Origin of the sequence: Micrococcus sp. KRD012 (assembly GCF_017168555.1) — a bacterium.
Lineage (GTDB): Bacteria > Actinomycetota > Actinomycetes > Actinomycetales > Micrococcaceae > Micrococcus > Micrococcus luteus.
In genome coordinates this window covers 19,836-77,506 of record NZ_JABFBB010000019.1, presented here as the reverse complement: position 1 = coordinate 77,506, position 57,671 = coordinate 19,836, and the positions used below count along the sequence as shown (strand labels likewise).

The following is a 57,671-nucleotide window of genomic DNA, read 5'->3' as shown; positions in this document are numbered from 1 at the left end:
ACAGGTCGTCCTCGACCGACTTGGCCAGACGCGGACCGGCCTTCTGGGCGGCCTTCCACTCCTCGAACAGCTCCGTCATGCGCTTGGACGCGGTCTTCCAGGGCATCCGCTCGGCCGGGGTCTGGGCGAAGGTCTCGGCCTCGGCGACGATGGCCTCGCGGGTGGCCAGCTGCTCGGCCTGGGCGGCCTGCCGGGCCTCCTGTTCCGCGGCGCGGTAGTCGCCCAGGAGGGTCTCCAGGGCCGCCAGGCGGGTGCGGAGGGCGTCCATGTCGCCGACCATGTGGCGCTCGTTCACCGCGGTCGTCATCTGACCCAGCGCCCGGCCCAGCTCACCCGAGGGGGCGCCGGCGGCGATGCGCTGCTCGAACAGGGCCATCTGGGCGCGCACGTCGTCGTACTTGCGCACGAAGTACGCCAGCGCGTCCTCGGTGCTCGCGTCCGGCACCTGGCCGACCGCGTGCTCCTCCTGCCCGTCCAGCAGCGTGACGTGGCCGTCCTCGCTCACCCGGGCGAACCTGGCGGCCTCCTCCACCGGGGTGGGCGGCACGGTCGGGGCCGGCTGGGAGGAATCACCGTGCGCCGGGGCGTCGGGGACGATCTCGGGGACGGGCCGGGCCTCGGCGGGCACGGTCGTATCGGCGGCCTCGGCCGACGCGGGGGTGGACTCGGTGGCGGGGGACTGCTGGTCGTCGGGCTGCATGTGATTGGTCACCGCTGGAACTCTCCCTGACTGCGCCGGCACGCAGTCGTCGAGGGATGCGGCCGGTCGGGATGGACACGAACAGGGCCAGCGTACCGGGCCGGACAGCGCCCGCGCCTAGAATGGGCCGGTGCGCCGGCGGGGGACCGTCGCGCGTCCCCGCCGTCGTCGTCTCGAAGGATCGCCATGTCCCGCAAGGCCTCCCTGTCCGGTTTCCACGAGTGGCTGCCCGCCGAGCGGCTCGTGGAGCAGCACGTGCTCGACACGCTGCGGCGGACCTTCGAGCTGCACGGGTTCGCCGGCATCGAGACCCGTGCCGTGGAGACCCTGGGCCAGCTGCTGCGCAAGGGCGAGGTGGACAAGGAGGTCTACGCGGTCTCGCGCCTGGCCGAGGACGAGGAGGTCGCCGCGGGCCTGCGCGATCCCAAGGACCCGGCCGACCCCAAGCGCCTGGCCCTGCACTTCGACCTCACCGTGCCGTTCGCCCGCTACGTCGTGGAGAACGCCGGCCACCTCGCCTTCCCCTTCCGTCGCTACCAGATGCAGAAGGTCTGGCGCGGGGAGCGCCCTCAGGAGGGCCGCGCCCGCGAGTTCACCCAGGCGGACATCGACGTCGTCGGCGACGGCGCCCTCTCGCCCCGGTACGACGCCGACGTCGCACTGGTGATGGCCGAGGCGCTCGGCGCCCTGCCGATCGGCGACTTCCTCATCCGCGTGAACAACCGCAAGCTCGCCGAGGGCTTCTACCGGGGCATCGGCCTGGAGGACACCGCCGGCGTGCTGCGCAGCATCGACAAGCTGGAGAAGGTCGGCCCGGAGGAGGTCGCGCGGCTGCTCCAGGAGGAGGTCGGCGCGAGCCCCGAGCAGGCTGCGCAGGCGCTGGCCCTGGCGGACATCCGCACGTCGGACACCTCGTTCGTCGAGCGGGTCCGCGCCCTGGGGGTGACCCACGAGCTGCTCGAGGAGGGGCTGACCGAGCTGGCCGACGTCGTCGCCACCCTGCACCGCCGCGCCCCCGGGCGCGCCGTGGCGGACCTGTCCATCGCGCGCGGCCTGGACTACTACACGGGCACCGTCTACGAGACCGTCCTGGTGGGCCACGAGCAGCTCGGCTCGATCTGCTCGGGCGGCCGCTACGACGCGCTCGCGTCCAAGGGGAACCGCGTGTTCCCCGGTGTCGGACTGTCCATCGGCGTGACGCGGCTGGTGATGCGCATGCTGTCCCAGCAGATGGCCGTGGCCTCCCGCTCCGTGCCGACCGCGGTGTACGTGGCGCTGACGGCGGACGAGGACTGGTCCGAGGCCCAGGACGTCGCGGCCCTGCTGCGGGAGCGCGGCATCCCCGCGGAGGTCGCGGTGTCCGCGGAGAAGTTCGGCAAGCAGATCAAGTATGCGGACCGCCGCGGCATCCCGTTCGTCTGGTTCATGGGTCGGGACGACGCCGGCGCGCGGGTCCACGAGGTGAAGGACATCCGCTCCGGCGAGCAGCACGCCGCGGACCCGGCCGACTGGACCCCGCCGGCCGAGGACCTGCTGCCGCAGGTCGCCCGCGCGCAGGACTGAGCGGACGCGGCCGCTATGCCGGCCCCGGTGTGCGGCGGCGGTGGGTGTCTGCGCGTCGGGTCACCGGCCCCGGCGCCCGGCCCGCACGAACGCGCGCCCGCCCACCCCGATCAGGAACACGCCCGCCATCGCGGCCACGGACATCGGCGGCAGGCTGAGGGCGAGCAGCAGGCACAGGGCCAGGCCCAGGACGTTGACGGCGCGGGGCACGCGCAGCGGGCGCAGCGGGCGCGGCCGGGCCGGGCGGCGGCCGTCGTCGTCCCCGCGCAGGGTCAGGGCGGACAGGTTCGCCACCGCGTAGTAGACGAGCACGCCGAACGAGCTGAAGCCCACCACGGTGAGGATGTCCGTGGTGAGCAGGAGCAGGATCACGGCCGCGGCCAACGTCAGCTGAGCCGTCCACGGCGTGCCGGTCCCCGCATGGACCCGTGCCAGGGGGCGGGGCAGGTCGGACTCGCGGGCCATGGCCAGGGCGGTGCGGGAGATGCCCGTCAGCAGGTTGAGCATGGCCCCGGCCGCGGCGAGGGCGGCGCCGGCCACCGCCACCCAGCCCCAGCCGGAGCCCAGGGCGGTCTCGAGCAGGTCGCGCACGGGCGCCGGGGACCGGGCCAGCCCGGAGGTCCCGAGGCCCGAGATCAGCGCCGTGGCGAGCAGCAGGTACAGCGCCACGGTCACGGCGAGGGCGATCAGGATGGCGCGCGGGATCGTGCGTGCGGGGTCGATGACCTCCTCACCCATGGTGGCCACGCGCGCGTAGCCGGCGAACGCGAAGAACAGGACGCCCGCGCCCATGAGCACGCCCTGCACGGGGGAGTCGACGCCGAGCGCCGCGGCCGAGCCCCCGGGGGCCTCGCGCGCCAGGCCTGCGCCGATGGCCAACACGAGCACGGCGAGCACGGGCACGAGGATCGCCAACGTCGCCTGCGCGGTCCGCGTCACGCCCGCCATCGCCACCCCGGTGAGCACGACGACGGCGGCCACGCCCGTCCACCGGGCCGCGGCGTCGTCGTCGGGGAAGAGGTACAGGCCGAGGGTGGCCGCCATCGCGGCCACCGACGCGGTCTTGCCCGTGACGAAGCCCCAGCCGGCGACGAAGCCGGCCCACGGGTGCAGCTGCCGCCGGCCGTAGACGTAGGCGCCGCCGGACTCGGGGTGGACGGTGGCCAGCTGCGCCGTGGACAGGGCGTTGCACAGGGCCGCGACGGCCGCGACCGCCAGGGCCCCGTACAGCAGGCCGGGGTGGCCGCCGGTGAGCGCGGCCGCCAGGCCGATCGCGGTGAACACGCCCGCGCCGATCATCGAGCCGAGGCCGATCGCGACGGCGTGGAGCAGGGTCAGGCGGCGCTGCAGGGCGGCGGTCATGACGGGGTCCTCCTGGGCTGGGGCAGTGTGGACGGGGCACTAGACTGACGGGAACGGCGCGCGCCCGCCCCGCAGGCGTATCACACGGCGTCGACCATCACATGAACCCCGCACATCGTCCGGCGACCGGACGGAGAGGATCCTCGTGCTGCGCACCCACTCCCTCGGCGAGCTCAACGCCTCGCTCATCGGCCAGACCGTCACCGTCACCGGCTGGGTGGCGCGGCGGCGCGACCACGGCGGCGTGGCCTTCGTGGACCTGCGCGACGCCTCGGGCTTCGCCCAGGTCGTGGTGCGGGAGGAGGCGGACTTCGACCCGCTGCGCAACGAGTGGGTCCTGCAGGTCACCGGCACGGTCGAGCGCCGCCCCGAGGGCAACGAGAACCCGAACCTGCCCTCCGGCGAGATCGAGCTGATCGCGGAGACCGTGACGGTGCTCAACACCGCCGCCGCGCTGCCGTTCCAGGTGGACGAGCACGTGGAGGTCGGCGAGGAGGCCCGGCTGCGCCACCGCTACCTGGACCTGCGCCGCCCGCAGCCCTCGCGCATCATGCGCCTGCGCTCCGAGGTCAACCGGACGGCGCGCGAGCTCCTGCACGGCGAGGGCTTCGTGGAGGTCGAGACCCCGACCCTCACGCGCTCGACGCCGGAGGGCGCCCGCGACTTCCTCGTCCCGGCCCGCCTGGCTCCCGGCTCCTGGTACGCCCTGCCGCAGTCGCCGCAGCTGTTCAAGCAGCTGCTGCAGGTGGGCGGGATCGAGAAGTACTACCAGATCGCCCGCTGCTACCGGGACGAGGACTTCCGCGCGGACCGACAGCCCGAGTTCACCCAGCTGGACATCGAGGCCTCCTTCGTGGAGCAGGACGACGTGATCGCCCTCGGCGAGAAGATCGTCAAGGCCCTGTGGGCCCTCGTCGGGGTGGACGTGCCGACGCCGATCCGCCGGATGACCTACGCCGAGGCGATGGAGAAGTACGGCTCGGACAAGCCGGACCTGCGCTTCGGCCTCGAGCTGACGGACCTGACCGAATACTTCAAGCACACCCCGTTCCGCGTGTTCCAGAACGAGTACGTGGGCGCCGTCGTGATGCCGGGCGGCGCCTCCCAGGCCCGCCGCACCCTCGACGCGTGGCAGGAGTGGGCCAAGCAGCGCGGCGCCAAGGGCCTGGCCTACGTGCTCATCCAGGAGGACGGCGAGCTGACCGGCCCGGTGTCCAAGAACATCTCCGAGGAGGAGAAGGCCGGGCTGGCCGCCGCCGTGGGCGCGAACCCGGGCGACTGCGTGTTCTTCGCCGCCGGGAAGCCGAAGGAGTCCCGCGCGCTGCTGGGTGCGGCCCGCGTGGAGATCGGCCGTCGCTGCGGGCTGTTCACCGATGCCGGTGACGGCGTGGCCGCGAAGGACGCCGACTGGGCGTTCGTGTGGGTCGTGGACGCGCCGATGTTCGAGCCGGCGGCCGACGCCGTGGCCTCGGGCGACGTCGCCGTGGGTGCGGGCGCCTGGACCGCCGTGCACCACGCGTTCACCTCGCCCAAGCCGGAGTTCGCGGACACCTTCGACACCGACCCGGGCGCGGCCCTGGCGTATGCGTACGACATCGTGTGCAACGGCAACGAGATCGGCGGCGGTTCCATCCGCATCCACCGTCAGGACGTGCAGGAGCGCGTGTTCGAGGTCATGGGCTTGTCCCCGGAGGAGGCGAACGAGAAGTTCGGCTTCCTGCTCGAGGGCTTCAAGTACGGCGCCCCGCCGCACGGCGGCATCGCGTTCGGCTGGGACCGCGTGGTCGCCCTGCTGGCCGGCACCGACTCGATCCGCGAGGTCATCGCGTTCCCGAAGACCGGCGGCGGCTTCGACCCGCTGACGGCCGCACCGGCGCCCATCACCGCCCAGCAGCGCAAGGAGGCCGGCGTCGACGCGCAGCCGGAGCCGAAGCAGGCCGAGGCCGAGCCGGAGGCCTGATCCGGGTCCGCGGCGGGCCCGCCTCAGCCGCGCCGCGGACCGGCCAGCTCGTCCGAGTCCACGATCAGCGTGAACGGCCCGGAGTTGGTGAGGGAGACGTCCATCTTCGCGCCGAACACCCCGCGCTCCACGCGCACGCCGGCGGCCTCGAGCTCGGCCGTGAACCGCTCGTAGAGCGGCTCGGCCTGGTTGCCCTTCGCCGCGCGCGTCCAGGACGGCCGCCGGCCCTTCCGCACGTCGCCGTACAGCGTGAACTGGCTGACGACGAGCGCCGGGGCACCGGCGTCGGTGAGGGACCGCTCGCCGTCGAGCATGCGGAGCCCGGCCACCTTGCGGGCCACCTGGACGGCCTCGGCCTCGGTGTCGTCGACGGTCACGCCGAGCAGGATCACCAGCCCCTCGCCCTCGAAGGAGCCGACGACTTTGCCGTCGACGGTCACGGACGCGGAACGGGCGCGTTGCAGAACGGCTCTCATGCAGCCATTCTGCAACGCGCCCGGAACCGGTCCGCGTCAGCGGATCACTGACGACGGGTCGGATTCACCTCGTACACGGTGGTCGAGCCGGAGACCTCGTTGGCGACGATCAGCAGGGCGGTGCCGGAGGGGGACTCGTCGGCCGGCACGAAGGTCAGGCCCTCGGCGCCCATGTCACCCAGGCCGGCCGTGGCGTCGTCGCCCGCGGCATCCCAGTCACGGTCGTTGACGTAGTCCACGTAGGTGGCGTTCCGCGGGTCGGTGATGTCGAAGACCACCACGCCGCCGATGCGCTCGAGGCCCACGAACGCGTAGGTGCGGCCCTGGATCGTGCCCACCACTACGGACTCGGGCTCGGGGCCCTTGTCATCCGAACGGGAGTCCCCGGACGGGGTCTCGTCGTTGTTCGCGTTGAACGCGTGCTCCGGCAGCTCGCCGGCGGCCACGAGCCGGGCGATCTGCTCCTCGATCATGCCGGCGGAGTCGAACAGGCGGGTGCCGTCCGCGGTGTAGATGGAGAAGGACCGGCCGCCCAGTGTGGTCAGGGAGGAGTGGCACTCGCGCTCAGAGTCGTAGCCGAGGTCGGTGAGCACCTTCAGGCGGCCCAGGGCATCCTTCTTCTGCAGGGCCTTGGCCCCCGGGAACTCGGCGGCGCACAGGTCCAGGTCGCTGACGCGCTCGGAGTCGTTGAAGTCGCCCCACTCCCGCCCGTCACCCTCGTTGGCGGTGACGACCAGGTTCTGACCGCGCCAGCGGTACGTGTCGATGCCGTCGGGCATGGGCAGGCCGTCGACCGGCCAGTGGCCCAGCTCGATGCCGCCGTCCTTGTCCGAGGCGTCCAGCACGCCCTCGGTGGACCAATCGGTGGGCGTCAGCGCCCAGAGGTCCTCCAGCGTGGCGGACTTCAGGTCCACGACGGCGACGGCGTTGGCCTCCTGCACGGACACGTAGGCGGTGCGTCCGGTCGGGTCGACGGTGACGTACTCCGGCTCGAGGTTGCGAGCCACCCGACCGGCGGGCTCGTGACCGGCGGGCACCGCCATATCGGGGCCGGAGACGCGCACGCCGGCGGGCAGGGCGGTGCCGGCGTCGTAGGCACGGAAGTCCACGGTGCGCACCGCGTCCTGGGTCAGGCGGGAGAACTGCCGGGCGTTCTTCGGTACGGAGACCACGGAGATCGTGCCCTCCGGGTCGACGGAGAAGTCGTCGGCCGGTTCGCCCTCGTTGGCGACCACCACGTACGCCCCGTTCGGGGAGAAGGCCAGCGAGTCCGGCAGGGCACCCACCCGCACGCCGCCGAGGTAGCGCAGGGTGGTGGTGTCGAAGAACACGACCCAGCCGTGGTCGGTCTTCTCGGCGGCCTCGACGGCGACGGCCATCACACCGCCGGAGACAGCGACGGAGTTCACCGTGGCGCCCTTGTCCGTGACGGAGCCGTCCGCGGTGCGCAGGCCCTCGGCGGAGAGGGTCCGCTCGGCCACGGGGGCGGCGTCGGCGCCCAGGCGCATGACGTCGACGGCGCCGCGCTGCGCATTCACCACGAACAGGCGGCCGGAGACCGCGTCGAAGGCCGGGATCTCGGCGGCGGACTCGCCGAACACGCCGGTCTCGTGGGTGCCGGCGCGGGTGAGCTCGATGCTCTTGCCGGACGGGTTGGCGGCGATGGCGGCGCGCTGGGCCGTGGCCGAGTGCGGGGCGGGCGCGCTGAGGGAGGCCGGGGCGAGGAAGGCCGTGGACAGGGTCGCGGCGGTGACGGCCGTGGCGAGGCGTGCGAGGCGAGGCATGGATGCTCCAGTCAGGGCAGGGAGGCGGAGGACGGGGTCACCCCATCGCACGGATGTGAACGGTCCGTGACGTCCCGGCCAGCGCGCGGTGTCCCGCGGGTGTCGACGCCCCGGACGCCCCGCGTGCCGTCCGCCGAGGTCAGTCCTCGCTCGGCAGCCCCGCGAGCACCCGCACCGTCGTGAGGTTCCGGGCCGTGCCGCGCACCCCGAGCGCCCGGTCGAGGCGGGCCGGAGTGAGCGGGGAGTCGGCGACCCCCGCGGCGCAGCGCATCCACAGCAGCCGTCCCTCCAGGGCCGTGCGATCCGGCCCCGCGGGTCGGTCGTCCCCGTGGTCGAGCGCGGCCAGGGCGGCGGCCGCCTCGGGTGCGGGGTCGTCCTCGAGCACGGTGAGCTGCGTGCGTTTCGGCTCGCCGCCGGCCCAGGGGAGCGCGTCGTGCAGCTCCAGGGCGCGCCGGAGCGTGCCCACGTCCACGAGGACCACGGGGACGTCGAGGCCGCCCTCCTCACGCGCCCGTCGCGCGAACCCCTGCCGCACGCCCTCCGCGGCTGCGTCGGAGGACGCCCGGAACAGGACGTTGCCGCTGGCCAGGTGGGTGGTGACCGCCTCCCCGCCGGCGGCCTGGGCCCAGCGGATCAGCGTGTCCTTGCCGACACGGTTGCTCCGCCCCACGTTGATCCCGCGCAGCAGCAGGACGTGGGTGTGGTCGGTGCGCGGGGCGGCGGGGCTCATGCGGCCATGATGCCACCCACGCCCCCGCGGGCCGAGGACTACCCTGGACCCGATGGACGACCTCTTCAGCGCCGCCCACAACGGGGCCGACGACGACGGCCCGGCCGGCACCGTGGCCGCCCCGCACCCCGGCGCACCGCTGGCCGTGCGCATGCGCCCGCGCACGCTGGATGACGTGCTGGGCCAGCGGCACCTCATGCGGCCGGGCTCCCCGCTGCGCAAGCTCGCCGAGCCCGATCCGGACTCCGCCGCGGGACCGAGCTCGGTCATCCTCTACGGGCCTCCGGGCATCGGCAAGACGACGCTGGCCCACGTGATCGCCCGCGCCCCCGGGCGCACGTTCACGGAGCTGTCCGCGATCACGGCCGGTGTGAAGGACGTGCGGCAGGTGATGGAGCAGGCCCAGCGCGAACGGGACCTCTACGGGCGCACCACCGTCCTGTTCCTCGATGAGATCCACCGCTTCTCCAAGGCGCAGCAGGACGCGCTGCTGCCGGGCGTCGAGAACCGCTGGGTCGTGCTGGTGGCCGCGACCACGGAGAACCCGTCCTTCTCCGTGATCGCACCCCTGCTCTCCCGGTCGCTGCTGCTCACGCTGCGTCCCCTCACGGACGACGACATCGTCGGGCTGCTGGACCGTGCCGTGACCCAGGAGCGCGGGCTCAACGGCGCCGTGGTGCTCCAGGACGACGCGCGGGACTACCTGGTGCGGATGGCCGGCGGCGACGCGAGGCGGGCGCTCACGGTGCTGGAGGCCGCGGCCGGCGTCGCCCTGGACAAGGCGCGCGAGGCCGGCCGGGCGGGGGAGGGCGCCGTCGCGGTCACGGACGAGGACGCCGCGCAGGCGATGGACCACCACGTCCAGCGCTACGACAAGGACGGCGACCAGCACTACGACGTGATCAGTGCCTTCATCAAGTCCATCCGCGGCTCGGACGTGGACGCGTCGATGCACTACCTCGCCCGGATGCTGGAGGCGGGGGAGGACCCCCGGTTCATCGCCCGGCGGCTGATCATCTCCGCGTCCGAGGACGTGGGCATGGCCGACCCGACCGCGCTGCAGACCGCCGTGGCCGCCGCCCAGGCCGTGCAGCTGATCGGCATGCCGGAGGGACGCATCATCCTGGCGCAGGCCGTGACGCATCTGGCCACCGCGCCGAAGTCCAACGCGAGCTACACCGCCGTGAACGAGGCGATCGCGGACGTGCGGGCCGGCCACACGGGCGCGGTGCCGGCGCACCTGCGGGACGCGCACTACCCCGGCGCGGCGGCCCTCGGCCACGGCCAGGGCTACGTCTACAGCCACGACGAGCCGCACGCCGTCGCCCGTCAGCAGTACGCGCCGGACCCCCTGGTCGGGAGGGACTATTACCGGCCCAAGCCCATCGGACACGAGAAGCGGCTCACCGAGCAGGTGGCCGCGCTGCGCCGGATCATCCGCGGCGACTGAGCGCGCGCCGGGCCCGAGGGCGGACGCCTCGGGCGGCCGCGCGGAATAAAGACCCCGGATCACCGGTTGTCCAGGGATGAGCGGGGCGGTCGACGTCGGCCCGCCGACTCCTCGCCCGCTCGCGCCCCCATGCACCACCGACGCACAGAAGGAACAGAAGGAGCCGCCCCCATGACCCAGTCCACTCCGCAGCAGTCCACCCCCCAGCACACCGCCGCGCAGCAGCCGGCCCCGTACGGCCGCCCCGGCGCCGGCGGCCCCGCCCTCCCGCAGGCCGACTACCGCATCCTGCGCTCCGTCCCGGCCTACGCCGAGGCCCAGGCCCTCGTGGACCAGCTCTCCGACGCCGGGTTCCCCGTGGAGCGCGTGCGCATCGTGGGCACCGGGCTGCGCTCCGTGGAGCAGGTCCTGGGCCGGATGACCACCGGCAAGGCCGCCGTCCGCGGCGGGCTGCAGGGCCTGTGGTTCGGCCTCCTGCTCGGCCTGCTCTTCTCGATCTTCGCCCCCGGCTTCGGGTTCCTCTGGATCCTGCTGATCTCCCTGGGCCTGGGCGCCCTGTGGGGGGCCGTCTTCGGGGCGATCGGCCACGCGGCCACCGGCGGCAGGCGCGACTTCACGTCCCTGCAGACCATGGAGGCCGAGTCGTACGACGTGCTGGTCGAGGCCTCCCACCTGGACCAGGCCGGTCAGCTCCTCGGCGCGGACCCCGGCACCGCGGCCACGCCGCGCGCCTGAGCCCCGGCCCGCCCCGTCGTCGTCGCTCTGGTAAGGTGGACCGGTCTGGCAGGCGCTGCGCCCCGGACGCATCCCCCTCGAACGGTCCACGGGACACCCGCGTGCCCGGTCGAGGGACGCGCAGCGCATCAGTGGATGACGGGCGGCGGCACGCCCCTCAGCTCTCCTCAGGATCGCGGGGAGGCCAGGTTCGAGTCCCCTTGACCCGTGTGCCCCGGCGCGCGGACGAGACCTCGAGACAAACCCGAACCGTGCCGCACGTCAAGGAAAGGCAGGTCCACCATGAGTGGCAACCTTCGCACCCGCCGCACCGTGCGGCACTCCCGCGCCCTGGGCATCGCGCTGACCCCCAAGGCCGAGAAGTACATGGAGCGTCGTCCGTACGGCCCCGGCCAGCACGGCCGTGCCCGCCGCAAGCAGGACTCGGACTACGCGGTGCGCCTCAAGGAGAAGCAGCGTCTGCGCGCCCAGTACAACATCCGCGAGGCCCAGATGCGCCGCTACTTCGAGGAGGCCAAGCGCACCGCCGGCCTGACCGGTGAGAACCTGGTCGAGCTCCTCGAGCAGCGCCTCGACGCCCTCGTGCTGCGTGCCGGCTTCGCCCGCACCATCCAGCAGGCCCGTCAGCTCGTCGTGCACCGCCACATCCTGGTGGACGGCAAGCGCGTGGACGTCCCCTCGTTCCGCGTGAAGGAGGGCCAGATGATCCACGTGCACGAGCGCTCGGAGAAGATGGTCCCCTTCCAGCTGGCCGCCGCCGGCGCCCACCAGCAGGTCCTGCCCGCCACCCCGGGCTACCTGACCGTGGAGATCGACAAGCTGCGCGCCACCCTCACCCGTCGCCCGAAGCGCTCCGAGGTCCCCGTGACCTGCGAGGAGCAGCTCGTGGTCGAGTACTACGCGCGCTGATCCGCCGCGGCCGGGTCCGTCCCGGACGACGGCGCCCCGCGCGTCCCGCAGGCCCGGTCACCTCTCGGAGGTGACCGGGCCTGCGGCGTCCCCCGGGCCCGCCGCCGGGGATCGGCGCCGCGCCCGGTAAGGTGGGGCCGGAATCCCTGCCGTCCGAAGGAGGCCCCCGCCATGCTCCGCTCGCTGCTGCTCGTCGGCGCCGGCGCCGCATCCGGCTGGTTCGCACACCGCGCCCTCGGCGACCGTGCCCACCCGGCCACCGACGCGACCGACGCGCCGACGTCTGACCCTGGCTCCGCGGGGGGGCGCGCGGGGTTCTCCGCCCGCCTGGACCCGGAGCGTCTGGCCCGCCAGGCCGGTGAGGCCGCCGCCGACGCCGCGGCGGCCGCCCTGCAGGACGGTGCCCGGCGCCTGGCCGAGCGCGTCCGCGCCGAGGCCCCCTGGGCCGCGCCCTACCTGCCCCACACGGGGCCGATCATCTCCGGGGAGACCGTGGAGCCGCCGTCGCACGGCGCCGCCCGCCCCCAGACCACCACCACGCAGAAGGACACCCCCGCATGAAGTCCCAGGAGATCGCCCGCCGCTGGACCGCCTTCTTTGAGTCCAGGGGGCACCGCGTGGTGCCGTCGGCGTCGCTCGTCTCGCCGGATCCGTCGCTGCTGTTCACGGTGGCCGGCATGGTCCCGTTCATCCCGTACTTCCTGGGGGAGCAGACCCCGCCGAGCCCGCGCGTCGTCTCGGTGCAGAAGTGCATCCGCACCGCGGACATCGAGGAGGTCGGCAAGACCGTCCGCCACGGCACCTTCTTCCAGATGTGCGGCAACTTCTCCTTCGGCGACTACTTCAAGGAGACGGCCATCCCGATGGCCTGGGAGCTGCTGACGTCCTCGGTCGAGGACGGCGGCTTCGGCCTGGACCCCGAGCGCCTCTGGGTCACCGTGTACCGCGAGGACGACGAGGCCGAGCGCATCTGGCGCGAGGACGTGGGCGTCCGTCCCGAGCGCATCCAGCGCATGGGCAAGGACGACAACTACTGGAACACCGGCCAGCCCGGCCCGGGCGGCCCCTGCTCGGAGATCTTCTACGACCGCGGCCCCGCGTACGGCGTCGACGGCGGCCCGGCCGCGGACGACACCCGCTACATCGAGATCTGGAACCTCGTGTTCATGCAGTACCGCCTCTCCGCGGTGCGCTCGAAGGACGACTTCGACATCGCCGGCGAGCTCGAGCACAAGAACATCGACACCGGTCTCGGCCTCGAGCGGCTCGCCATGATCCTCCAGGGTGTGGAGAACATGTACGAGACGGACCAGGTCCGCCCCGTGCTCGACCGCGCCGCGCAGCTGGCCGGCCGCTCCTACACCTCCACCGAGGACCCGGCCGACCCGCACTACGACGACGACGTCCGCCTGCGCATGGTGGCCGACCACGTGCGCTCGGCCCTGATGCTGATCAGCGACGGCGTGCGCCCCGGCAACGAGGGCCGCGGCTACGTGCTGCGCCGCCTCATCCGCCGCGTCGTCCGCGCCCTGCGCCTGATGGGCGTCACCGAGCCCGTTTTCCCTGAGCTGCTGCCGGTCTCCCGGGACGCGATGAAGGGCACCTACCCGGTGGTCGCGGACGAGTTCGAGCGCATCTCCCGGATCGCCTACGCCGAGGAGAAGGCGTTCCTGCGGACCATCGCCGCGGGCACGGCCCGCCTCGACGCCGCGGTGGGCCAGGCCCGCTCGGCGGGCGGCGGCATCGCGGGCCCGGACGCGTTCGAGCTGCACGACACCTACGGCTTCCCGATCGAGCTGACGCTGGAGATCGCGGAGGAGGCCGGCGTCGCCGTGGACGAGGCCGGGTTCCGCGCCCTCATGGCCGAGCAGCGCGACCGCGCCCGCGCGGACGCCAAGGCCAAGAAGGCCGGCCACACGGACACCGCCGTGTACCAGCGCCTGCGCGCCGAGGGCCAGACCCACTTCACCGGCTACACCGAGCACACCACCGAGTCCGTGGTGCGCGGCCTGCTGCAGAACGGCGAGGAGGTCGCGTCCGCCGGCGCCGGCACGGAGCTCGAGCTCGTCCTGGACGCCACGCCGTTCTACGCGGAGTCCGGCGGCCAGGCCGCGGACACCGGCCTGATCACCGGCGACGGCTTCCGCCTCGAGGTGCTCGACGTGCAGGCCCCCGTGAAGGGGCTGTCCGTGCACAGGGTCAAGGTCCTCGACGGCGAGGTCGCCGCCGGCGCGCAGGCCCTCGGCGCGATCGACCTGCAGCGCCGCCTCGACGGCGAGAAGGCCCACTCCGGCACCCACCTGGTGCACGCCGCACTGCACCAGATCCTCGGCCCCGAGGCCACCCAGTCCGGCTCCTTCAACAAGGAGGGCTACCTGCGCTTCGACTTCCGCTGGGCCGAGGCGCTCTCGGCCGGGGCCCGCTCCGAGGTCGAGGACGTGGTGAACATCGCCATCCGCGACGACCACGCCGTGCTCACCCAGGAGATGAGCCTCGAGGAGGCGCGCGCACTCGGCGCGATGAGCCTGTTCGGCGAGAAGTACGGCGACCGGGTGCGCGTCGTGGAGATCGACGGCGCCTGGTCCCGCGAGCTGTGCGGCGGCACCCACGTGGGCCGCACCGCGCAGATCGGCTCGCTGACCCTGCTCGGCGAGCAGTCCGTGGGCTCGGGCAACCGCCGCGTCGAGGCGCTCGTCGGCCTGGACTCGTTCCGCCACCTCGCCGCGGAGCGCACCCTCGTCTCCGAGCTCTCGGAGATGTTCAAGGCCCCGGCCGAGGAGCTCAAGGACCGCATCGGCGCCACCCTGGACCGGCTCAAGGCGGCCGAGAAGCAGGTCGCGGAGCTGCGGGCCCAGGCGCTGCAGGCCCAGGCCGGGCAGCTCGCCGGGCAGGCCCAGGACGTCACGACGTCCGCCGGGACGTCGGTGCGGGTGCTGGCGCACCACGTCGGCGACGTGGCCGGGGACCAGCTGCGTTCCCTCGTGCTGGACCTGCGCGCCCGGATCGAGTCGGCCGGCGGCAACGCGGCGGGCACGCCCGTGCTCGTGGCCCTCACGGCCGAGGCCAAGGGCCGGCCCCTCGTGGTCGTGGCGACCAACGAGGCCGCCCGCGCGGCCGGCCTCAAGGCGGGCGCCATGGTCAAGACCGCCACCGGCGTGCTCGGCGGCGGGGGCGGAGGCAAGGACGACGTCGCCCAGGGCGGCGGCCAGGACGTCACGCGCGTCGGGGACGCGCTCGAGGCCGTCGTCGCCGCGGTGCGCGCGGCCTGAGGCGGACGTGAGCGCAGGTCAGGACGGGGCCGCCGTGGCGAGCGACGCCGTGCGCCGGGGGCGCACCCTCGGCGTCGACGTCGGACGTGCCCGCGTGGGCGTCGCGTCGGCCGACCCCGACGGCCTGATCGCCACCCCCGTGGCCACCCTGCGGCGGGATGCGCGTCGACGTCGTGACGTGGACGAGCTCGTCGCCCACGCACGCGAGCTCGACGTCGTCGCCGTGTACGTCGGCCTGCCGGTGAATCTGCGGGGCGAGCACACGCCGTCCACGCAGGACGCCCTCGACTACGCGGACGCCGTCGCCGCCGCCCTGGTCGAGGCGGGCCACCCCGTGCCGGTCCGGCTCGTCGACGAGCGGCTCAGCACGGTCTCCGCGCAGGCCGGACTGCGGGCCGCGGGCCGGTCCGTCAAGTACAGCCGCGGCGTGATCGACCAGGCGGCCGCCGTCGCGATCCTGCAGGCCGCCGTGGACGAGCAGCGCCGCACCGGCCGCTGGGCCGGCCAGGACCGGGAGCAGATCCGGTGACCGGCGACCACCAGCACGCGCGGCGTGAGGACCACTGGGACGATCTGCTCGGCGACGAGGCCGACGTCCACGACGACCTCGACGTGTTCGGCTTCGCCCACGGCGAGGCGGACGAGGCCGATCTCGGCGTCCCGTCCCAGCCGGTCGACGCGGCCGGCCCATGCCGGCCCCGCACGTTCCTGCGTCGCCGGGGCTCCGGGTCCCACCCGGCCCCGCGGGTCGATCGCGGCGCCGGCCGGCGGCGGACCGCGCTGGTGCTGGGCACGGTGCTCGTGGCGTTCGCCGTCGTGGTCGGGCTGATCGTGCGCGGGTTCCTGGGCGGCCCCGACCACACGGCCGTCGAGGGCGACGAGGTGACGTTCTCGGTGGAGCCGGGCGAGGACCTGGGCTCCGTGGCGGCCCGCCTGGACCGGGCCGGCATCGTGGCCTCCGCCCGTGCGTTCGAGCGCGCCGCCAGGGACACGGGCAGCGGTCTCGTGCGCTCGGGGGACTTCGTGCTGCGCGAGCGGATGCCCGCGGCCGAGGCCCTCGCGGTGCTCCAGGGCGCCGCGGACGGGGCCGTGCACTACGTGCTCGTGGAGCGCGGCCGGCGACTCACCGAGGTGCTGGACGCCGTCGCCGAGGCCACGGGGCTGCCCCGCGAGGAGCTCGAGGCCGCCGCCCACGACCCGACCCGCTACGGCGTCCCCGGGGAGGCGGGCACGCTCGAGGGCTGGCTCGACGCGGGGGAGTACCGCCTCCCCGTCGACGCCACCGCCGAGCAGGTGCTCGACTCCCTGATCCGGCCCACCCTCGCCGAGCTCGACGCCCTCGACGTCCGCGACCCGGCCGAGCAGCAGCGCCTGCTCACGATCGCCTCCATCCTCGAGGCGGAGGCCCTGCCCCAGGACTACCGGCAGGTCGCCGGCGCCATCGAGAACCGCCTCGCCCCGGACAACACCGAGACGCGCGGGCTCCTGCAGATCGACGCCACCGTCACGTACGGCCTCGGCGTGCGCAGCCTCAGCTTCACCTCGGGCCAGCGCCAGGACGCGTCGAACCCCTACAACACGTACGTGCACCCGGGCCTGCCGCCGGGTCCGATCGGCATGCCCTCCGACGCGGCCGTCGAGGCCGCCCTCGACCCGGCCGAGACGGACGCCTACTACTGGGTGACCACGGACATCGGCACCGGCCACACCGAGTTCTCCCGCACCTATGAGGAGCACCAGCAGCACGTGCGCACCCTGCAGCGCTACTGCGCCTCCAATCCGGGGGTGTGCTGATGCGCCCCACGCTGCGCGCGGCGGTCCTGGGCCGGCCGATCGCCCACTCGCTCTCCCCGGTGCTGCACGCGGCCGGCTACCGGGTCCTGGGCCTCGACGTCGACTACGGCCGCCGAGACCTGGGCGAGGACGAGGTGCTCGCCTTCGCGGCCGAGCACCTCGGCGCCCCGGGCACGGCCGACGGCGGCGCGGCCGCGGCCCGCGGGCAGGACTGGCTCGGCTGCTCCGTCACCATGCCGCTGAAGCGGGCGGTCGTCGCCGCCGCCGGGCACGTCAGCGACCGCGTCCGCCTCCTGGGCACCGCGAACACCCTCGTGCGCGACCACCCCTCCGCGCCCGGGGTCGTCCACGCCGAGAACACGGACGTGGACGGCATCCTCGGCGCCCTCGCCGCGGCCGGCCTCGACCGTGCCGCCCGGGGCGGGACCGTCGGCGTCCTCGGGAACGGGGGGACCGCGACGGCGGCCGTCCTCGCCGCCGCCACGCTCGGCGCGGACGCGGTGCTCTTCGGCGTCCGCGACCCCGCCCGCGCCGCCGAGGTGACGGCCCTGGCCGACGCGCTCGGGCTGCGCTGGGCGACCCTGACCCAGGCGGATCTGCTCCGGCGGGCGCCGGGGCTGCGTGCCGTCGTCGCCACCCTGCCGCCGCGCGCCGCGGACGCCCTGGCCGCACACGTGCCGGCCGGCGCCGCCCTGCCGCCCCTGCTGGACGCGGCCTACGACCCGTGGCCCTCCGTGCTGGCGTCCGCCTGGTCCCGGGAGGGCGGTCCGGTGGCGTCCGGGCTGTCCATGCTGCTGCACCAGGGCATCGAGCAGGTCCGGCTGTTCACGGCCCGGCCCCGCGCCGCGGCCGGGATGCCCGAGCCGGACTGGGCGGCGGTGACGCGCGCCGCGGCGGACGCCCTGGGACCGGCCGCCGGCTGAGCGTCGAACGCCGGATCCGGTGCGTCCCGTCCGGTCACACGTGACGGCGCGGCGCCCCGTGCGTGAGAGACTGCACGCCATGGTGCGCTGGTTGACAGCGGGGGAGTCTCACGGCCCCGCGCTCACAGGAATCGTAGAGGGACTGCCGGCCGGGATCCCGGTCACGACGCAGGACGTGCAGGACGCGCTCGCGCGCCGCCGCCTGGGGTACGGGCGCGGCGCGCGCATGAAGTTCGAGCAGGACGCGGTGACGATCCTCGGCGGCGTCCGCCACGGCCGCACCCTCGGCTCGCCTGTGGCGATCCAGGTGGGCAACACGGAATGGCCCAAGTGGGAGAAGGTGATGGCCGCCGATCCCGTCCCCGCGGAGGAGCTCGACGGTCTGGCCCGCAACGCGGCGCTCACCCGCCCGCGGCCCGGCCACGCCGACCTGACCGGCATGCAGAAGTACGGCTTCGACGAGGCCCGCCCCCTCCTCGAGCGCGCCTCCGCCCGTGAGACCGCCGCCCGTGTGGCCCTGGGCACCGTCGCCCGCGCCTTCCTCGGCGAGCTCGGCGTGCGGATCGTCTCCCACACCGTGGCCTTCGGGGAGGCCGCCCTGCCGGAGGGCCACCCGTTCCCCGTCCCCGAGGACGAGGCCCGCCTCGACGCCGACCCGGTCCGCTGCCTCGACCCGCAGACCTCCGCGGCGATGGTCGCCGAGGTCGACGACGCCCACCGCGCCGGGGAGACCCTCGGCGGCGTCGTGGAGGTGCTGGCGTACGGCGTGCCGATCGGCCTGGGCTCCCACGTCCACTGGGACCGCCGCCTCGACGCGCGGCTGGCGGGGGCGCTCATGGGCATCCAGGCGATCAAGGGCGTGCAGGTCGGCGACGGGTTCGCCACGGCCGCCCGACGCGGCACCGCCGCCCACGACGGGATCGCCCGCGGCGCGGACGGCCGCCCCCGGCGCACGACCGACCGGGCCGGCGGCATCGAGGCCGGCATGTCGACGGGCGAGCTGCTGCGCGTGAGCGCCGCGATGAAGCCGATCGCCACGGTGCCGCGCGCACTGCCCACGGTCGACGTCGCCACGGGCGCGGAGACCACGGCCCACCATCAGCGCTCCGACGTGGCGGCCGTGCCCGCCGCGGGCATCGTCGCCGAGGCCATGGTCGCCCTCGTCCTGGCCGACGCGATGCTCGAGAAGTTCGGCGGCGACTCCGTGGCCGAGACGCGCCGCAACCTCGAAGCGTTCCAGGCCGCGGTCCCCGCCCTGCCGGAGCCGGGCGCCGACGTCGTGGCGGACGGCCCGATGGGCGACCCCCTGCCGTGACCGACACCCCCGGGACCGCGCCGGCCCCGGGACCGGACCCGAGCACGCGTCCCGTCCCCGGGCCCGTCACCGTGTGCCCGTGGGAGGGCATGATCGGTGCCCTCGAGGCGCGCCTGACGGCCGCGGCCACGGTGGCCGCCGCGGCCGACGAGGACCCGGCCGCGCGCCCGGCCCGCCGGATCGTCCTCGTCGGCCCGATGGGGGCCGGGAAGACGACGGTCGGCCGGGCCCTGGCCGCCGTGACCGGGCTGCCCTTCGTGGACTCCGACGAGCTGTTCACCCAGGTGCACGGCCCGATCCCGGAGTTCTTCGCCGAGCACGGCGAGGCCGCGTTCCGGGCGGAGGAGGCGCGCGTCATCGGCCATGTGCTCGGCCGACCCGCCCCGTGCGTCCTCTCGTGCGGCGGCGGCGCCGTCCTGCATCCGGGCACCCGCCGCGCGCTGGCCGGGCCGGACTCCGACGTCGTCTACCTCGCGGTCGGAGAGGAGGAGGCGCTGCGCCGCGTGGGCGGCGGCGCGGGCCGCCCCGTCCTGGCCGGAGACCCCGCCGGGACCTGGCGGCGCATCCTCGCCGAACGCGAGGGGCTGTACCGCGAGGTCGCCGACCTCGTGCTCGACACCACAGGCCTGACGGCCGCCGAGGCGGCCTGGCGTATCGTGGGGGACGCCCACCGCCCCCGAAGGAGTGAGTCACACCCATGACCGACCGTGAGCCGGACATCACCGAGCAGGAGACCCCGGGGGCGGCGCCCGCGGCCGCTCCGGCCGCACCCGAGGACGTGACGGTCATCCCCGTGGCCGGCGGCCACGAGGCGGCCGTGCACGGCGGCTACGACGTGGTGGTGGGCCGGGGCCTGCTCGCGCGCCTGCCGGACATGCTCGGCCCGACCGTCCGACGCGTGCTGGTCATCCATCCGCGCGCCCTCCGGGCCACCGGCGACGTCGTCAAGAACGACCTCGAGGCCGTGGGCCTGACCGCACTGACCGCCGAGATCCCGGACGCCGAGGAGGGCAAGCACCTGCAGGTGGCCGGGTTCTGCTGGCAGGTGCTCGGCCAGAACGACTTCACCCGGTCGGACGCGATCGTCTCCGTGGGCGGCGGCGCCGTGTCCGACCTGGCCGGCTTCGTGGCGGCCACGTGGCTGCGCGGCGTCCGCGTCGTGCACATGCCCACCACCCTGCTGGGCATGGTGGACGCGGCGGTGGGCGGCAAGACCGGCATCAACACCGCCGAGGGCAAGAACCTGGTGGGGGCGTTCCACAATCCGGCCGGCGTGCTGGCGGACCTGGACACGCTGCTCACCCTGCCGGCCAACGAGCTGATCTCCGGCCTGGCCGAGGTCGTGAAGTGCGGCTTCATCGCCGACCCCGCGATCCTCGACCTCATCGAGGAGGACCCGGCCCAGGCCCAGAACCCGCACTCCGCGCGGCTGCGCGAGCTGATCGAGCGTTCGATCCGGGTCAAGGCGGACGTCGTCTCCCGCGACCCCCGCGAGTCGGGCGCCCGCGAGGCGCTGAACTACGGCCACACGATGGGGCACGCGATCGAGCTCGCCGAGCGCTACCAGTGGCGCCACGGCGCCGCGGTGTCCGTGGGGCTGGTCTTCGCGGCCGAGCTGGCCCGCTCCCTCGGCCGGCTCGACGACGCCACCGCGGACCGCCACTGGTCGGTGCTGACGGCCCTGGGCCTGCCCGTCTCCTACCGCGGGGACCGGTGGCAGACCCTGCTCGAGGGCATCCGCCGGGACAAGAAGAACCGCGGCGACCAGCTGCGCTTCGTCCTGCTGGACGGGCTCGCGCAGCCCACCACCGTGGACATCCCGGACGCGTCCCTGCTCTTCGCGGCGTACCAGGAGATCGCAGAGTGAGCCGCCGCTGACCCCGGCCCCGCGCGGGGCCTCCCGTAGACTGGCCCGCGCACATCCAAGACCCCACCCACTGCAGGCGGACCCGTGACGGTCCGCGAGACCGATCGGGAGCACACACACGTGGCAACGAGCAACGACATCAAGAACGGCGCCGTCCTGAAGCTGGAGGGCCAGCTCTGGAACGTCACCGAGTTCCAGCACGTCAAGCCGGGCAAGGGCGGCGCGTTCGTCCGCACCAAGATGAAGAACATCACCACGGGCAAGGTCGTGGACAAGACCTTCAACGCCGGCGCCAAGGTCGAGTTCGCCACCGTGGACCGCTCCGACTACCAGTACCTCTACCAGGACGGCGCGGACTACGTGTTCATGGACGTCAAGGACTACGACCAGATCACCGTGCCCGGGGCCGTGGTCGGCGACGCCGCGAAGTACATGCTCGAGAACACCCAGGTGGTCATCGCCCTGCACGAGGGCACGCCGCTGTACCTCGAGATGCCGGCGTCCGTGGTCCTGGAGATCACCTACACCGAGCCGGGCCTGCAGGGGGACCGCTCGTCCGCCGGCACCAAGCCCGCCACCGTGGAGACCGGCGCCGAGATCCAGGTGCCGCTCTTCGTCGAGCAGGGCACCCGCGTCAAGGTCGACACCCGCACCGGCGACTACCTCGGCCGCGTCAATGACTGAGCGGGCCTCCGCCGGCTCCGCTGCCAAGCGGGGGACCACGGCGCGCAGCCGCTCCCGGCAGCGTGCGGTGGAGATCCTGTTCGAGGCCGAGCAGCGGGGCTCCAGCGCGCTGGAGGGCATCCGCACCCGCCGCGAGAGCACCGATCTGCAGGTGAACGCCTACACCCAGCGGCTCGTGGAAGGCGTCATCGCGGACCAGGAGCGGCTCGACGAGGCCCTGAGCTCCTACTCCCGCGGCTGGTCCCTGGACCGCATGCCCGCCGTCGACCGGGCGATCCTGCGCGTGGGGGCCTGGGAGCTGCTGTTCCAGGACGACGTGCCGGACGCCGTCGCCATCTCCGAGGCCGTCGCCCTGGCCGCCCAGCTGTCCACGGACGACTCGCCCGAGTTCGTCAACGGTCTGCTCGGCCGCCTGCAGCAGGTCAAGCCGACGCTGCTCGCCTGAGCGGCCGAGAGCTCCGTCACGAGGCCCGTCCCGCACCGCGTCATCCGCGCCGTGGGGCGGGCCTCGCTGGTAGAGTCGGCGACGTCCCGCGCGGGGGCCCACCGGCGCCCCGGGACGAACCACGCATCCTTTAAGAGCCGTCCTGTGAGGCGGGGAAGGAGGCGCCGGCATGGGAACTGACCCCGCCGCACCTCGTGCTGCCCGGACCGTGCTGTCCACGTCCGAGATCGACCGGGCGCTGACCCGGATCGCCCACGAGATCCTCGAGTCCAACAAGGGCGCCGAGGGTCTCGTCCTGATGGGGATCCCGCGCCGCGGGGCCCCCCTGGCCCGGCGGCTCGGCGCCCTGCTGGCCCGCATCGAGCCGGCCTTCGACCCCACCGCCGCCGTCGGTGAGGTGGACGTGACGCTCTACCGGGACGACCTCCGCCGCGGCACGGCCCGCACCCCGATGCCCACCCGCCTGCCCGAGGTCCCCCTCGACGGCGCCGTCGTCGTGCTCGTGGACGACGTCCTCTTCTCCGGCCGCACCGTCCGGGCCGCCCTCGACGCGATCGCCGACCTGGGCCGCCCCGCCGCCGTGCGCCTGGCCGTCCTCGTGGACCGCGGGCACCGCGAGCTGCCCGTCCGGGCCGACTTCGTGGGCAAGAACCTGCCGACCTCCACCGCCGAGCGCGTCCAGGTCCGGCTCATGGAGGTCGACGGCCCCGAGGGCACCGGCGAGGTCACTGAGGACGCCGTGAGCATCGTCGACCGTGTCGCGACCCGGGAGGGTTGAGCCGTGCGCCACCTGCTGTCCACCGCCGACCTCTCCCGCGCCGACGCCCTCGCCGTCCTCGACACCGCCGAGGAGATGGCCGCCGTCAACCAGCGCGAGGTCAAGAAGCTGCCCGCCCTGCGCGGCCGCACCGTGGTGAACCTCTTCCTCGAGGACTCCACCCGCACCCGCATCTCCTTCGAGGCCGCCGCCAAGCGGCTCTCCGCGGACGTGATCAACTTCTCCGCGAAGGGGTCGTCCGTCTCCAAGGGGGAGTCGCTCAAGGACACCGTCCAGACGCTCGAGGCCATCGGCGCGGACGCCATCGTGATGCGCCACTGGTCCTCGGGCGCGGCCCGCCAGCTGGCCGACTCCGGCTGGGTGCGCTCCGCCGTCGTGAACGCCGGCGACGGCACCCACGAGCACCCCACCCAGGCCCTCCTGGACGCCTTCACCCTGCGCCGGCGCCTCGCCGCGGCGACGGGAGAGGACCTGGTCGGCCGGGACCTGACCGGCATGCGCGTGGTGATCGTGGGGGACATCCTGCACTCGCGCGTGGCCCGGTCCAACGTGTGGCTGCTCAGCACGCTGGGCGCACAGGTCACCCTGGCCGCCCCGCCCACCCTGCTGCCCGTGGGCGTGGCCGCGTGGCCGTGCCAGGTCACCTACTCGCTGGACGAGGCCCTCGACGCCGGCCCCGACGCCGTCATGATGCTCCGCGTCCAGGCCGAGCGAATGGGCGGCGCCTTCTTCCCGTCCGCAGGGGAGTACACCCGGACCTGGGGGCTGACCGACGACCGCTTCGCCCGCCTCACCGCCGGCCGGGGCGCCCTGCTCGACGAGCCCGTGGTCATGCACCCCGGCCCGATGAACCGCGGCCTGGAGATCAGCCCGGCGGCGGCGGACTCGCCCCGCAACACCGCCCTCGAGCAGGTCGCCAACGGCGTGTCCGTCCGCATGGCGGTCCTGCACCTCGTCCTCAACCACGACCAGGAGGTCCGCCCGTGAGCGCCCCCAGCCCCGCCCCCCTGCTGCTGCGCAGCGCGCGCCTGACCACGGGCGAGACCGCCGACGTGCTCGTCGCCGAGGGCCGGATCGCCGCCCTCGGCCCGGACGCCGCGACCCACGCCGCCGGCCTCGACCCGGCCCCCGAGGAGGTCGACTGCGCCGGCCTGGTGCTGCTGCCCGGGCTCGTCGACCTGCACACCCATCTGCGCCAGCCCGGCAAGGAGGACGCGGAGACGGTCGAGACCGGCACCCGCGCCGCCGCGATGGGCGGCTTCACCTCGGTCCACGCGATGGCCAACTCGACGCCGACGGCCGACACCGCCGGCGTGGTGGAGCAGGTGTGGCGGCTGGGCCGGGACGCGGGCTGGTGCGATGTGCACCCCGTGGGCGCGGTGACCGTGGGCCTGGCCGGCGAGGCCCTGGCCGACCTCGGCGCGATGGCCGACTCGCAGGCCCGCGTGCGGATGTTCTCCGACGACGGCATGTGCGTCCACGACGCCGTGCTGATGCGCCGTGCGCTCGAGTACGTGAAGTCCTTCGGCGGCTTCGTGGCCCAGCACGCGCAGGAGCCGAACCTCACCGCCGGCGCCCAGATGAACGAGTCCGAGCTCTCCGGCGTCCTCGGCCTGGCCGGCTGGCCCGCCGTGGCGGAGGAGGCCATCATCGCCCGTGACGTGCTGCTGGCCCAGCACGTGGACTCCCGCCTGCACGTGTGCCACGTCTCCACGGCCGGCTCCGTCGAGCTGATCCGCTGGGCCAAGGCCCAGGGCGTGGCCGTGACCGCCGAGGTCACCCCGCACCACCTGCTGCTCACCGAGGAGCTCGTCCGCTCCTACGACCCCGTGTTCAAGGTCAACCCGCCGCTGCGCCGCGAGTCCGACGTGATGGCCCTGCGCGCCGGGCTGGCCGACGGCACCATCGACACCGTGGGCACCGACCACGCCCCACACACCGCCGAGACCAAGCAGTGCGAGTGGACGGTCGCGGCGATGGGCATGACGGGCCTCGAGACCGCCCTGTCCGTGGTGCAGCAGGCGATGGTGGACACCGGCCTGATGGACTGGGCCGGCGTCGCCCGCGTAATGTCCACGGCGCCGGCCCGGATCGCCGGCCTGACCGACCAGGGCCAGGCCGACGAGCGCGGCGTCCCGCGCGTCGGCGCCGTGGCCAACCTCGTGCTCGTGGACCCGCAGGCCCGCCGCACCGTGGACCCCGAGCAGCACCTGACCAAGTCCCGCAACAGCCCGTACCGGGGCATGGAGCTGCCGGGCGCGGTACGCCACACGGTCTACCGCGGCGCCCGCGTCGTCGCCGACGGCGCCCCCGCCCGGCCGTACCGCCACCCGGCCCTGACGGAGACGGGGGAGCGCGCGTGAGCATCACCTCCCTGGCCGCCGCCCTGGCGGCCCGTCCCGTCCCGCCGCGGACCCCGACGAAGGACTACGCGGACGTGTGGCTGCCGGTGACCCTGGGCACCCTGGCCGTCGTCCTCGTGCTGCTCGGCCTGCTGGCCCTCGGGTGGCGGGCCCGCCGCCGGGCGCAGGCCGGGATCCCGGCCCCGGCCCCCGTGCCGACGGCCCTCTACGACGCCGAGCCGACGCTGTCCGCGGAGGGCATGCACGTGGGCACGGTGCGCGGCGAGGACCGACTGGACCGCGTGGCGGTGCACGGCCTGGGCCTGCGCTCGCGCGCCGTCCTCGAGGTCCACGACGCCGGCACCCACCGCGGCCTGCTCGTGCTCCGCCCCGGGGCCGCCAACCTGTTCATCCCCGCGGACGACCTCGTCGAGGCCGGCCTGTCCGGCGGGATCGCCGGCAAGTTCGTCGAGCCGGGCGGGCTCGTCGCCTGGGGCTGGCGCCTCGGCGACGTCGAACTCACCTCCGCCTTCCGCCCCGACCGCCCCGAGGACCGCGACCGGCTCCTCGCCGCCCTGCAGACCATCATCGACCCCGCCCCGGCCGACCCGGCCGGCCGCGCAGGAGAAGGAGACCCCCGATGAGCACCCCCACCGACGACCTGGCCCTGCTCGTCCTCGAGGACGGCACCGTCCACCGCGGCCGGGCCTACGGCGCCCGCGGCCGCACCCTGGGCGAGGCCGTGTTCACCACGGGCATGACCGGCTACCAGGAGACCCTCACCGACCCGTCCTACGCGGGGCAGATCATCGTGCAGACCTCCCCGCACATCGGCAACACCGGGGTCAACGACGCCGACCGCGAGTCGCGGGCGATCTTCGCCGCCGGCTACGTGGTCCGCGACGCGGCCCGGCGTCCGTCCAACTGGCGCGCCGAGCGCACCCTCGACGAGGAGCTCGAGACGTTCGGCGTCGTCGGGATCCGCGAGGTCGACACCCGGGCCATCACCCGCCGCCTGCGCACCGAGGGCTCGATGCGCGCCGGCGTGTTCTCCGGCGAGCACGCCGCCCGCCCGGAGGCCGAGCTGCTGGCGGAGGTGCGCGCCCAGCCGTCGATGGCCGGCGCCCGCCTCGCGGAGTCCGTCACCACGGAGCAGCCGTACGTCATCGAGCCGGCCGAGCACGGCTGGGAGGGCGAGCCGATCGCCGAGATCGCCGCCCTCGACCTCGGCATCAAGGCCGCCACGCCGCGGCACCTGGCCTCCCGCGGCATCCGCGTGCACGTGCTGCCCGCGGCCACGGACCTGGCCGGCATCCGCGCCGTGGACCCGGACGGCGTCTTCCTGTCCAACGGCCCCGGCGACCCGGCCACGGCAGACGCCCAGGTGGAGCTGCTGCGCGAGGTCCTCGACGCCGGCCTGCCGTTCTTCGGCATCTGCTTCGGCAACCAGATCTTCGGCCGCGCGCTCGGCTTCGACACCTACAAGCTGAAGTTCGGCCACCGCGGCCCGAACCAGCCGGTGCTGGACAAGGCCACGGGCCGCGTGGCCATCACCTCCCAGAACCACGGCTTCGCCGTGGACGCCCCCCTCGGCGAGCCGATCGAGGCGCCGGAGTCGCGCTTCGGCCGCGTCGAGGTCTCCCACTGGTCCCTGAACGACCAGGTCGTCGAGGGCCTGCGCCTGCTCGACCGGCCCGCCTTCTCCGTGCAGTTCCACCCGGAGTCCGCGGCCGGCCCCAACGACACCCTCGACCTGTTCGACCGCTTCGTGCAGCTGCTCACCGAGCACCGCGCCGCCACCACCCCCGCCACCGAAGGAGCCTGATCCATGCCCAAGCGCACCGACCTGAAGTCCGTCCTGGTCATCGGCTCCGGCCCCATCGTGATCGGCCAGGCCGCCGAGTTCGACTACTCGGGCACCCAGGCCATCCGCGTCCTCAAGGAGGAGGGCGTCCGCGTCGTCCTCGTCAACTCCAACCCGGCCACGATCATGACCGACCCGGAGCTGGCCGACGCCACCTACGTCGAGCCCATCACCCCGGCCGTTGTCGCCAAGATCATCGAGAAGGAGCGCCCGGACGCCCTGCTGCCCACCCTGGGCGGCCAGACGGCGCTGAACACCGCCATCGCCCTCGACAAGGACGGGGTGCTCGAGCGCTTCGGCGTCGAGCTGATCGGCGCGAACATCGAGGCCATCGAGCTCGGCGAGAACCGCGAGCTGTTCAAGGGCGTCGTGGAGCGTGCCGGCGGCGAGTCCGCCCGGTCCCACATCGTGCACACGATGGAGGAGGCCCTGGCCGCCGTCGAGGACCTGAAGTACCCCGTGGTGGTGCGCCCCTCGTTCACGATGGGCGGCCTCGGCTCCGGCATGGCCTACGACGAGGCCGACCTGTACCGCATCTGCGGCGCCGGCCTGCAGTACAGCCCGACCTCCGAGGTCCTGCTCGAGGAGTCCATCCTCGGCTGGAAGGAGTACGAGCTGGAGATGATGCGGGACAAGAACGACAACGTCGTCGTCGTCTGCTCCATCGAGAACGTGGACCCCGTGGGCGTGCACACCGGCGACTCCATCACCGTGGCCCCGGCCATGACGCTGACGGACCGCGAGTACCAGAAGCTGCGGGACATCTCGATCAACGTCATCCGCGAGGTCGGCGTGGACACCGGCGGCTGCAACATCCAGTTCGCGGTGAACCCCGTGGACGGGCGCGTCGTCGTCATCGAGATGAACCCGCGCGTCTCCCGCTCCTCGGCGCTGGCCTCGAAGGCCACCGGCTTCGCGATCGCCAAGATCGCCACCAAGCTGGCCCTGGGCTACACGATGGACGAGATCCCCAACGACATCACCCAGAAGACCCCGGCGTCCTTCGAGCCGGTCCTGGACTACGTGGTCGTGAAGGTCCCGCGCTTCGCGTTCGAGAAGTTCCCGGCGGCGGATCCCACGCTGACCACCACCATGAAGTCGGTCGGCGAGGCCATGGCCATCGGCCGCAACTTCACGGAGGCCCTGCAGAAGGCCCTGCGCTCGCTCGAGCAGAAGGGCTCGGAGCTCGCGTTCCCGCAGGACGCCGACCCGCAGGCCCTGCTCGCGGCGGCGAGCACGGCCACCACCGACCGGCTCTCCCAGACCCAGCAGGCGCTCTACGCCGGCGCCACGATCGAGGAGGCCTTCGAGGCCACCGCGATCGACCCGTGGTTCCTGGACCAGTTCGTGCTCATCAACGAGGTCGCGGACGAGATCCGCGACGCCGAGGTCCTCGACGAGGCCCTGCTGCGCCGCGCCAAGCGGCACGGGTTCTCCGACGCCCAGATCGGCTCGCTGCGGCACATGGACGCCGCGGTCGTGCGCGGCGTGCGTCACGCCCTGGGCGTGCGCCCCGTCTACAAGACCGTGGACACCTGTGCCGCCGAGTTCGAGGCCTTCACCCCGTACCGGTACTCCAGCTACGACCTCGAGACCGAGGTCGCCCCGCACGAGGGCGAGTCGGTGATCATCCTCGGCTCGGGCCCGAACCGGATCGGCCAGGGCATCGAGTTCGACTACTCGTGCGTGCACGCCACCATGGCGCTGCGCGAGGCCGGCTACGAGACCGTGATGGTCAACTGCAACCCGGAGACGGTATCCACGGACTACGACATCTCCGATCGCCTCTACTTCGAGCCGCTCACGCTCGAGGACGTCCTGGAGGTCATCGCGGCAGAGGAGGCCTCCGGCGGCGTGCGCGGCGTCTTCGTGCAGCTCGGCGGCCAGACCCCGCTCAAGCTGGCCCAGCAGCTCGCCGACGCCGGCGTGCCGATCCTGGGCACCTCGCCCGCGGCCATCGACCTGGCCGAGCACCGCGGTGAGTTCGCGCTCGTGCTCGAGCGCGCGGGCCTGGTGGCGCCGAAGAACGGCACGGCCGTCTCCTTCGACGACGCCAAGCGCGTGGCGGACGAGATCGGCTACCCCGTGCTCGTGCGCCCCTCCTACGTGCTCGGCGGCCGCGGCATGGAGATCGTGTACTCCGAGGAGGCGCTGGCCCACTACGTGGCGCACGCGACGGAGATCACCCCCGACCAGCCGATGCTCGTGGACCGCTTCCTCGAGGACGCGATCGAGATCGACGTCGACGCCCTCTACGACGGCACCGAGCTGTACCTCGGCGGCGTCATGGAGCACATCGAGGAGGCGGGCATCCACTCGGGCGACTCCGCGTGCGTGCTGCCCCCCGTCACCCTGGGCCCGGACGTGCTCGAGCGCGTGCACCGCGCCACCGAGCGGATCGCGGCCGGCGTCGGCGTGCGCGGCCTGATCAACATCCAGTTCGCGCTCGCCTCGGACGTGCTGTACGTGATCGAGGCGAACCCGCGCGCCTCGCGGACCGTGCCGTTCGTCTCGAAGGCCACGGGCGTCCAGCTGGCCAAGGCGGCCGCGCGGATCGGCGTCGGCGAGAGCATCGCCGACCTGCGCGCGGCCGGCATGCTGCCCACGGCGTACGACGGCGGCACCCTGCCGATCGGCGCGCCCGTGGCGGTCAAGGAGGCGGTGCTGCCGTTCACCCGCTTCCGCACCGCGGAGGGCCGCGTGGTCGACTCGCTGCTGGGCCCGGAGATGCGCTCGACGGGCGAGGTCATGGGCATCGACAAGCACTTCGACACCGCGTTCGCCAAGTCCCAGTCCGCCGCCGGCGGCCCGCTGCCCACCTCGGGGCGCGTGTTCGTGTCGGTCGCGAACCGGGACAAGCGCACCCTCGTGGGCCAGGCCAAGCGCCTCGTCGACCTCGGCTTCCAGGTGGTCTCCACCGGCGGCACCGCCGAGGTGCTGCGGCGCAACGGCATCCCCGCGGAGGTCGTGGCGAAGATCGCCGACGCCGGGCACGAGGACGGCGCGGGCACCGTGCTGGAGCAGCTGCACGCCGGCACCGTCGATCTCGTGCTGAACACGCCCTCCGGCGGCGACGCCCGCACGGACGGCTACGAGATCCGCGCGGCCGCGACGTCGCTCGGCGTGCCGGTGATCACGACCACGGCCGAGTTCGGGGCGTGCCTGCAGGCCATCGAGGCCATGCGGTCCTACGAGTGGTCCGTCACCTCACTGCAGGAGCACGACGCGCGCCTGCAGCAGGCTGTCGCCGGTCCGGAGGCCGCGGCGTGACCACGACGGCGACGGGCGGCGCGGGGCCCCGCGCCCCCTTCGGGCGGCGGCTGGCCCAGGCCATGGAGACGGCCGGTCCGCTGTGCCTCGGCGTGGACCCCCATCCGGGCCTGCTGCGGCAGTGGGGCCTGAGCGACACCCCGGCGGGCCTCGAGGCGTTCTCCCTGACCGCCCTCGAGGCGGCGGTGGGTCCCGAGGGGCCCCGCGTGGCGGCGATCAAGCCCCAGGTGGCGCTGTACGAGCGCCACGGATCGGCCGGCCTGGCGGCCCTGGAGCGGCTGCTCGCGGCCGCCCGAGACGCCGGGGTGCTCACGATCGCGGACGCCAAGCGCGGTGACATCGGCTCCACCATGGACGGCTACGCCGCCGCGTGGATCGCCGATGCCTCGCCCCTGGCCGCGGATGCGGTGACGCTCAGCCCGTACCTGGGTTTCGGCACCCTCGTGCCGACCATCCGCGCCGCCCACGAGGCCGGCCGCGGCGTGTTCGTCCTCGCGCTGACCTCCAATCCGGAGGGCCGCGAGGTCCAGCACGTGGGCGAGGGGTCGGCCGAGGGATCGGTCGCCCGGCGCATCGCCGCGGCGGCGGCCGCCGAGAACGCGGCCCTGCGCGGCGACGACGCGTGGGGGCCGGTGGGACTCGTCTTGGGCGCCACGGTGGCCGCCGAGGCGGACCGCCTCGGCCTGGACCTGCCGGCCCTCGGCGGGCCCCTGCTGGCGCCCGGGTTCGGTGCCCAGGGCGCCACGGCCCGGGGCATGCGGGCCGACTTCGGGACGGCCTGGCCGCAGGTCTTGGCGACCTCGTCCCGCGGCATCCTGAGCGCGGGCCCGTCGGTGGCCTCGCTGGTGGACACGATCGAGGAGAATCGCGCCGCCCTGCGGTGACGCCCGCGTCCTCCCGGCGCGCCCGTGCCGTGTGGACGGGATGGTATCTTCCCTTTCGATCGGCTGTGCTCGTCGTCCTTGACGGTGGAAGGGTCTCGACGGGGCCGGTGAGGAATGAGAGGCATCGAGGTCAGACCATGGCGTTGCGGCAGCTCAGTGTGCAGGAGCGGGCGGAGGCCCGGAGGAAGGCCCTCCAGGCCCGCCAGGCGCGGGCGGAGCTCAAGGCGGCCTTCGCCGCCGGTGCGGTCGGCCTGGCCGACGTGTTCGCGCGCGCGGACACCGAGGACGCCGTCGCCCGCCTGCGGACCGTGGACCTGCTGCTGGCCCTGCCGGGCGTGGGCGAGGTCCGGGCCCGGGAGACGATGGCGGGGTGCGGCATCTCGCCGCGGCGTCGGCTGGGCGGCCTGGGCCGTCGTCAGCGCGAGGCGTTGATCGCCTATATTGGCCGGTGACCCCCACACCCCGGCGGGTCGGCGCCGGCCCGGGTGAAGGGCCTGCGAGGCCCGTCCCACCAGGAGGATGCGTGACCGACACGTTCGACCCCGGACCCGCCCCCGCCGTCCCGGTGGCCCGCACCGCCGTCCAGGAACGCCCCCCGGGCCCGGGCGTCACCGTCCTGGCAGGACCCACCGCCGTCGGCAAGGGCACCGTCTCGGCCTATGTCCGCGAGCACTATCCCGAGGCCTGGCTGTCCGTCTCCGCCACCACCCGCCCGGCGCGCCCGGGTGAGGAGGACGGGGTGCACTACTACTTCACGACGCCGGAGGAGTTCGACTCCCTCGTCGAGGCGGACGAGATGCTGGAATGGGCCGTCGTCCACGGCGTCCACCGCTACGGCACGCGGCGCGACCGTGTGATGGAGGCCGTGGCGCAGGGGCGCCACGTCCTGCTGGAGATCGACCTGCAGGGCGCGCGCCAGGTCCGCCGTGCGCTGCCGGAGGCCACCTTCGTGTTCCTGGCGCCGCCGAGCTGGGAGGAACTCGTGTCCCGGCTGCTCGGCCGCGGCACCGAGAGCCCGGAGGAACAGCGGCGTCGGCTCGAAACGGCTAGACTGGAACTCGCAGCGGAACCCGAGTTCGACGCCGTCGTCGTGAACGACCGCGTGGAGCGGGCCGCCGAGGAACTGGTGAGACTCATGGGGCTGGACCCCGAGCGCCGTCCGACCGAGGCCTGAGGACCGGCCGCACCGACGCCGCACCCGGCGCCGACGTGACAGTGAGATGAAGACTTTGGAGACCCCGTGACCGAACAGTACGAAGGCATCGTCAACCCGCCCATCGACTCCCTGCTGGAGCGGGTCGACTCGAAGTACGCCCTGGTGCTCTTCGCCGCCAAGCGGGCCCGGCAGATCAACGCCTACTACTCGCAGCTGCACGAGGGGCTGTTCGAGTACGTCGGCCCGCTCGTGGACACCCAGCTGAACGAGAAGCCGCTGTCCATCGCCCTGCGCGAGATCGAGGCCGACCTGCTCGAGTCCCACGAGGCCGTCGAGGCCACCCCGGAGGCCGACCTGGCCGCCGAGGACTTCGGCGACTTCTCCCTGCCGGGCGAGGACGACCCGTTCGCCACCCTCGAGTCGTCCGACGCCCACCAGCCGATGGGCGATCCCGCCGCCATCGAGGAGGCCGCCGAGACGGTGCGCGCCGAGGAGGGCACCTCCGAGGACGCCACGGAGGCCTGAGCCCGTCATGGAGATCGTCCTCGGGGTCGGCGGCGGCATCGCGGCCTACAAGGCGGCGCTGCTGCTGCGCTTGATGACCGAGGCCGGCCACGGCGTGACCGTGGTGCCCACCGCCAACGCCCTCGAGTTCGTGGGCGCGGCGACGTGGGAGGCCCTCTCCGGTCGCCCGGTCCGCACGGACACGTTCGAGGCGGTCGACGAGGTGAACCACGTCCGGCTCGGCCGGCGTGCGGACCTCGTGGTGGTCGCGCCGGCCACGGCCGACCTGCTCGCGCGCACCGCCGCGGGGATGGCGCCCGACCTGCTGGGCAACGTGCTGCTCACCGCCACGTGCCCCGTCGTCCTGGCCCCCGCCATGCACACCGAGATGTGGCACCACCCCGCCACGGTGGCCAACGTCGCCCTCCTGCGCGAGCGCGGCGTCACGGTCGTGGATCCCGCCGTGGGCCGCCTCACCGGGGCCGACTCCGGCGCCGGACGTCTGCCCGAGCCCGCCGAGATCTGGGAGCGTGCGCAGGCCGCCGCCGCCGCGGGCGCCCCGCGCCGTCCCCGGGCCTCCGGGTCCGACGCCGAGCCGACGCCCGGCCCGCTGGCCGGTCGCACCGTGGTGATCACGGCCGGGGGCACCCGCGAGGCCCTGGACCCGGTCCGCTACCTGGGGAACCGCTCCTCCGGCAAGCAGGGGGCCGCCCTGGCGCGCGCCGCCCTCGACGCCGGCGCCACCGTGCGGTTCGTCGCCGGGTCCATGTCCGTCCCGACGCCCGAGGGCGTCGAGCGCGTCGTGCCCGTGGAGTCCACGCAGGACCTGTTGGACGCCGTGCAGGCGGAGGCCGCCGACGCCGACGTCCTCGTGATGGCGGCGGCCGTCGCGGACTTCCGGCCGGCCGAGGTCTCGGACGCCAAGATGAAGAAGGGCGACGACGGCGGCGCGCCCGTCATCGTGCTCGAGCGCACCCCGGACGTGCTCGCCACGGCCGTGCGCACCCGCTCCGAGGGCGGGCCCATGGCCCCGCTCATCGTCGGCTTCGCCGCGGAGACCGGCGACGCGACGTCCTCCGTGCTCGAGTACGGCCGGGCCAAACTGGCGCGCAAGGGCTGCGAGATGCTCGTGGTCAACGAGGTCGGCACGGACAAGGTGTTCGGCCGGGACGAGACCGCCGTGACCATCCTGTTCGCCGACGGCCGCCCCGCCGTGGAGGCCGCAGGCTCCAAGGACGAGGCCGCGGCCGCCGTCGTGCAGGCGATCGTGGATGACCTCGCCGGTCGCGACCCCGTCGGCGCGTCGGGCCGCTGACCTAGACTGTGCGGCATGACCGATGCCGCCTCGCTGAGCCCCGCCCGCCACGCCGACCCGTATTCGGGGGTGGGCGGCGGAGAGCTCCGCCTCTTCACCTCCGAGTCCGTCACGGCGGGCCACCCCGACAAGATCTGCGACCAGATCTCCGACGCCATCCTGGACGCGATCCTCGCCGCCGACCCGTCGGCGAAGGTGGCCGTGGAGACCCTGACCACCACCGGCCTGGTGCAGGTGGCCGGCGAGGTGAACACCTCAGCGTACGTGGAGATCCCCAGGATCGTGCGCGAGACCATCCTGGACATCGGCTACGACTCCTCGGCCAACGGCTTCGACGGCGCCCAGTGCGGCGTGAACATCTCCATCGGCCAGCAGTCCTCGGACATCTTCGCCGGCGTCTCCCGGTCCCTCGAGGCCCGCGAGTACGGCTCGGCGGACGAGGTGGACGAGCAGGGCGCGGGGGACCAGGGCATCATGTTCGGCTACGCCACGGACGAGACCCCGGCGTACATGCCCATGCCCATCTACCTCGCGCACCGGCTCTCCGAGCGGCTCACCGCGGTGCGCCGGGCGGAGAACACGCCCATGCCGTACCTGCTGCCGGACGGCAAGACGCAGGTCACCATCGGCTACGCGCCCGGCCACGTGCCCACCACGGTCGAGGCCGTGGTGGTCTCCACGCAGCACCACGAGTGGGTCACGCAGGAGCAGCTGCGGGCGGACGTGGAGGAGCACGTGATCCGGCCCGTCATCGAGCGCTCCGGCCTCGACACCTCCGGCATGCGGATCATCATCAACCCGGGCGGCAAGTTCGTCATCGGCGGCCCCGTGGGCGACGCCGGCCTCACCGGTCGCAAGATCATCGTGGACACCTACGGCGGCATGGCCCGGCACGGCGGCGGCGCCTTCTCCGGCAAGGACCCGTCCAAGGTGGACCGCTCCGCCGCCTACATGCTCCGCTGGGTCGCGAAGAACGTGGTGGCCGCCGGCCTCGCCTCGCGCGCCGAGTTCCAGGTGGCCTACGCGATCGGTTCGGCCCGGCCCGTGGGCCTGTACGTGGACACCTTCGGGACGGCCACGGTGCCGGAGGAGAAGATCATCGAGGCCGTGAACGCGGTGTTCGACCTGCGTCCGGCCGCCATCGTGAAGGAGCTGAACCTCCTGCGGCCCATCTACCGACGGACCGCCGCGAACGGCCACTTCGGCCGGGACGACGCCGACTTCACGTGGGAGCGCACGGACCGCGTCGAGCAGCTGCGCGCTGCCGCCGGCCTCTGACCCGGAGGCGGGCATCACAGACGCGCTGTTCGCCCTCCCGGAGCCGGAGGACGCGCCCCGACTGCCGGAGCGGGCCGAGGGGTGGCCGGAGCGGCCGATCGCACGCGTCCTGCTGGACTCGCCCGTGCCGCACCTGGACCGCGAGTTCGACTATCTCGTGCCCGTGGCCCTGGACGACCGGGCGGTCCCCGGCTCCCGCGTGTCCGTCCGCTTCGGCGGACGGGCCATGACGGGCTGGCTCGTCTCGCGGGAGCAGGAGCCGGCCACCGGCGCCCAGCTCACCGAGCTCACCGGCGTGCTCACCGTCATCCCGCCGCTGACGGAGGAGGTCCTGGCGACCGCGCGCGCGGTGGCCCGCCGCCAGGCCGGCGTCGTCACGGACGTGCTGCGGGCCGCGGTGCCCCCGCGCGTCGCGCAGGTCGAGAAGGCCGCCCTGGCGGAGGACGCGGAAACCGCCGCGGACCACCCTGTGACGCTGACCGGCACGGACGCCGAGCGCCCGGAGCCTCCCGCGGCGGAGGAGGGCCTCGTGCCCACGGTGTGGGAGTCCCTTGAGGGGGGCACCGCGTTCGTGTCCGCCGTGCTGGCCGGGGACGCCGCGCGGGCGGCCGCCGTCGTGCCCTCGCGCCTGTTCGAATGGGACGAGGCGGGCGCGCTGGCCGCCCTGGCGCGCACGGTGGCCGCCTCGGACGGCGGCGTCCTACTGCTGGTGCCCGACCACCGCGACCTCGACCGGCTCTGCGCCGCCCTCGACGAGCACGTGGGGGAGGACGCCTACGCGCGGATCGGCTCCGAGGACGGCAACACGCCCCGGTACCGCGCCCACCTGGCCGCGCTGCGCGGCACCCGGCGCATCGTGGCCGGCACCCGGGCCGCCGTGTGGTCGCCCGTGCGCGACCTGCGGCTGGTGGTGCTCTGGGACGACGGCGACGACGCGTGGGCAGAACCCCGCGCGCCCTACTTCCACGCCCGAGAGGTCGTGCTGGAGCGGGCCCGCGCGACCGGCGCGGCGCTGCTCTTCGCCGGGCCCTCCCGGTCCGTCCCGGTGCAACGGCTCGTCGAGTCGGGCTGGCTGCTGCACCTGGGCCCCTCCCGCGCGACCCAGCGGGAGCTCGGGCCGCGGGTCGTCTCCACCGCCGACGCCTGGGAGACGGCGCGCGACCCGTTCGCGCAGCGGGCGCGGTTGCCGCAGGCCGCCTGGGCCGCCGCCCGCGCCGCGCTGCTCGGGCCACGGCCCGGCCCGGTGCTCGTGCAGGTGGCCCGGGCCGGCTTCATCCCCGCCCTCGTGTGCGAGCGCTGTCGCACGCCCGCCCGCTGCCGCGTCTGCGCGGGGCCGCTGGGCTTCCGCGACGCGCGGGCCGCCCGGCACGGGGAGGTGGCGTGCCGGTGGTGCGGCACCCGGGAGCGCGGCTTCCGGTGCACCGAGTGCGGCGGCACGACGCTGCGGGCCGGGGCCCGCGGCGTGGACCGCACGGCCGAGGAGCTGGGCCGGGCGTTCCCGCGCGTGCCCGTGCACGCCTCCTCGGCGCAGCACATGCTCGGCTCGGTGCCGCCCGGGCCCTCCCTGGTGGTGGCGACCGTGGGGGCCGAGCCGGTGACGCCCGACGGCTACGCGGCCGCCCTGCTGCTCGACGGGGACAGCCAGCTCCAGCGCGAGGGCCTCGACGTGCCGGGCCGGGTGCTCGCCCGCTGGCTCGCGGCCGCCTGCCTGGTCCGCCCCGCCTCCGACGGGGGCGTCGTGGTGGTCACCGCGGACGCGGGGGAGGCGGTGAACGCGCTCGTCCGACGGGACCCCGACGGCTTCGCCGCGCGCCAGGTCGCCGAGCGGCGCGAGCTGCACCTTCCTCCCGCCGGCCGCCTCGCAGAGGTCACGGGGGAGGCCGCCGCCGTCGCGGAGTACCTCGAGCTCGTGGAGGCCGCCCGCCGGGAACGGCCGGACGAGGACGTCCACGAGGATCCGCACTCGGCCCCGCTCGACGGCGGCCCGGCGCGACTGCCCTGGATCGGGCCGGTGCCGGACCCCGCCGACGAGATCCGCTCCCGCGCCCTGCTGATCTTCCCGTACGCGGCGGCCGAGGCCACCGTCGGCGCCCTGCGCGCCGCCCGGTCCGCGGCGAGCGCTCGGCGCGAGACCGCCCCGGTGCGGGTGCGGCTCGACCCGGCCGGGGTGCTCTGAGGGGGCGGCCGGACCGGCCCCCAGCCCGAGGGGCCGGAGCGCGGCGACGCCGGGGCGACGACGACGTCAGCGGCCGGCGCGGCGGAACCAGTCGCGGATCAGCGCCGCGCAGGCGGCCGGCCGCTCGTAGTGCAGCAGATGCCCGACGCCGTCGAGGACGTGCAGCTCCGCTGTGCCGCCCGCGGCGTCGATCGCCGCGGCGAGCGCCTCCTGTGCCGGCACCGAGCCCAGCGGATCCTCCCGCCCCGCGACCAGCAGCACCGGCAGGGTGAGGCGGGCGGCGACGTCGGCCACGGAGCCCGTGCTCGAGGCGCGGTACGCCTCGGAGAGCATGCGCGCGGAGGCGAAGCCCGAGAAGTGACGCCGGTGCTGGTCATGGGTGTACGCAAGGACATCCCTGTCCCTGGTGCGGGTCATGGCGAGCGTGGTCGCCCACACGACCGGCGGCGCGCCCAGCAGCAGCCGCGCCGGGCGCTCGGGCAGGCGGGCGGCGACCTCGTAGTACCCCTCGGCGACGGCGGCCAGCACCCGGCTCGACACGGACGCGGACGCCTGCAGCGCGGGTTCGGCGATGGGGTTGAGCAGGGCCAGCCGTCCCCACCGGGACGGGTCCCGGGCGACCAGCTCGGCCGCCACCGTCGTCCCGTAGGAGTGCGCGACGAGCACGGGGGTCGTCGGCAGACCCAGGGCGGTGACGACGGCGGCCACCGCGTCCGCGTGATGGGCGACGGTGTGCTCGGCGCGGGGGAAGGGCTCCGAGGCCCCGAAGCCGGGCAGCTCGATCGAGTGGATCGGATGCTCCGGGAGCGCGTCGGCCAGCAGGGCGAGGCCGTGGTGGTCCCCGCGGAAGCCGTGCACGAACACCAGCGGGGCCGCGGCCGCGTCCCCCTCGGGTGCCCCGGGCGATCCCGGCGCGGCCTCCGGAACGGGGGCGTACTCCCACACGGCCACGGACGACGGGGTCCCGCTGACGGGGTCCGGGACGGCCAGGGTGCGCCGGCGGGGCGTCCGGGCGCGGTGGCCCGTCAGCACGCCGGGATCGGCGGGCGCCGCGGGCGGCCGCAGAAGATCGCGCAGGCGGACGGGCGGGCCCGGGGAGGCGGGCGGCGTCGGGGCAGGCACGTCCCCACCCTAGCCAGGCCGGCCTGGAACCTCACCGACGTCACCCACGCCTCCCGCACGCTCCTGTTGGACCTGGACGCGGGGACGGGGTCCGCCGAGGCGCTCGACCTCATCGCGGCCGCGGGCGTGCCCGCGGGAGGGCGGCCCTGGGGTGGGCCTGAGGCCACGCTGCCGGAACCCGGCGACGCCTGGTCCTGGCCACGATGGCGCGCGCGTGCCTACCGTACTCCGGCCCGTCCCCGGTCCCGGGGCCCGCACGGGCGCACCCCGTCCCCCACGAAAGGCCCATGCGTGCAGCACCCCGTCGCCCTCAGATCCCTGAAGATCGCCCTCGCCTTCGTCGGCCTGCTCGTCGGCGCCGGCTTCGCCACCGGCGCCGAAGTCATCCAGTACTTCGTGGGCTTCGGCTGGATCGGCATCGTGGGCGCGGGACTGGCCGGCCTGCTCGTCACCGCCGGCGGCGCCGTCATCCTCCAGCTGGGCAGCGTGTTCCTCGCGGCCGACCACAAGGTCGTCTTCCGCAGCGTCTCGCACCCCGTGATGGCCCGGATCCTGGACGTCGTGGTGACGGTGACGCTCTTCGCGATCGGCGTCGTCATGCTCGCCGGGGCGGGCTCGACGCTCGCCCAGCAGTTCGGCTGGCCGACGTGGGCGGGCTCCACCCTGATGACCCTGCTCGTGCTCGTGACGGGCATGCTGGACGTGGAGAAGGTCTCCGCGATCATCTCCCTGATCACGCCCCTGGTGGTCGTCGCGGTCGTGGCCGGGTTCGTCCACGTCCTGGTCACCCGCGACGGCGGCTTCACCGCCCACGAGTCCCTCGCCGTCCAGGCCACCACGCCGGTGGACCCGTGGTGGCTGTCCTCGGTCAACTACTTCGGCCTCGTCGTCGTGATGGCCGTGTCCATGTGCCTCGTGATCGGCGGGTCCATCACCCACCCCCGGGAGGCGTTCCTCGGCGGCCTCACCGGTGGCCTGATGTACACCGCCCTGCTCCTGATGGCCTCCACGCTGCTCTACCTCGGCTACGCCGAGATCGGCCGCGCCGACGTCCCCATGCTGCGGCTGTTCGCCTCGATCGCGCCCTGGCTGGGCTGGGCGATGGTCGTGGTGATCTACCTGATGATCTTCAACACCGCGATCGGCATGTTCTACGCGCTGGGACGCCGCCTCACGGCCGACCGCCCGGGCCGCTACCGGCCCGTGTTCGCCGGCGTCACGCTGCTGGCCTTCGCGGTGAGCTTCGTCGGCTTCGGCGACCTGATGAACGTCGTCTACCCGGCGCTGGGCCACCTGGGGATCGTGCTCGCGCTCGTGCTCCTCGTCTGGTGGCTCACCCACCGCCGGCAGATCTCCGCCGAGTCGGGGCTGCGTCTGCGCCTGCTCGCGCTGCTCCGCCTGCGTGAGCATCCGGAGAAGACCTTCACGGCCCAGCACGCAGTGCAGCTGCAGGAGGCGGTCGGGGACTCCGTGGCGGCCCCGGACGCGGTGACGGAGGCCCTCGAGGACGAGGTCGCCCAGGTGCTCGAGGAGGACGACGCGCTCACCTCCGGAGGGGCGCGCCCCGGTCCCGACGCCGGGCCCGAGCGTCCGGCAGGCGGCAGCCACTCCGCCTGAAACCGCGTGCCCGGCCGGGCACGGCGTCTCGGAGCGGCCCTGCGGCCGGGCCGGGGCGCCGTCGCCGTAGGATGGGGTGGCCGGCCGTGCCGCCGGCCCCGTCCGCGCCGCCCGAGGGCCGGCGCCCCATCCCGACTGCGTGAGGACTCGAACCGCCGTGAGCCAGACCCCCGACAGCGCCGTGCCGGCCACCCCCAGCATCCCCGCCGACGCGGAGTACTCGTTCCGTGACGTGGAGGCCCGCTGGGCCGGGTACTGGGAGCAGGCCGGGACGTTCGCCCCGCGCGAGGACGGCTCCGAGACCCGCACCGTGGTCGACATGTTCCCGTACCCGTCGGGCGACCTGCACATGGGGCACGCCGAGGCGTTCGCGATGGGCGACGTCGTCGCGCGCCACTGGATGCAGCGCGGCTTCGACGTGCTGCACCCCATCGGCTGGGACTCCTTCGGCCTGCCGGCCGAGAACGCCGCCATCAAGCGCGACGCCCACCCGGCCGAGTGGACCTACGCGAACATCGAGACGCAGAAGCGCTCCTTCCAGCGGTACGGCATCGCCGTGGACTGGTCCCGTGAGCTGCACACCTCGGACCCCGAGTACTACCGGTGGACCCAGTGGCTGTTCCAGCAGCTGTACCGCAAGGGCCTGGCGTACCGGAAGGACTCCCCGGTCAACTGGTGCCCCCAGGACCAGACGGTGCTCGCCAACGAGCAGGTCGTGGACGGCCGCTGCGAGCGCTGCGGAACCGAGGTCACCAAGCGGACCCTGAACCAGTGGTACTTCCGCATCACCGAGTACGCGGACGCGCTGCTGGACGACATGGACCAGCTCACCGGCCACTGGCCCGAGCGCGTGCTCGCCATGCAGCGCAACTGGATCGGCCGCTCCGAGGGCGCCCACGTCGACTTCCAGGTCGAGGACGGCCCCGTCGTCACGGTCTTCACCACCCGGCCGGACACGCTGCACGGCGCGACCTTCATGGTGGTCGCCGCCGACGCGCCGCTGGCCGCCGAGCTCGCCGGCGACGACGTGCGGGCCGAACTCGAGGCGTACCGGGAGGACCTGAAGAAGGTCTCGGACATCGACCGCCAGGCCACGGACCGCCCGAAGAGCGGCGTGTTCCTGGGCCGCCACGCCGTGAACCCGCTGACCGGTGAGCGCCTGCCGATCTGGGCCTCGGACTACGTGCTGGCCGACTACGGCACGGGCGCCATCATGGCCGTGCCGGCCCACGACCAGCGCGACCTCGACTTCGCCCGCGCCATGGGGCTGCCCGTGCGCGCCGTGCTGGACACCGGCGAGGAGGACCCGGCCGTCTCCGGCGTCGCGACGACCGGCGAGGGCATCCTGGTGAACTCCGGGGAGCTCGACGGCCTGGACAAGACCGCGGCCATCGCGCGGGCCATCGAGATCGTGCAGGAGCGCGGCACCGGCCGGGGCACCACCACGTACCGGCTGCGCGACTGGCTGCTCTCCCGTCAGCGCTTCTGGGGCACCCCGATCCCCGTGGTCCACTGCCCGGACTGCGGCGAGGTGCTCGTGCCGGAGGACCAGCTGCCGGTCACCCTGCCGACCGACCTCAAGGGCGAGCAGCTCGCCCCCAAGGGCCAGTCGCCCCTGGCCGCGGCGACGTCGTGGGTCGAGGTGGACTGCCCGCAGTGCGGCGGCCCCGCGCGACGGGACACCGACACCATGGACACGTTCGTGGACTCGTCCTGGTACATGCTCCGCTACGCGTCCCCGAACGACGACGCCCGCGTCTTCGACCCCGAGGCCCTGCGTCGCTGGCTGCCCGTGGACCAGTACGTGGGCGGCGTGGAGCACGCGATCCTGCACCTGCTGTATGCCCGCTTCTTCACCAAGGCCCTGCACGACCTCGGCCTGGTGCCCTTCACCGAGCCGTTCCGCGCCCTGCTCAACCAGGGCCAGGTGCTCAACGGCGGCAAGGCCATGTCCAAGTCGCTGGGCAACGGCGTGGACCTGGGCGACCAGCTGGACGAGTTCGGCGTCGACGCCGTGCGCCTGACCATGGTGTTCGCCTCGCCGCCCGAGGACGACGTGGACTGGGCCGACGTCGCCCCGGGGGCGGCCGGCAAGTTCCTGGCCCGCGCGTGGCGCCTGGCCCGCGACGTCCGCGCGACGGGCGCCCCGGCCGGCACGGACCCGGCGGACGGGGCCGTGACCCTGCGCCGGGTGACGCACCGGACCGTGCACGAGGCCCAGCAGCTGCTGGACGACGGCAAGTTCAACGTGGTCGTCGCCAAGACGATGGAGCTGGTCAACGCGGCCCGCAAGGAGATCGACGCGGGCGCCGGCGCGGCCGACCCCGCCGTCCGCGAGGCCGCCGAGGCCGTGGCCGTGCTGCTCTCCCTCGTGGCGCCGTACACGGCCGAGGACATGTGGGTCCTCCTGGGCCACGAGCCCTCCGTGGTCCGCGCCGGCTGGCCCGCGGTGGACGAGGCGCTGCTGGTCGAGGACACCGTCACGGCCGTCGTCCAGGTCAAGGGCAAGGTCCGCGACACCCTCGAGGTGCCCGCGGACATCACCGCCGAGGACCTCGAGGCGCGCGCCCGCGCGTCGCAGAAGGTGCGGAACTTCATCGGGGACGCCGAGATCGTCAAGGTGATCGTGCGCGAGCCCAAGCTCGTGAACCTGGTGATCCGCTGACCGCGTGAGACCGGCCCCGACCGGGCCGGGGGAGAGGAGGCAGGCCGTGGCGAGCATCGAGCAGTGGCGCGACGACGCGCTCGTCCGCCTGCGCTCCCGCCGCTCCCAGCTGGCCGGGCGGGCACGCTACGGGCTGCGCCCGCCCCGCCGGGACCGCACGGCCGTCGTCACGGACTCGGCCGCGGCCCTGCCCAGCGCCGTCCTCGGACACGGTCTGGCCGCCGGGATCCGCCAGGTGGCGCTGCCCGTCATGGTGGGCGAGCAGATCCACACGGAGGGCACGGACGAGCTCGCGCTGGAGCTGCCGCTGGCCCTGGCCGCCGGCACCCCGGTGCGCACCTCGCGGCCCTCGCCGGGTGCGTTCCGGACGGCCTACGCCGAGCTGGCCCGCGCCGGCTACGCACGCATCCTCTCCGTCCACCTCTCCGGCGAGCTCTCCGGCACCGTGGAGGCCGCGCGCGTGGCCGCCGCGGACGCCGAGCGCCCGGTGACCGTGGTGGACTCGCGCACCGTGGGCTTCGCGCTGGGCATGGCCGTGGTGGACGCCGCCGTGGACGCGGGGGTGGGCATGCCCGTGGCCCGCATCCGCGAGCGGCTCGAGGCCACCGTGGACTCCAGCCATGTGCTGTTCACGGTGCCCAGCCTCGAGCAGCTGCGCCGGGGCGGGCGGATCAGCGGGCTCGCCTCGCTGCTGGGCACGCTGCTGCAGGTGCGCCCCGTCATGGCCGTCGACGACGGCGCGATCGGCCTGGTCGACCGCCCGCGCTCCGCGGCCCGGGCCGTCGACCGGCTCGTGGAGCTCGCGACCGAGCGGGCCGGCGGGGACCCGGTGCGGATCGCCGTGCACGCGTACGGCGACCCCGAGACGGCCGGGCAGCTCGCGGAGCGGCTCCAGCCGATCTCCACCACCCCCGTGCCCGTCGTCGAGCTGCCCGCTGTGCTCGCCGCGCACCTGGGCCTGGGCGCGCTGGGTGTGGTGATCTGCCCGCTGGAATCGCCCACGGGGGGCTCGGGGGACTGAGGCCTCCCGTGCAGGCGAGCCGAGGAGACGGGCGCGTCCGTTCCTGCACACCGCCCCGGACCGCGGTGGTGATCCCCAGGCCGGGTGCGGGACGCGCCCGACTCGGCGACGGGGACGCAGACTGCCCGCATGAGCCCCAGCCACCGCCTCTGCGACGATCCGCCCGCGTTCACCCCGGACCCCGCGCCCGCGGCCGTCCCCGACGTCGACACAGCCGGCCCGCACGCCGCGTCCGGGTGGGAGCGCACCCCGCCCCGGGGCCCGGTGCTGCGGTGGCGGCCGGCCCTGCTGGCCGTCACCGTGCTGCTCGTCGCCGCGGCGGCCTGGTGGGCGGTGGCCTGGCTGACCACCCCGGCGCCGCCCGCGGCGATCCCGGCGGCCGCGGCCGGGGCAGGCATCCCGCAGACCGGCGCGCCCTCCGCCGCCCCGTCGGCGGCGGGCACCGACGCGCGGACGTCCGAGGCGGGGCCGTCGGGGGAGGCGCCCGAGCCCGCCGGGTCCGGCCCGCTGCGGGTGCACGTGGTGGGCGAGGTCGCCCGGCCGGGAGTGGTCAGCCTCGCGCCGGGCTCCCGGGTGGCCGACGCCGTGCGCGCGGCGGGCGGCCCGACCCGGGACGCCCGGGCGGAGCGCATCAACCTCGCGGCCCCGTTGGACGACGGCCAACAGGTCCTCGTCCCCTCCGCCCACACGCCGCAGGACGCCCTGGACCGGGTGGCCGGGGCCGCGCAGGCGCAGCCCACGCCGACCACGGGCGGGGCCGGTGCCGGAGGCGAGCCGGGCGGCGCCGAGCCCGGCGGCACCGTGGACCTGAACACCGCTGACGCCACGGAGCTGCAGACCCTGCCCGGCGTCGGCCCCGCCACGGCGGAGAAGATCATCGCCCACCGCGAGACGGTCGGCCCGTTCACCGGCCTGCCGGACCTGGACGCGGTGCCCGGCATCGGCCCGGCCACGCTCGACCGGCTGCGTGACCACGTCTCGTGGTGAGCCCGGTCCCGGGCCCGTCCAGCGATCCCATGGACCGCCGCGCCCGCCGCCGCGAGGTGCCCGGCCCGCTCGAGGCCCGGTGGGTGCCCGCCCTGCTCGCCTGCCTGACCCTCGGGATCCTCGGCGTCGGCTGGGACGCCCCGGCCCGCTCGGCGGCGGCCCTCACCGGGCTGGCCGTCGCCGCGGCCGCCGTCCTGGGCGCCGCCCGCTCGACCGGTCGGATACGGGGCGTGGCCACCGCGGCGGCGCTGGCCGGCGTGGCCGCGGCCCTGATGCTGCAGCACTCGGCCGGGCCGGCCGCCGCGGCCGAGGGCAGCGGCTGGACCGGCGCGGTGCACGCGGGCTCACCGCTGCGGCTCGAGCTGACCCTGGACGGGCCCGCCACCCTGAGCGAGGCGGCCTTCGGCCCGCGCTGGAGCGTGCCCGTGCGGGTCGAGACGTTCGGTCATCCGCCGCGGGCCCCCGAGGCGGCCGTGACGGCCCGACTCACGGGCGGGGGAGCACCGCCCGCGACGATCGCCGCGCCGTCGGACGGGACGGCGGCCCCCGGCGGCGGGCCGGGATCGCGGGTGTGCGTCGTGGCCCGGCCGTCGAGGTCCGGCTCCACCGTGTTCCTGGCCGCCGCGGCCGCCCCGCAGCCGGGACCCTGCCCCGGCGGGGTGGAGACGGCGGGCGGGGCCATCGACGGCGGCCCGGGCCCGCCGCGGCGGGAGGCGCTGCGCGCCGCATTCCGTCAGTCCGCGGAGGGCACGGTCGGCGCGGCGCCGGAGCTCATCCCGGGGCTGGTGCTGGGCGACCGCTCCGCCCAGGGGCCCGCCCTCGACGACGCCATGAAGGCCTCGGGCCTGTCGCACCTGTCTGCCGTGTCCGGGGCCAACGTGGCCATGATCCTCGGCGCGGTCGCGATCACCCTGCGCTGCGCGCGGGTGCACCGGGCGGTGGTCCTCAGCGCCGGGCTGGCGGTCCTCGGGGTGTTCGTGGTCGTCGTGGGACCGGAGCCGTCCGTGCTCCGGGCGGCCGTGATGGGCGCTCTCGGAGCCCTCGCGGTGTTCTTCGGCCGCGCGCGGCAGGCGTTCGGACTCCTGACGGTGGGCGGCACGGCCCTGCTCGTCGCGGTGCCGGCCCTCGCCGTGGAACCGGCCTTCCACCTCTCCCTGGCGGCGACCGCGGGCATCGTCCTGGGCGGCGCGCCCCTCGACCGTGCGCTGCACGCCGGGCTCGGCCGGGTGCTGCCCGACGTCGTGGCGCGGTGGCTCTCGGCGTCGCTCGCGGTGACCGTGGCCGCCCACCTGGCCTGTCAGCCGATCATCCTGGCCATGACGGGCGAGGTGTCGGCCTACGCGGTGCCGGCCAATCTGCTGGCCGCCCCGGCCGTGCCGCCCGTGACCGTCCTGGGCACCCTCGCCGCGGCCCTCGCCCTGCCCGCGCCGGGGATCGCCGCCGCCCTCGTGGCCGTGATCCAGTGGCCCGCGGCCTGGATCGGGTGGGTCGCCCACACCAGCGCCTCGCTGCCCGGGGCGCTGCGTCCGTGGCCGGCCGGGGCCCTCGGTGCCGGGCTGGGCGTCCTGCTGGTGGCCGCGACGCTCCTCGGATTCGCCGCCGTGCTCCTGCTCGAACGACGCCGGGCCGCCCCGGTGCGGCGTGTCGGCCGCAGCGCGCCGCGGACCCGCGAGCGCCTCCCCGCCCTGGTCGTGCTCGCCGCCGCGCTGGCCGCGGCCACCACGGGTGCGGTCGGGGCGGTCCTCGTGCCGCGGGCCTCGGGCGCGGCCCCGCCGGACTGGGCGGTGGCGTTCTGCGACGTCGGCCAGGGGGACATGGCCGTGTTCCGGTCCGGCCCGCACGCGGGGGTCGTCGTCGACGTCGGGCCCGAGCCGGGGCTCGCTCGTCGCTGCCTCGACGACCTCGACGTCGACCGGGTGGACGCCGTGCTGCTCACCCACCTGCACGCCGACCACGCCGGGGGACTGGCCGGCGTTGTCGACCGCGCCTCCCCCGGGGCGGTGCACTACGCGACCCGGGACGCACCGGGGCAGGGCAGGGGAGGGCGCGGCGGGGAGGCGGAGGGCGTCGACCCGCCCGCCGACGCGGCACGGCTCCGCACCGGCGCGACGGGCACGGCCGGGCCGGTGCGGTGGCACGTGCTGCTCGCCGACGCGCGGGCCCCCGAGGAGAACGACGCCTCCGCCCAGGTGCTGGTCACCGTCGAGAGCGGGGCCGGTCCGGTCACGACGCTGGTCACCGGCGACATGGAGGAGGACGCCTCCGCGGCGTGGGTCGCGGGGCGCCGGTCCGATGCCGCCGCACCGCCGCACGTGGACGTGCTCAAGGTCGCCCACCACGGCGCGCGCAACGGTGGGACGGCCGTGCCGCGCGCCGTCGGCGCCCGCCTGCACGTGGTCTCCGTGGGCGCCGACAACCCGTACGGACACCCCCACCGGGCCACGGTGGACGCGCTCGGCCGCCTCGGGCCGGTGGCCCGCACGGACCTGCACGGCACGCTGGCCCTCACGGCTGCGGACGGCCCCGACCCCGACGGCGCGCCCGAGATCGCGGCTCACACCGTCCGCCCGCCCTCGAGCGTCCGCACCGGACCCTAGGATGGGACGCATGTCCGCCGCCCGCAGCCCCCGTTCCGGCCGAGCCGGCCGCACCGACCCGCTGGCCTGGCGGCGAGCCGAGCCCGCCCCGCTCATGCTCCTCAAGGGGCCCGAGGACCATGCCGCCCGCTGGGTGACGGACCGCGTGACCCAGGCTCTGCGCGAGCGCCACGGCCAGCTGGAGATCCACCGGCTCCGCGCGGGGGAGTACCAGCCCGGCCAGCTGGCCACCGCGGCCAGCCCGTCCCTCTTCGCCGAGCCCACCCTCATCACGGTCGAGGGCCTCGAGGCCATGAACGACGCGTTCCTCGAGGACGCCCTGCGCCTCGTCCAGCAGGGCCCGGGCGCGGAGGACGTCACGCTCGTGCTGCGCCACACCGGCGGCAACCGCGGCAAGAAGCTGCTGGACGCCGTCGCCCAGGCCGGCACGGTGGTCGAATGCGTGCCGCTGAAGAAGGACGAGGAGCGGCTGGCCTTCGTGCAGGCCGAGTTCCGCGACCGGCGTCGACGCATCGACGAGGAGGCGGCCCGCGCGCTCATCCGCGCCACCGGCGCCTCGCTCACGGAGCTCGCGGCCGCGTGCGCCCAGCTCGTCGACGACACCGAGGGCGTCGTCACCGTCGAGACCGTGGACACCTACTACAGCGGCCGCGTGGAGGCCACGAGCTTCGCGGTGGCCGACGCGGCGCTCGAGGGGCAGGCGGCGAGGGCCGTGTCCCTCGTGCGGCACGCGATGGCCACCGGCGTGCACCCGGTGATGATCACCGCGGCGCTCGCGCTCAAGGCGCGGCAGGTGGCACGGATGATCGACGCCCGCCGGCCCGCCGCCGAGCTGCCGTCCCTGCTCGGGGTGGCCCCGTTCCAGGTGCGCTACATCCAGCAGGCGGCGCGGCACTGGACGGCGGCCGGCATCGCGCAGGCCGTGGAGTGGATCGCCCAGGCCGACGCCGAGGCCAAGGGCGCCTCCCGCAACCCGGAGTTCGCCGTCGAGCGCGCGGTCATCCGCGTGGCCACCGCCGTCAGCCGCTGACGGCGCCGCCGGACGGCACGCGACGGGGGCTGCCCGGACACGACGCGGCCCCCGCACCGATCGCTCGGGGCGGGGGCCGCGGTCACAGCCGGGGGCGTGGATCAGCCGAGGAGGGCCTTCACGCGGGCGGCGATGCCGGACTTGCGGTTCGCGGCCTGGTTCTTGTGGATGACGCCCTTCGAAGCGGCCTTGTCCAGCTTGCGGGAGGCGGTGCGCAGCGCGGCGGCGGCGGCCTCGGCCTCGCCGGCGGCGACGGCCTTGTCCACGGCGCGGATGGCGGTCTTCAGCTCGGACTTCACCGCGACGTTGCGCTGGCGCGCCTTCTCGTTGGTGAGGATGCGCTTCTTCTGGGACTTGATGTTAGCCAAATCGGGTCCTTCGTCGTCGGCGGCGCGGACGAGGGTCCGGGCGCCGCATGAACAGGGGGTCGTGGAGGGTGCCCGGATCCGTGGACTGAGCGGCGTGGGGAACACCGATGATGACCCGTTCCGGGGGTGCCCGTCGACCGGCGGACACAATGCGGACGATCCTACCACCCAGACCCTGCGATCCGCGCGGCGGACTCAGCGCCCCCGCCGCCGGGCGCGGGCCAGCGCGGCCGTGACCCGGTCGAAGGCCGCCCGGTCCAGGACGCCGCCCTCCCGGCGCACCGCGGCCGGATCCACGCGGACCACCCGGTCCAGCTTCGCCTCCGAGGCGCGGCCGGACCGGTCCCAGGCGCCCGCGCCCACGTCCACGTAGTCCTCGTCCCGGGCCAGGGCGTTGTTCCGGTCCCGGCTGGTCAGCATGAGCCCGAGCAGGTGCGCCCCGTCCCGGCCGATCAGGAGCACGGGGCGGTCCTTGCCCCGGCCGTCCATCTCCTCGTACGGCACCCAGGTCCACACGACCTCGCCCGGCCCGGCCGTCGGCCCGGGCACGGGCGCGTACTCGACGCGGACGGTCCCGGTGAAGTCCGGCAGGGACGCGTGGCGGCCGGTGTCCTGTCGCCGGGGCCGGCGCTCCTGCCCGGGCCCGGGCATCGGCCACGAGTCGGTGGGCTCCGTGGGGTCCCACGCGGGCCCGGGAGGCCCGGGCGGGCCCGGGAAGGGTGACGGGCCGCTCCGGTCGCCGGCCCGTCGACCGGCCTCGGAGGCGGCTCGACGCGGCCGGGCGTCGTCGCGGAGGGTGCCGATCAGGCGTGCCGTCCGGCGGCCGAGGGACAGGGCGCGATGCAGGTCGAAGGCCATGGGCGTGAATCTAGTGGACGCGCGGGCCCGGCGTCCGGGTCGGGTCGGCGGCGGGACATGAGAGACTAGGCGGTCAGAGTCCCGTCCCCGTCACCCGTAGAGGAAGTGCCCGTGTCGCCCCTGGCGTCGAACCCCCCGGTGCCCGCTGCCACCGACCCCTCGGTGATCCGCAACTTCTGCATCATCGCCCACATCGACCACGGCAAGTCCACGCTGGCGGACCGCATGCTGCAGGCCACCGGCGTCGTGCAGCCCCGCGACATGAAGGCCCAGTACCTGGACCGCATGGACATCGAGCGTGAGCGCGGCATCACCATCAAGTCCCAGGCCGTGCGCATGCCCTGGTCCGTGGACGGGGTGGACTACGCCCTGAACATGATCGACACCCCCGGGCACGTGGACTTCACCTACGAGGTCTCCCGCTCGCTGGCCGCGTGTGAGGGCGCGATCCTGCTGGTGGACGCCGCCCAGGGCATCGAGGCCCAGACCCTGGCGAACCTCTACCTCGCCATGGAGCACGAGCTGGAGATCATCCCCGTGCTCAACAAGATCGACCTGCCCGCCGCGGATCCGGACCGCTACGCGGCCGAGCTGGCCTCCCTGATCGGCTGCGAGCCCGAGGACGTGCTGCGCGTCTCCGGCAAGACGGGCGTCGGCGTCGAGGAGCTGCTGGACCGCGTGGTCCGCGCCGTCCCCGGCCCGGAGGGGGACGCGGACGCCCCGGCCCGCGCGATGATCTTCGACTCCGTGTACGACACCTACCGGGGCGTCGTCACGTACGTGCGCGTCGTGGACGGCCGGCTCTCCCCGCGGGAGAAGGTCCGCATGATGTCCACGGGCACCACCTACGAGCTCCTCGAGATCGGCGTCTCCTCCCCGGAGCCCGTGCCCACCAAGGGCCTGGCCGCGGGCGAGGTGGGCTACCTCATCACCGGCGTGAAGGACGTGCGTCAGTCCAAGGTGGGCGACACGGTCACCAACCACGCCCACCCGGCGGAGCAGTCCCTGGGTGGCTACGAGGACCCCAAGCCCATGGTGTTCTCGGGTCTGTACCCCATCGACGGCTCGGACTATCCCGTGCTGCGTGACGCCCTGGACAAGCTCAAGCTCAACGACGCCGCGCTCGTCTACGAGCCGGAGACCTCGGTCGCGCTGGGCTTCGGCTTCCGCGTCGGCTTCCTCGGTCTGCTGCATCTGGAGATCGTGCGCGAGCGCCTCGAGCGCGAGTTCGACCTCGACCTCATCTCCACCGCGCCCAACGTGGTCTACGAGGTCACCCGGGAGGACCGTGAGGTCGTCACCGTGACCAACCCCTCCGAGTTCCCCGAGGGCAAGATCCTCGAGGTGCGCGAGCCCATGGCCTCGGCCACGATCATCGTGCCGGCCGAGTTCATCGGCGCCGTCATGGAGCTGTGCCAGGCCAAGCGCGGCAATCTCAAGGGCATGGACTACCTCTCCGAGGAACGCGTGGAGATCCGCTACTGGATCCCGCTGGCCGAGATCGTGTTCGACTTCTTCGACCAGCTCAAGTCCCGCACCAAGGGGTACGCCTCGCTGGACTGGAAGGCCGACGGCGACCAGGTCGCCGACCTCGTCAAGGTGGACATCCTGCTCCAGGGCGAACAGGTGGACGCGTTCTCCTCGATCACCCACAGGGACAACGCCTACGCGTACGGCGTGATGATGACGGGCAAGCTCAAGGAGCTGATCCCGCGCCAGCAGTACGAGGTGCCGATCCAGGCCGCCATCGGCTCGCGCATCATCGCCCGCGAGAACATCCGCGCGATCCGCAAGGACGTGCTCTCCAAGTGCTACGGCGGCGACATCTCCCGCAAGCGCAAGCTGCTCGAGAAGCAGAAGGAGGGCAAGAAGCGCATGAAGATGGTCGGCCGGGTGGAGGTCCCGCAGGAGGCCTTCATCGCCGCCCTGTCCTCGGACGGCGCCGGCGCCGACCAGGCGGCGAAGAAGTAAGTGCCCGCCCTGCCCCTCGGCGAGCCCGTCCCCGACGACGGCCGGCTGCCGGCCGACGTCGGGCAGCGGGTGCGCGCGGCCGCCCGCGACGGCGCGGCGCGCACCTTCAGCCTGTACGTCCACGTGCCGTTCTGCACGGTGCGCTGCGGCTACTGCGACTTCAACACGTACACGGCCGTCGACCTCGGCCCCGGCGCGGGTCGCGGCGACTACTGGGAGTCGGCGGTCGCGGAGCTGGACTTCGCCGCGGACGTGCTCGCGTCCTCGGACGTGCCCGCCCGCCCGCTGCACACGGTGTTCTTCGGCGGCGGCACGCCCACGCTCCTGCCGGCCGCGGACCTCGTGCGCATCCTCCAGGCGGCGGTGGACCGGTTCGGGATCGCGCCCGGCGCGGAGGTCACCACCGAGGCCAACCCGGACACCATCACTCCGGAGTACGCCCGTGAGCTCGCGGCCGGCGGCTTCACCCGCCTCTCCCTGGGCATGCAGTCCGCGGTGCCGCACGTGCTCGCCACGCTCGAGCGCACCCATCGGCCCGAGTCCGTCCCCGCCGCCGTCGCCGCGGCCCGCGAGGCCGGCCTGGAGGTGTCCCTGGACCTGATCTACGGGACCGCGGGAGAGTCCCTCGCCGACTGGCGGGCCACGCTCGAGGCCGCCGTCGCCCTGGCCCCGGACCACGTGAGCGCGTACTCGCTGATCGTGGAGGAGGGCACCAAGCTCGGGGCCCAGGTGGCCCGCGGCGAGGTGGCGGACGTGGACCCCGACGACCAGGCGGACAAGTACCTGCTCGCCGAGGAGCTGCTCGGCGCCGCCGGCTACCGCTGGTACGAGGTGTCCAACTGGGCGCGCGACCCGCAGGGCTCCGGGGTCCACCGCGCGCGGCACAACGTGGCGTACTGGGAGGACCAGGACTGGTGGGGGATCGGCCCGGGAGCGCACTCGCACCTCGCCGGCGTCCGGTTCTGGAACGCCAAGCACCCCGCCGCCTACGCGCAACGGCTGGCCACGGGGGTCACCCCCGCCGTCGGCCGCGAGCGGCCCGACGCCGACGCGCGGCGACTCGAGCGCATCATGCTCGCGGTGCGCACGGTGGACGGGCTCCCGACCGCGGAGCTCGTCTCGGAGACGCCGGGGGAGGCCGCGCGGATCCGCGGGGCGATCGCCGAACTCATCGCCGCGGGCCTGCTGGACGGGCGTGCCGCCGTCGACGGGCGCATCATCCCCACGCTCGAGGGGCGGCTGCGCAACGACGCGATCGTCCGGGCGCTGGCCGGCTTCTGACCGGCCGGCCCCGGGTCAGCGCAGGATGCGCAGGTTGAACGGGTACCGGAACGGACGGCCCTTGGACACGTGCGAGGCGCCCATCACGCCGTAGACCGCCATGGCGGCCCACGTGAGCGCGCCGAGGATCGCGAAGATCGGGCCGACCACCGGCAGCAGGGACAGGAAGAAGAACAGGAGCGTGATGAGCGTGGGCGGCCCGGAGAAGTTCAGGGCCTCGCGCGACTCCTGCGAGGTGAACGGGCCGCGGTCGCGGTAGAGCAGCCACACGACCAGCGGGCCGAGCACGCCGAACGCCAGACTGAGGTGGGCCAGCGCCGCGCGGTCACGGTCCTGCTTCGCCGTGAGCGGGGCGCCGCGGCCGCCGGCCGAGACGAGCCAGGCGGGCGGGCCGTGGCCGGTGCGGCCGGCGTCGGGCTGCGCGCGGGTGTTCACGAGGGGCTCCTCCTGGATCGCGGGACCCGCGCGCCGGGGACCGGGCGCAGGGCATGGGCCAGCATAGCGCGCGCCGAGATCAGTGCTCGGGTGCGGCGGTGAGGAAGTCGATGAGCTCCTCCACGCGGCCCAGCAGGGACGGCTCGAGGTCCGCGTACGTGGTGACGTGGGAGAGCAGCCGCTTCCACCCCAGCCCCGTGGCCTCCTTGCTCCCGTGCGGCCAGCCCAGTCCCCGCAGGATCCCCGTCTTCCAGTCCTGCCCCTTCGGCACGACGGGCCACGCGGGGATGCCGAGGACGGAGGGCTTGATGACCTGCCAGACGTCCACGTAGGGGTGACCGAGGATGAGCACGTTGCCCGCGGCCCCCGGCACGCGCATGGCCTCGGCCGCGAGGCGCTCCTCCTTGGACCCGGTGACGAGATGGTCCACGAGGATCCCGAGCCGGCGCCGCGGACCGGGGGCGAACGCACGGATCGCCCCGGCGAGGTCGTCCACGCCGTGCAGGGGCTCCACGACGATGCCCTCGAGGCGCAGGTCCTCGCCCCACACCTTCTCCACCAGCTCGGCGTCGTGCACGCCCTCCACCCAGATGCGAGAGGCGCGGGCGGTGCGGGCCCGCGCCCCCTCGACCCGTCGCGAGCCGGAGGCGGTGCGGGCCGGCGCCGCCGGGGCCGCGGCGGTCGGGGGGACCAGGGTCACGGGCTCGCCGTCGATCCAGAAGCCGCCGCCGAGGGGGAAGCCGCGGCGCACGCCGCGGCGGTCCTCCAGGACCACCACGTGCACGCCGCCGGAGCGCTCGATGCCGATCACGGCCCCGGTGAACCCGGAGGCCACGTCCTCGACCACCGTGCCGGGGGTGGCGGGCACATCGGGGACGGTCCGGGCGCATCGGGGACGGTCCGGGCGGGGCGGCGCGTCAGGTCGTCGTGGCCCGCGGGGCCCCAGCTGCTCCAGTCCATGGGAGAGCACGGTAGCAACGGGGGCGGGCGATCACCGTGAGCGAAGCCGTGCGGGCCGGTCGGGTCGTCCCCCGGGTCGGACGGTAGCATTGGCACTTGACCCGCCGGAGTGCCAGCCAGGGGCACCTCCGGGGTCGCCCCGGATCCCGACGGACCAGAGGAGGACCGAGATGTCGGAGCAGCCCCGCCGCCTGCAGGTGCTCCAGGCGATCGTGGAGGACTACGTGGCGCTGCGCGAGCCCGTGGGCTCCAAGGCGCTCGTGGAACGGCACGCCCTGGGCGTGTCCTCCGCGACCGTGCGCAACGACATGGCTGCGCTCGAGGAGGAGGGCCTCATCGTGGCCCCGCACACCTCCGCCGGGCGCGTCCCCACGGACAAGGGCTACCGCGTGTTCGTCGACCGCCTCTCCGAGGTGAAGCCGCTGTCCCCGGCCGAGCGCCGGGCCGTGCGGACCCTGCTGGACCCGGAGACGGACACCGAGCACATGATGGAGTCCACGGTGCGCCTCCTGGCCCAGCTGACCCAGCAGGTCGCCGTCGCGCAGTTCCCCCACGAGGACGGCTCCACGATCCGCCACCTCGAACTGGTCTCCCTCGCGCCCACGCGCGTGCTCGTGGTCCTCATCCTGTCCACGGGGCGGGTGGACCAGCGGCACGCCGTGCTGGACCGTCCGGTCGACGAGGCGGAGCTGTCCGTGCTCCGCGGCCTCCTGCTGGACGCCCTGCTGGGGCTCGGTCCGGTGCAGGCGGCCACCGTGGTGGACGACGTCGTCACCCGGGTCCGCCCGGAGCACCGGCAGTCCGCCGCCCTCGTGGCCGCGGCCGTCCACGACCTGCTCGAGGCCGGCCGGCAGGACCGCATCGTGCTGGCCGGCACCGCCAACCTGGCCCGCTCCCCGGGGGACTTCGGCGCGTCCATCGGGCCGATCCTGGAGGCGCTCGAGGAGCAGGTGGTGCTGCTGCGCCTGCTCACGGAGATGGAGCAGGACGCCCACGGGGTGTCCGTGCGGATCGGCTCCGAGAACGCCGGATCGCTCGCGGACACCTCGGTGGTCGCGGCCGCCTACGGCCCCGGCGCCGTGGCGAAGGTCGGCGTCATCGGTCCGACCCGGATGGACTACCCGGGCACCATGGCCGCCGTCCGGGCGATCGCCCGCTATCTCTCCCGCATCCTGACCACCTGACGCGCCTCCGCGTGTCCTGGCGGGCCCCGTCCCGCATCGCCCCACGTCCCGCTCTCCCCGAGAGGAATCCCCACCGTGACCGACCACTACGAGACGCTCGGCGTCAGCCGTGACGCCAGCACCGAGGAGATCCGCCGCGCCTACCGCAAGCTCGCGCGCACCCACCACCCGGACGTCAACCCCGACCCGGAGGCGGCCGAGCAGTTCAAGCGCATCTCCCACGCCTACGAGGTGCTCTCGGACGAGGGCCGGCGCCGGGCCTACGACACGACGGGCAACGAGAACGGCCAGGCCGGCTTCCCGGGCGGCTTCGGCGGGGCGGGCGGCTTCGGGGGCTTCGCCGACATCTTCGAGACCTTCATGAACGCCGCCGGCCAGGGCGGCCGCGGCGGCCCCGCCAGCCGCGCCCGCCGCGGCCAGGACGCCCTGGTGACCGCGCGGATCGACCTGCGCGACGCCGTCTTCGGCGGCGAGCAGACGATCGAGCTGGACACGGCCGTGCGCTGCGATCGGTGCGAGGGCTCGTGCTGCGAGCCCGGCACCCAGCCGGAGACCTGCCAGACCTGCCACGGCCACGGCATGATCCAGCGCCCCGTGCGGTCGCTGCTGGGCACCGTCATGGCCACCGAGGCCTGCCCCGCCTGCCAGGGGTTCGGCACCGTCATCCCAACGCCCTGCCACGAGTGCGACGGGCAGGGCCGCGTCCGCACCCGGACGCCGCTGACCCTGCGCATCCCCGCGGGCGTGGACGACGGCACCCGCATCCACCTCGCCGGCCGCGGCGAGGCCGGCCCGGGCGGCGGCCCGAACGGGGACCTCTACGTGGAGATCGCGGTCCGCCCGGACGAGACCTTCCGCCGCGAGGGCGACCACCTGGCCACCACCGTGACCGTCCCCATGGCCGCCGCGGCCCTGGGCACCACCGTCACGCTGGACACCCTGGACGGCAAGCAGTCCGTCAGCCTGGACCCGGGCGTGCAGTCCGGCCACGTCGAGGTCCTCCACGGCCTGGGCGTCGGCCGCCTGCGCGGGCAGGGCCGCGGCGACCTCAAGGTGGACGTGGTGGTCACCACGCCCACCGACCTGGACGACGAGCAGCGCCAGCTCCTGGAGCGCCTGGCCGAGGTGCGCGGCGAGGAGGTCGTGCACGGCGCGCCCCAGGCCAAGGGCATGTTCGCCCGGCTGCGGGAGAACCTGAGGAACCTGTGACCGCCCCCCTGTTCCACCTCGAGCCGGGCGCCCTGGCCGGCGCGAGCGCGGGCGCGGAGGTCGTCTTCGGCGGTACCGAGGCCCGGCACGCCGCCGCGGCCATGCGCCTGGCCCCCGGGGAGGCCGTGCTCCTGGCCGACGGGTCGGGCACGCTCGGCCACGGCACCGTGCTCGCGGCCGCCCCGGACGCGGTGACCGTGCGGCTGGACACGGTGGCGGAGGAGCCGGCGCCCACCCCGGCGCTCGTGCTCGTCCAGGCCCTCGCCAAGGGCGACCGGGATCTCATGGCGGTCCAGGCCGCCGTCGAGCTCGGCGTGGACGCCGTGGTGCCCTGGGAGGCCGAGCGCTCGATCGTCCGCTGGAAGGGTCCCAAGGCCGCCAAGGCCCGCCAGAAGTGGGCGGACACGGCCCGCGCGGCCGCCAAGCAGGCGCGTCGCGCCCGGGTGCCCGCGGTCCGGGACCACGTCTCCGGGACGGCGGTCGCCGGGCTGGTCCGGGACGACGACGGCGGCCGGCTCGTCCTCGTGCTGCACGAGGACGCGGAGCACGGGGTGTCCGCGGTGCCCGCGGAGCGGCTCTCCGCGGCCGCCGAGATCGCCGTCGTCGTGGGCCCCGAGGGCGGGATCGGCCCGGCCGAGCTCGAGGCCTGCGTGGCCGCGGGGGCCGTGCCGGTGCGGCTCGGCCCGCACGTGCTGCGCGCCTCCACGGCCGGCCCCGCCGCCCTCGCCGTGCTCCAGCACCGGCTCGGCCGCTGGTGAGCCCCGGCAGGACGACGCGCCGACGCCTAGACTGGACGGGACGTCCCGCCCCCACGACCCCGAGGTGATCCGCCC

The 57,671-nt window shown here is 74.7% G+C and carries 49 protein-coding genes (1 of these 49 only partly in view); 39 read left to right on the top strand and 10 right to left on the bottom strand.

Going from position 1 to position 57,671, the window contains the following annotated elements:
- Positions 1–712, bottom strand: the 5' portion of a protein-coding gene (locus J1M37_RS08075) for a DUF349 domain-containing protein (RefSeq protein ID WP_206452426.1). Its footprint begins 719 nt before the window's first position; only the first 712 of its 1,431 coding nucleotides appear in the window; it begins with the start codon at positions 710–712; its stop codon lies beyond the left edge, outside the window.
- Positions 713–886: 174 nt separating this feature from the next.
- On the opposite strand from J1M37_RS08075, the gene hisS reads away from it, so the two are divergent.
- Entirely contained in the window at positions 887–2,263 is a 1,377-nt protein-coding gene (gene hisS, locus J1M37_RS08070) for a histidine--tRNA ligase (RefSeq protein WP_036313678.1), read from the top strand.
- A 60-nt stretch (positions 2,264–2,323) separates the two neighbouring features.
- Here the strand turns inward: hisS and J1M37_RS08065 are convergent, their stop codons facing one another.
- Positions 2,324–3,625, bottom strand: a complete 1,302-nt coding sequence (locus J1M37_RS08065; protein ID WP_036313679.1) for an APC family permease — start codon at positions 3,623–3,625, stop codon at positions 2,324–2,326.
- Between the two features lie 145 nt (positions 3,626–3,770).
- On the opposite strand from J1M37_RS08065, the gene aspS reads away from it, so the two are divergent.
- The gene (aspS, locus tag J1M37_RS08060) at positions 3,771–5,585 is read left to right on the top strand and encodes an aspartate--tRNA ligase (RefSeq protein WP_070708887.1); all 1,815 of its coding nucleotides are present in this window, start codon (positions 3,771–3,773) and stop codon (positions 5,583–5,585) included.
- Positions 5,586–5,608: 23 nt separating this feature from the next.
- Here aspS and dtd read toward each other — a convergent pair whose 3' ends face one another.
- The 3 genes from dtd to J1M37_RS08045 all read right to left on the bottom strand — a co-directional run bounded on the left by dtd (position 5,609) and on the right by J1M37_RS08045 (position 8,575).
- Positions 5,609–6,061, bottom strand: a complete 453-nt coding sequence (dtd, locus tag J1M37_RS08055) for a D-aminoacyl-tRNA deacylase (RefSeq protein ID WP_044659818.1) — start codon at positions 6,059–6,061, stop codon at positions 5,609–5,611.
- A 44-nt stretch (positions 6,062–6,105) separates the two neighbouring features.
- Positions 6,106–7,845, bottom strand: a complete 1,740-nt coding sequence (locus J1M37_RS08050; RefSeq protein WP_044659817.1) for a choice-of-anchor I family protein — start codon at positions 7,843–7,845, stop codon at positions 6,106–6,108.
- A gap of 139 nt (positions 7,846–7,984) precedes the next feature.
- Positions 7,985–8,575: a DUF1697 domain-containing protein gene (locus J1M37_RS08045; protein WP_044659816.1), complete on the bottom strand. Its 591-nt coding sequence runs from the start codon at positions 8,573–8,575 to the stop codon at positions 7,985–7,987.
- A 52-nt stretch (positions 8,576–8,627) separates the two neighbouring features.
- Here J1M37_RS08045 and J1M37_RS08040 point away from each other — a divergent pair, with 52 nt between their 5' ends.
- From J1M37_RS08040 to J1M37_RS07915, 26 genes are all read left to right on the top strand, one after another.
- Positions 8,628–10,025 (top strand): replication-associated recombination protein A, encoded by a 1,398-nt coding sequence (locus tag J1M37_RS08040; RefSeq protein WP_044659815.1) that lies wholly within the window; start codon positions 8,628–8,630, stop codon positions 10,023–10,025.
- A gap of 171 nt (positions 10,026–10,196) precedes the next feature.
- Positions 10,197–10,760, top strand: a complete 564-nt coding sequence (locus J1M37_RS08035; protein ID WP_020621560.1) for a general stress protein — start codon at positions 10,197–10,199, stop codon at positions 10,758–10,760.
- A 282-nt stretch (positions 10,761–11,042) separates the two neighbouring features.
- Entirely contained in the window at positions 11,043–11,669 is a 627-nt protein-coding gene (rpsD, locus tag J1M37_RS08030; RefSeq protein WP_020621561.1) for a 30S ribosomal protein S4, read from the top strand.
- 171 nt (positions 11,670–11,840) lie between these two features.
- A complete protein-coding gene (locus J1M37_RS08025; protein WP_020621562.1) occupies positions 11,841–12,230 on the top strand; it encodes a hypothetical protein in 390 nt (129 codons plus the stop codon).
- Positions 12,227–14,938 carry an alanine--tRNA ligase gene (gene alaS / locus J1M37_RS08020; RefSeq protein ID WP_113914220.1) on the top strand — a complete coding sequence of 904 codons (2,712 nt, stop codon included), beginning with the start codon at positions 12,227–12,229 and terminating at the stop codon, positions 14,936–14,938. Before J1M37_RS08025 ends, alaS begins: the two co-directional genes overlap by 4 nt.
- 7 nt (positions 14,939–14,945) lie before the next feature.
- A complete protein-coding gene (gene ruvX / locus J1M37_RS08015; protein WP_052006958.1) occupies positions 14,946–15,467 on the top strand; it encodes a Holliday junction resolvase RuvX in 522 nt (173 codons plus the stop codon).
- On the top strand, positions 15,464–16,732 hold the full coding sequence (mltG, locus tag J1M37_RS08010) for an endolytic transglycosylase MltG (protein WP_113914219.1): 1,269 nt from the start codon (positions 15,464–15,466) through the stop codon (positions 16,730–16,732). The genes ruvX and mltG overlap by 4 nt, the downstream gene beginning before the upstream one ends.
- Complete coding sequence (locus J1M37_RS08005) at positions 16,732–17,655, top strand: shikimate dehydrogenase family protein (RefSeq protein WP_113914224.1); 924 nt, start codon at positions 16,732–16,734, stop codon at positions 17,653–17,655. The genes mltG and J1M37_RS08005 overlap by 1 nt, the downstream gene beginning before the upstream one ends.
- A 79-nt stretch (positions 17,656–17,734) precedes the next feature.
- Positions 17,735–18,970, top strand: a complete 1,236-nt coding sequence (gene aroC, locus J1M37_RS08000) for a chorismate synthase (RefSeq protein WP_036336604.1) — start codon at positions 17,735–17,737, stop codon at positions 18,968–18,970.
- Positions 18,967–19,671 carry a shikimate kinase gene (locus tag J1M37_RS07995; protein ID WP_044659812.1) on the top strand — a complete coding sequence of 235 codons (705 nt, stop codon included), beginning with the start codon at positions 18,967–18,969 and terminating at the stop codon, positions 19,669–19,671. Before aroC ends, J1M37_RS07995 begins: the two co-directional genes overlap by 4 nt.
- Positions 19,668–20,837 (top strand): 3-dehydroquinate synthase, encoded by a 1,170-nt coding sequence (aroB, locus tag J1M37_RS07990; RefSeq protein WP_081097731.1) that lies wholly within the window; start codon positions 19,668–19,670, stop codon positions 20,835–20,837. The genes J1M37_RS07995 and aroB overlap by 4 nt, the downstream gene beginning before the upstream one ends.
- A gap of 120 nt (positions 20,838–20,957) precedes the next feature.
- Positions 20,958–21,521: an elongation factor P gene (gene efp, locus J1M37_RS07985; RefSeq protein WP_002857030.1), complete on the top strand. Its 564-nt coding sequence runs from the start codon at positions 20,958–20,960 to the stop codon at positions 21,519–21,521.
- Positions 21,514–21,966 carry a transcription antitermination factor NusB gene (gene nusB, locus J1M37_RS07980; protein WP_044659811.1) on the top strand — a complete coding sequence of 151 codons (453 nt, stop codon included), beginning with the start codon at positions 21,514–21,516 and terminating at the stop codon, positions 21,964–21,966. The genes efp and nusB overlap by 8 nt, the downstream gene beginning before the upstream one ends.
- A gap of 169 nt (positions 21,967–22,135) precedes the next feature.
- Positions 22,136–22,744: a bifunctional pyr operon transcriptional regulator/uracil phosphoribosyltransferase PyrR gene (gene pyrR / locus J1M37_RS07975; protein ID WP_036313707.1), complete on the top strand. Its 609-nt coding sequence runs from the start codon at positions 22,136–22,138 to the stop codon at positions 22,742–22,744.
- A 3-nt stretch (positions 22,745–22,747) separates the two neighbouring features.
- Positions 22,748–23,731 carry an aspartate carbamoyltransferase catalytic subunit gene (locus tag J1M37_RS07970; protein WP_036313715.1) on the top strand — a complete coding sequence of 328 codons (984 nt, stop codon included), beginning with the start codon at positions 22,748–22,750 and terminating at the stop codon, positions 23,729–23,731.
- The gene (locus J1M37_RS07965; protein ID WP_036313718.1) at positions 23,728–25,107 is read left to right on the top strand and encodes a dihydroorotase; all 1,380 of its coding nucleotides are present in this window, start codon (positions 23,728–23,730) and stop codon (positions 25,105–25,107) included. The genes J1M37_RS07970 and J1M37_RS07965 overlap by 4 nt, the downstream gene beginning before the upstream one ends.
- Positions 25,104–25,730, top strand: a complete 627-nt coding sequence (locus J1M37_RS07960) for a PH-like domain-containing protein (protein WP_012750893.1) — start codon at positions 25,104–25,106, stop codon at positions 25,728–25,730. The genes J1M37_RS07965 and J1M37_RS07960 overlap by 4 nt, the downstream gene beginning before the upstream one ends.
- Entirely contained in the window at positions 25,727–26,911 is a 1,185-nt protein-coding gene (gene carA / locus J1M37_RS07955; RefSeq protein WP_036313720.1) for a glutamine-hydrolyzing carbamoyl-phosphate synthase small subunit, read from the top strand. Before J1M37_RS07960 ends, carA begins: the two co-directional genes overlap by 4 nt.
- A 3-nt stretch (positions 26,912–26,914) precedes the next feature.
- On the top strand, positions 26,915–30,220 hold the full coding sequence (gene carB, locus J1M37_RS07950; RefSeq protein ID WP_010078599.1) for a carbamoyl-phosphate synthase large subunit: 3,306 nt from the start codon (positions 26,915–26,917) through the stop codon (positions 30,218–30,220).
- Positions 30,217–31,104: an orotidine-5'-phosphate decarboxylase gene (gene pyrF, locus J1M37_RS07945; RefSeq protein ID WP_036313723.1), complete on the top strand. Its 888-nt coding sequence runs from the start codon at positions 30,217–30,219 to the stop codon at positions 31,102–31,104. Before carB ends, pyrF begins: the two co-directional genes overlap by 4 nt.
- A 137-nt stretch (positions 31,105–31,241) precedes the next feature.
- The gene (gene mihF / locus J1M37_RS07940; protein WP_036313727.1) at positions 31,242–31,556 is read left to right on the top strand and encodes an integration host factor, actinobacterial type; all 315 of its coding nucleotides are present in this window, start codon (positions 31,242–31,244) and stop codon (positions 31,554–31,556) included.
- 71 nt (positions 31,557–31,627) lie between these two features.
- Positions 31,628–32,278: a guanylate kinase gene (gmk, locus tag J1M37_RS07935; protein ID WP_010078602.1), complete on the top strand. Its 651-nt coding sequence runs from the start codon at positions 31,628–31,630 to the stop codon at positions 32,276–32,278.
- A 66-nt stretch (positions 32,279–32,344) separates the two neighbouring features.
- On the top strand, positions 32,345–32,785 hold the full coding sequence (rpoZ, locus tag J1M37_RS11735; RefSeq protein WP_036313731.1) for a DNA-directed RNA polymerase subunit omega: 441 nt from the start codon (positions 32,345–32,347) through the stop codon (positions 32,783–32,785).
- A gap of 7 nt (positions 32,786–32,792) precedes the next feature.
- Complete coding sequence (coaBC, locus tag J1M37_RS07925) at positions 32,793–34,079, top strand: bifunctional phosphopantothenoylcysteine decarboxylase/phosphopantothenate--cysteine ligase CoaBC (RefSeq protein ID WP_036313734.1); 1,287 nt, start codon at positions 32,793–32,795, stop codon at positions 34,077–34,079.
- 15 nt (positions 34,080–34,094) lie between these two features.
- Positions 34,095–35,357, top strand: coding sequence for a methionine adenosyltransferase (gene metK / locus J1M37_RS07920; protein WP_036313737.1), 1,263 nt, complete (start codon positions 34,095–34,097; stop codon positions 35,355–35,357).
- Between the two features lie 13 nt (positions 35,358–35,370).
- Positions 35,371–37,533: a primosomal protein N' family DNA-binding protein gene (locus J1M37_RS07915; protein ID WP_313955198.1), complete on the top strand. Its 2,163-nt coding sequence runs from the start codon at positions 35,371–35,373 to the stop codon at positions 37,531–37,533.
- Positions 37,534–37,599: 66 nt separating this feature from the next.
- Here the strand turns inward: J1M37_RS07915 and J1M37_RS07910 are convergent, their stop codons facing one another.
- Positions 37,600–38,655: an alpha/beta fold hydrolase gene (locus J1M37_RS07910; protein WP_206452425.1), complete on the bottom strand. Its 1,056-nt coding sequence runs from the start codon at positions 38,653–38,655 to the stop codon at positions 37,600–37,602.
- 291 nt (positions 38,656–38,946) lie between these two features.
- On the opposite strand from J1M37_RS07910, the gene J1M37_RS07905 reads away from it, so the two are divergent.
- The 6 genes from J1M37_RS07905 (at position 38,947) to holA (ending at position 48,572) form a co-directional block, all read left to right on the top strand.
- Positions 38,947–40,272 carry a YkvI family membrane protein gene (locus J1M37_RS07905; protein ID WP_143739888.1) on the top strand — a complete coding sequence of 442 codons (1,326 nt, stop codon included), beginning with the start codon at positions 38,947–38,949 and terminating at the stop codon, positions 40,270–40,272.
- 157 nt (positions 40,273–40,429) lie between these two features.
- Positions 40,430–42,937 carry a leucine--tRNA ligase gene (gene leuS, locus J1M37_RS07900; protein WP_049146791.1) on the top strand — a complete coding sequence of 836 codons (2,508 nt, stop codon included), beginning with the start codon at positions 40,430–40,432 and terminating at the stop codon, positions 42,935–42,937.
- Between the two features lie 46 nt (positions 42,938–42,983).
- Positions 42,984–43,958: a DegV family protein gene (locus tag J1M37_RS07895; protein WP_049146789.1), complete on the top strand. Its 975-nt coding sequence runs from the start codon at positions 42,984–42,986 to the stop codon at positions 43,956–43,958.
- Between the two features lie 129 nt (positions 43,959–44,087).
- The gene (locus J1M37_RS07890) at positions 44,088–44,945 is read left to right on the top strand and encodes a ComEA family DNA-binding protein (RefSeq protein WP_206452424.1); all 858 of its coding nucleotides are present in this window, start codon (positions 44,088–44,090) and stop codon (positions 44,943–44,945) included.
- Positions 44,946–44,974: 29 nt separating this feature from the next.
- Positions 44,975–47,542, top strand: coding sequence for a ComEC/Rec2 family competence protein (locus tag J1M37_RS07885; RefSeq protein ID WP_098092680.1), 2,568 nt, complete (start codon positions 44,975–44,977; stop codon positions 47,540–47,542).
- Between the two features lie 10 nt (positions 47,543–47,552).
- The gene (gene holA / locus J1M37_RS07880) at positions 47,553–48,572 is read left to right on the top strand and encodes a DNA polymerase III subunit delta (protein WP_049146780.1); all 1,020 of its coding nucleotides are present in this window, start codon (positions 47,553–47,555) and stop codon (positions 48,570–48,572) included.
- Positions 48,573–48,673: 101 nt separating this feature from the next.
- On the opposite strand, the gene rpsT is transcribed toward holA, so the two are convergent.
- On the bottom strand, positions 48,674–48,940 hold the full coding sequence (gene rpsT, locus J1M37_RS07875; RefSeq protein WP_002854699.1) for a 30S ribosomal protein S20: 267 nt from the start codon (positions 48,938–48,940) through the stop codon (positions 48,674–48,676).
- Between the two features lie 195 nt (positions 48,941–49,135).
- Positions 49,136–49,798 (bottom strand): type II toxin-antitoxin system PemK/MazF family toxin, encoded by a 663-nt coding sequence (locus J1M37_RS07870; RefSeq protein WP_060973718.1) that lies wholly within the window; start codon positions 49,796–49,798, stop codon positions 49,136–49,138.
- A gap of 111 nt (positions 49,799–49,909) precedes the next feature.
- Between J1M37_RS07870 and lepA the strand changes: the two genes are divergently transcribed.
- Both lepA and hemW read left to right on the top strand, forming a co-directional pair.
- Positions 49,910–51,769 carry a translation elongation factor 4 gene (gene lepA / locus J1M37_RS07865; RefSeq protein WP_044659803.1) on the top strand — a complete coding sequence of 620 codons (1,860 nt, stop codon included), beginning with the start codon at positions 49,910–49,912 and terminating at the stop codon, positions 51,767–51,769.
- Positions 51,770–53,050, top strand: coding sequence for a radical SAM family heme chaperone HemW (gene hemW / locus J1M37_RS07860; protein WP_206452423.1), 1,281 nt, complete (start codon positions 51,770–51,772; stop codon positions 53,048–53,050).
- Between the two features lie 15 nt (positions 53,051–53,065).
- Here hemW and J1M37_RS11545 read toward each other — a convergent pair whose 3' ends face one another.
- Positions 53,066–53,485, bottom strand: coding sequence for a DUF4870 domain-containing protein (locus J1M37_RS11545; RefSeq protein ID WP_002854682.1), 420 nt, complete (start codon positions 53,483–53,485; stop codon positions 53,066–53,068).
- Positions 53,486–53,564: 79 nt separating this feature from the next.
- Positions 53,565–54,431: a DUF3097 family protein gene (locus J1M37_RS07850; protein WP_206452429.1), complete on the bottom strand. Its 867-nt coding sequence runs from the start codon at positions 54,429–54,431 to the stop codon at positions 53,565–53,567.
- A 184-nt stretch (positions 54,432–54,615) separates the two neighbouring features.
- On the opposite strand from J1M37_RS07850, the gene hrcA reads away from it, so the two are divergent.
- From hrcA to J1M37_RS07835, 3 genes are all read left to right on the top strand, one after another.
- Positions 54,616–55,629: a heat-inducible transcriptional repressor HrcA gene (gene hrcA / locus J1M37_RS07845; RefSeq protein WP_036317200.1), complete on the top strand. Its 1,014-nt coding sequence runs from the start codon at positions 54,616–54,618 to the stop codon at positions 55,627–55,629.
- Positions 55,630–55,704: 75 nt separating this feature from the next.
- Positions 55,705–56,838, top strand: a complete 1,134-nt coding sequence (gene dnaJ / locus J1M37_RS07840) for a molecular chaperone DnaJ (protein ID WP_036380884.1) — start codon at positions 55,705–55,707, stop codon at positions 56,836–56,838.
- Positions 56,835–57,596: a 16S rRNA (uracil(1498)-N(3))-methyltransferase gene (locus tag J1M37_RS07835; RefSeq protein ID WP_136939983.1), complete on the top strand. Its 762-nt coding sequence runs from the start codon at positions 56,835–56,837 to the stop codon at positions 57,594–57,596. The genes dnaJ and J1M37_RS07835 overlap by 4 nt, the downstream gene beginning before the upstream one ends.
- The last annotated feature ends 75 nt before the right edge of the window (positions 57,597–57,671 follow it).

What these genes read in the sequence shown, in the direction of transcription:
- hisS (WP_036313678.1), top strand. Translation starts at nt 887, where the DNA reads ATGTCCCGCAAGGCCTCCCTGTCCGGTTTCCACGAGTGGCTGCCCGCC.
- J1M37_RS08065 (WP_036313679.1), bottom strand. Translation starts at nt 3,625, where the DNA reads ATGACCGCCGCCCTGCAGCGCCGCCTGACCCTGCTCCACGCCGTCGCG.
- dtd (WP_044659818.1), bottom strand. Translation starts at nt 6,061, where the DNA reads ATGAGAGCCGTTCTGCAACGCGCCCGTTCCGCGTCCGTGACCGTCGAC.
- J1M37_RS08050 (WP_044659817.1), bottom strand. Translation starts at nt 7,845, where the DNA reads ATGCCTCGCCTCGCACGCCTCGCCACGGCCGTCACCGCCGCGACCCTG.
- J1M37_RS08045 (WP_044659816.1), bottom strand. Translation starts at nt 8,575, where the DNA reads ATGAGCCCCGCCGCCCCGCGCACCGACCACACCCACGTCCTGCTGCTG.
- J1M37_RS08040 (WP_044659815.1), top strand. Translation starts at nt 8,628, where the DNA reads ATGGACGACCTCTTCAGCGCCGCCCACAACGGGGCCGACGACGACGGC.
- J1M37_RS08035 (WP_020621560.1), top strand. Translation starts at nt 10,197, where the DNA reads ATGACCCAGTCCACTCCGCAGCAGTCCACCCCCCAGCACACCGCCGCG.
- rpsD (WP_020621561.1), top strand. Translation starts at nt 11,043, where the DNA reads ATGAGTGGCAACCTTCGCACCCGCCGCACCGTGCGGCACTCCCGCGCC.
- J1M37_RS08025 (WP_020621562.1), top strand. Translation starts at nt 11,841, where the DNA reads ATGCTCCGCTCGCTGCTGCTCGTCGGCGCCGGCGCCGCATCCGGCTGG.
- alaS (WP_113914220.1), top strand. Translation starts at nt 12,227, where the DNA reads ATGAAGTCCCAGGAGATCGCCCGCCGCTGGACCGCCTTCTTTGAGTCC.
- J1M37_RS08005 (WP_113914224.1), top strand. Translation starts at nt 16,732, where the DNA reads ATGCGCCCCACGCTGCGCGCGGCGGTCCTGGGCCGGCCGATCGCCCAC.
- aroC (WP_036336604.1), top strand. Translation starts at nt 17,735, where the DNA reads ATGGTGCGCTGGTTGACAGCGGGGGAGTCTCACGGCCCCGCGCTCACA.
- aroB (WP_081097731.1), top strand. Translation starts at nt 19,668, where the DNA reads ATGACCGACCGTGAGCCGGACATCACCGAGCAGGAGACCCCGGGGGCG.
- nusB (WP_044659811.1), top strand. Translation starts at nt 21,514, where the DNA reads ATGACTGAGCGGGCCTCCGCCGGCTCCGCTGCCAAGCGGGGGACCACG.
- pyrR (WP_036313707.1), top strand. Translation starts at nt 22,136, where the DNA reads ATGGGAACTGACCCCGCCGCACCTCGTGCTGCCCGGACCGTGCTGTCC.
- carA (WP_036313720.1), top strand. Translation starts at nt 25,727, where the DNA reads ATGAGCACCCCCACCGACGACCTGGCCCTGCTCGTCCTCGAGGACGGC.
- carB (WP_010078599.1), top strand. Translation starts at nt 26,915, where the DNA reads ATGCCCAAGCGCACCGACCTGAAGTCCGTCCTGGTCATCGGCTCCGGC.
- mihF (WP_036313727.1), top strand. Translation starts at nt 31,242, where the DNA reads ATGGCGTTGCGGCAGCTCAGTGTGCAGGAGCGGGCGGAGGCCCGGAGG.
- coaBC (WP_036313734.1), top strand. Translation starts at nt 32,793, where the DNA reads ATGGAGATCGTCCTCGGGGTCGGCGGCGGCATCGCGGCCTACAAGGCG.
- metK (WP_036313737.1), top strand. Translation starts at nt 34,095, where the DNA reads ATGACCGATGCCGCCTCGCTGAGCCCCGCCCGCCACGCCGACCCGTAT.
- J1M37_RS07890 (WP_206452424.1), top strand. Translation starts at nt 44,088, where the DNA reads ATGAGCCCCAGCCACCGCCTCTGCGACGATCCGCCCGCGTTCACCCCG.
- J1M37_RS07885 (WP_098092680.1), top strand. Translation starts at nt 44,975, where the DNA reads ATGGACCGCCGCGCCCGCCGCCGCGAGGTGCCCGGCCCGCTCGAGGCC.
- holA (WP_049146780.1), top strand. Translation starts at nt 47,553, where the DNA reads ATGTCCGCCGCCCGCAGCCCCCGTTCCGGCCGAGCCGGCCGCACCGAC.
- J1M37_RS07870 (WP_060973718.1), bottom strand. Translation starts at nt 49,798, where the DNA reads ATGGCCTTCGACCTGCATCGCGCCCTGTCCCTCGGCCGCCGGACGGCA.
- hrcA (WP_036317200.1), top strand. Translation starts at nt 54,616, where the DNA reads ATGTCGGAGCAGCCCCGCCGCCTGCAGGTGCTCCAGGCGATCGTGGAG.